Source organism: Polaribacter litoreus (assembly GCF_054584775.1).
In genome coordinates, this window is the sequence record NZ_JBTLRD010000010.1 from 57672 (window position 1) to 115342 (window position 57671).

Below are 57671 nucleotides of genomic sequence, written 5' to 3' on the forward strand. Positions count from 1 at the left end.
GGTTTTGTAAAAATTTGCAATAAATAGCCTTCTTCATCTGCATCAATCATAATACCTAACGCTTTTAAACTTTCGATATCTTCTCTTAATTCGTGACTAAATTCTTCTAATCTACCAGGAACAGCTTTGTAATATTCTTCTGGTGGTGTAGATAAAAATTCTACGCCATTTAAGCGCAATTGTGTTACAGTTGCAACAATATCGTCTGTGGCAACTGCAATATGTTGTACACCTGCACCTTCATAAAAATCTAAATATTCTTCTATTTGCGATCTTTTTTTACCTTCTGCTGGTTCGTTTATTGGGAATTTGATACGTCCATTTCCATTAGACATTACTTTACTCATTAATGCTGAGTATTCTGTATGGATTTGCTTATCATCAAAAGATAAAAAGTTTTCAAAACCCATAACATCTTCATACCATTTCACCCAAACATCCATTTGATTCCAACCTACATTACCCACCATATGATCTATATATTTTAAACCTGCAATTGGAGGATTATAATCTGATTCCCATTTTTGGAAACCTGGTAAAAATACACCATTGTAATTTTTACGTTCTACAAACATGTGCACAGTTTCTCCATAAGTGTAAATTCCAGCTCTTACAACTTCTCCATGTTCATCTTTTTCTACTGTAGGTTCCATGTAAGATTTTGCGCCTCTAGATGTGGTTTCTTTATACGCTTGTCTTGCATCTTCTACCCAAAGTGCTACTACTTTTACTCCATCTCCATGTTTTACAATATGATCGTTTATTGGTGATTTGCTATTTAAAGGTGTTGTTAGCATCAACTTTATTTTGTCTTGAGTTAACACATAACTCACAGCATCTGTTGATCCTGTTTCTAATCCACGATAAGCATGCGATTGAAAACCAAATGCAGTTTTGTAGAAATGTGCTGCTTGTTTTGCATTACCAACGTAAAATTCCACATAATCTGTACCCAACAATGGAAGGAAATCTTGTGCTCCTTCGAATATTTTTTCGAGTCCGTAATTGACTGATTTTATTTCTTTTGACATCTTTTTTATTTTTAGCAGACCTTTCAGGTTTTTAAAACCTGAAAGGTCTTTTGTTTTTGGACAAGCTATTTGTTTATTTCTTCTCTTTGTTTGCAAACAAGTTTAGCCGTGATTGAACGGTTTGTTTGAAATCTTTTTTGACCTGAAAGGCAAAAAAATTGAGTAGTGAAAGCGCGAAATAGCTTCTAATAATTATTATTTTAAAGAACTTTTTACTGCAAATTTTAAGATTGAGTGTTCCCCTCCTTTGGAGGGGTTAGGGGAGGAAGCCAAGATTTATAATAATCTTCATCAGCAATTTTCATAGCCTCTTCTGTAACCTGTAAAGGCTTAAATGTATCTACCATAACTGCCAATTCTTCAGTTTCTGTTTTATCAATACTACGTTCAGTAGCTCCTGGATGTGGGCCATGAGGAATACCTGCTGGATGCAAGGAAATATGACCTGCTTCAATATCGTTTCTGCTCATAAAATCGCCATCTACATAATACAAAACCTCGTCTGAATCTATATTACTGTGATTGTAAGGTGCTGGTATTGACTGTGGATGATAATCGTACAAACGTGGTACAAAACTGCAAATTACAAATGCATTGGTTTCAAAAGTTTGATGAACTGGTGGTGGTTGATGAATACGACCTGTAATGGGTTCGAAATCGTGAATGGAAAATGCATACGGAAAATTATAACCATCGTAACCTACTACATCAAAAGGATGTGAGGCGTACACCATTTCTATAATTTCGCCTTGTTTTTTTACTTTGATGATAAAATCGCCCAACTCATTATGTGTTTCTAATTCTTGAGGTATGCGTAAATCTCGTTCGCAAAAAGGTGCGTGTTCTAACAACTGACCAAACCAATTTCTATAACGTTTTGGTGTGTAAACTGGTGAATAGGATTCTACGATAAACAATCTATTGTCTTCTGAATCGAAATCTAATTTGTAGATAATTCCACGTGGAATTACTAAATAATCTCCATATTTAAAATCGAGATTTCCTAAATGTGTTCTTAATTTTCCTGATCCTTTATGGATAAAAATTACTTCGTCTGCATCTGTGTTTTTGTAAAAATATTCTGTTGTTGATTGTTTTGGTGCCGCTAAAATAATATTACAATCAGAATTTGTTAAAACGATTTTTCTACTTTGTAAATAATCTTTTTCTGGTTGTACTTGAAATCCGCGAAAGCGATACGATTGAATATTATTGGCTTTGGCTATTGTTGGTTTTACAGAATATTGTTTTCTGATTTCTTTGACCATGGTTGGTCTGTGTTCGTGGTAACTGTTGGTAGACATTCCATCAAAACCAATGGTTCCAAACAATTGTTCGTAATATAAACTACCGTCTTTTTTACGGAATTGGGTGTGTCTTTTGGGTGGAATGTTCCCTAATTTATGATAAAAAGGCATAAGAAGTGTTTTATCGTTTAATTGTTTTAAAATTGATCTTCGTTAATGAGATCCTGAAACAAGTTCAGGATGACAACTTTCAGTTATCATTCTGGATTGCGTTTTATTAAGAATTTTAAAAAAGATAATAAATCTAAAAACATTTCAATCGATTTCGTAATAAAACAAAGATACAAAAAGCGATTCATATTCTTTTTTTTAGAATAACATTCAAAAATAAAAAAGCCAAAACAAGGATTTGTTTTGGCTTTTTATTGTGTTTCAGAATTCTGTTATTCTGTAGGTAATCTTTCGTCTATCATTTTTAATGGCATACCTTCCATTAAATCGAATACATCTATAATACTTCTAACAGTATCTTCTTCTTCTACTTGTTCATTTACAAACCATTGTAAAAATACTTCTGATGCAAAATCATCAGCATTTCTAGCTGTTTTAAAACACTTATAAATAGATTGTGTTACTGCTATTTCTTGGTCTAAAGAGGTTTCGTAAATAGCTCTTAAGCTTTCAAAATCGTTATTTACTTCTGGAATTGCTGGAGAAATTGCAGCACCACCTGCATCATTTATAAAGTTGAAAATTTTCATTCCATGTTCTCTCTCTTCCTCAGCTTGTTTGTAAAAAAAAGCTTTACTGTTTAGTAATTCTCTTTGATCACACCAAGAAGCCATTGCTAAATATGAGGCAGATGCATGCATTTCTAATGCAATTTGACCATTTAAAGCATCCATTACTTCTGGCTTAATAGTCATTTGTCTTCTTATTGCTGTTTTCATAATTTTCGGTTTATATATCAAAGATACAATAAAAACAGAAGTTGCTTAAATGCGTTAGTAAATTTAAAAATAATCTAAATAAAGAACTACTACAGATTAATAGCTATCGAAACAAAGTGCTAGTTCTTGTTGCAGGTCTAATAATTTAGGAATTTCTAAAAAAACCAAATGCTTTCGATCTGCAATAAATAGCAAAACATAGTTTTCGTTTTGTATAATATTCTCTAAATTTTCTGGTAAAGTAATCTCATTGATTTTATTACGCAATTGCAATAACTGAGGAAAAGTAAGTTGCATTCTTTTATCATCAATTACCAATTGATAATTACAAAAGGTTATTTGATGTAATTTGATATTGAATTGTATGTCTGTAAAAATGCTCACGCCACAAAAATAATCATTTATTTAGAATAAATAAAAATAAATTGACATGATGTTTTATGCGCTAACCAAAAAGGGCTAAAAACTGTTGGGATAAATGAAAGAAAAAGACTACATGTTTCTTTTTATGGGGCCAGTAACATCATCAATATTGTCTTTTACGTCTTTAATTTCGTTATTAATGTCTTTTACAATATTGGTATCTAAATTGTGCTCTTTAGAAGTGTCGTTAATTTCTCTTTTAATATCATTTGTAGCGTCTTTTACCTGACGCATGCCTTTGCCTAATCCTCTAGCAATATCAGGAATTTTATCTGCACCAAAAACCATAACTACAATTAACATAATTACAAAAACTTCTGGTGCTCCAATAAATAAAAAAATTGTATCCATAGATGTAACAAAGATAATAGTTATTCTAGAACTATTTTAAATATTAATATTAAATGTTAGTATTGTTGGCTTTCATTTTCGTTTACTTATTCCAAGTATAATAAAACCAAAAACGCAACAAAATAGTAATATTCCGAATTATACAAAATTTTAAAGTAAAGCTAAAGAAATCAAAAAAAATTGCGCAATTTATAAAAAAATGTATATTTGTTTACACAATCAACCCCCTAATTATGAAACCCCTACTTAAAATCATAACATCAACTTTGATTGTTGTTACTATCTCTTTTTTCAATACAAGAAATATAGAATCTCCTGAAAATCTACTGAATTTAGATCATATTGATGTTGAAAATATCCTGAAAAATCAAAAATTTGAATGTAGACCCTCATCCGATTTTGTTTTTGATGTACAAACCAATATTTTAAAAAAAATTAGAGGAGGTACTAACATTAATGCTAAAATATTTATTGTTGATAGAATTACGGAAAGAAAAATCTTAGTAGCACAAGAACACATTCTAGTTAAAAATTTTAAAGATGCTATTGGTATTACAGATTACAGAAATGTAGAATCTAATTTAAAAATTACTGAATTATCTAATGGTGATAAAATAGTTGGAAAGCATAATAATACTCTACACAGTTTTAAAGAATTACTAAAGTATGATTTTATTTACAACACCTACATACTGTCTACCAACAAGCTTTTACAATTAAAAAGATCTATTTAGTAAACACTATTGTTTTAAAATTAAACGCACAAAGGTGCTTTTAAATATCATTATTTTTTTGGTTTGTTTTTTATTTGATTGTTTATATTGCATCAAAAAGCTAAAATGCCTAAAAATCCTGAGTTAGAACTTGCCTTTAATTTTATCAATAAAACAGATAGAAATCTGTTTATTACAGGTAAAGCAGGTACAGGGAAAACTACATTTTTACATAAAATTAAAAACGAATCTTTAAAAAGAATGGTAATTGTTGCACCAACAGGTGTTGCAGCAATTAATGCAAAAGGGGTTACTGTACATTCGTTTTTTCAAATGCCTTTTGGTCCAATTTTACCAAATCAACAACAAAATAGTCAACAACAAAGAAGGTTTTCTAAAACCAAAATCGATATTATAAAATCGTTAGATTTGGTAATTATAGACGAAATTTCTATGGTTCGTGCAGATCTTTTAGATGGTATAGACCAAGTAATGAGGCGTTATAAAAACCGAAATAAAGTATTTGGTGGTGCACAAGTTTTAATGATTGGAGATTTGCAACAATTAGCTCCTGTTGTTAGACCAAACGAATGGAGTTTACTAAGAAATCATTACGAAACTGTCTATTTTTTTAGCTCAAAAGCTTTTCAAGAAGCCAATGTAGTTTCTATTGAATTAAAGCATATTTATCGTCAGAAAAACGAAGATTTTATTACCATTTTAAATGAAATTAGAAACGATAGTTTATCAGATAAATCTGCTAAAATTTTAAACGAACGTTACAATCCAAATTTTTCTCCAACAAAAGACGATGGATTTATAACACTTACAACACACAATAAAAGAGCCAACTTAATCAACGATTCTGAGTTGAATAAAATTAAAAATAGAAGCTATTTTTTTGATGCAGAAATATCTGGTAAGTTTAATGAAAACTCTTTTCCTAACGATCAAAAATTAGAGTTAAAAGTTGGTGCTCAAGTAATGTTTATCAAAAATGATTCATCACAAGAAAAAAGATATTTTAATGGTAAAATAGGTATTGTAACCGATATTTCTAGAGATAGTGTAACTGTACAATGTGCCAACGAAATTGATGAAATTGTAACAGAAAGAGAAAATTGGGACAACGTAAATTACTCTATTAACGAAGAAACCAAAGAGATTAAAGAAGATGTAATTGGTTCTTTTTCTCAAATTCCTTTGCGTTTGGCTTGGGCAATTACAATTCATAAAAGTCAGGGTTTAACCTTTGAAAAAGCCATTATAGATGCAGAAGCTTCATTTGCGCACGGACAAACCTATGTAGCTTTAAGTAGGTGTACTTCTTTAGAAGGTTTGGTTTTAAAAACGCCAATTACGAGCAATGCAATTATTAACGACCAAACTGTTAGCACGTTTAACGAGAGTGTAGAAGAAAATCATCCTGATGAAAGGATTTTAAACGAATCTGAAAAAGAATTTCAGCTCAATTTAATTTCAGAATTATTCGATTATCAGCCATTTTTATATCCATCAACAAGGTTAATAGACATTTTTTACAAAAATAAAACCTCAATTAAAGGCGATGTAATTGATCATTTACAAACCATAAAAGATGATGGAGTTGTAGCTTTGATGAAAGTTTCTAACGGATTTAAAAATCAGTTAAATAAAATTTCTGAAGACAATGTACTCCCAGAAAATAGTTCTCAAATTCAAGAACGATTTACAAAAGGGGTTGCTTATTTTATCAATCAAACAAAAAATAACATCCAAAAACCATTAGATACCATTTCATTTTCTTCGGATAATAAAGCTGTAAAAAAAGACTTTTCGAAACAGTTTGATACACTTCAAGAAAAGTTAGAAGAAAAACTATTTGCGTTAGAAAAAATGACAAATGGTTTTAAGGTGCAAGATTATTTAGAGGTTAGAGCAAATGCGGTTTTACAAAATACTGAGCCCAAAAAGAAGAAAAAAGTAGCCTCTAAAAGAGATGCTCTTTTGGCTTTAAAATTACGCGAATTGCGAGATGAAATTAGAATAAATGAAAACATACCCGCTTTTCAGATTTTTACCCAAGAAACACTTTATGCCATTTGCGACGAAATGCCAAGAACAGAAAAAGACTTGCTTAATGTAAAAGGAATGGGTAAAATTCGTGTGCAAAAATATGGAGAAGAAATTTTAGAAGTTATTGAGCAATATTGCACAGAAAACGGAATTAATAAATTTAACGAGCAGAAAAAAGAAGCCAAAAAACCAACCAAACAAATTAGTTTAGAGCTCTTTAAATCTGGACTTTCTGTAAAAGAAATCGCAAAAGAAAGAAGCCTAACAACTGGCACAATAGAAAGTCATTTGGCAAGTTTTATTCCTACAGGAGATGTAGATATTTTAGAATTAATTCCGCTTAAAAAGTATAAAAAACTGGTAAAACAAATTGAAGAAGTTGACTTTAAAAACCTCACAGAACTCAAAGAAAAAGTAGACAAATCCTTTACTTTTATGGAGTTAAGAATGGTGTTATTGTCTTTAGAAAATTAAGATATTTCAAGCTTTTTATCTACAAAAAAATAAGTTTCTATATCTACCATACAACAAATGATTTAGAACCTGCAACATAAATTCTGATTCTTGTTAATTTAACAAAAATCGAATATCTTGCAAACAAACAAGATATTATGTATACAAAAAAAGTTTTTTTTTAGCTTTATTAACGTGTTTATCTACAACTATAAACGCACAGCAAAAAATTAAATTAACGGGTTTAGTTGTAGACGAAAGTGATTTATCTATACCCTATGCAGCTGTAGGCATTACTTCTAAAGGAATAGGAACCTCAACAACTGAAAATGGTACGTTTTCATTGTTGGTGTCGAACAGTAACCTAAATGATGTTTTAGAAGTTTCTAGTATTGGTTTCGAAACTTACAAAATAAAAGTTCAAGACTATATTAATTTAAATGAAAAAAAAATAGTTTTAAAGGAGGCTGTTACTTCTTTAGATGAAATTGTAATTACAAATACGGAACCTGATGAATATGTAAAGAATGCACTTAGAAAAATGTCTAAGACTACTATCAATAGAGGGCACCAATTAAAAGTGTTGTACAGAAGGTTTTCAACAGAAGATACAAAAGCACGGTTTTTGGTAGAGCATTATATGCACGTTTTAGATCCAGGGCCTAGAAGAGGTGCTTATGAAGGTTTCGAAATTGTTACTGGTCGTAAATCTGCAGACTATCGTTTTTTAAAGAAAAAGCTAAATTTTATCCCATGTCTGTAATGGGAAATAGAAACCCTATACGAACTGGTTTTAGTATCAAAGATTACAATTGGGAACGCATTGGAGATAGTTCTTATGATGGAGAAGATATATTAATTTTTGAAGGAAGAGAAAAAAAGAACAAGGAAAATTTTATAAAATTATATATAGGACTTGATACTGCTGGAATTTATAGAGTAGAAACGTCTGATTTAAATTCCCTTTACATTTACAAAAAAAATGAAGATGGTAAATTGGTATTGAGTTACCACAACAGAACACGAGTTGGGCAAATGAAGTTGACAGATTTACAGAAAAAAATTCTAAAAACCAATCGAGACTATGTTACTGAATCCTATAAACATGAGGTTTTTGTTTTAGGCGTAGAAACAAAACCAAGAGAAGTTTATAAATCTGAATATAAAAAAATATGGCAAGATATGGGAGAAATTAAGGTTGATTACAAGCCAGAGTTTTGGTCTACTTTTAGTTTACCTCCTGAAACCAAATTTTATAAGAAAAGTGTACAAGAATTAGAATCAATATATGGGGTTTCTTTAGAAAATCAATTTAAATTAGTCAACAATTAAAGGTTTTCTAATGCTTTGCTTATTTTAATCTAAACAGTAGCAACTGTAAACCAATAAAATAGTCTAAAGACTATAAAATTAGCATACATAAAAGAATTTTTGATGCACTTATCTATGCCTTAATGATTTTAAAAAATTGAAAAACTAGTTTTTATAAGGAGCATTGTATCTTTGTGATGAAATTTCTTAAACATCATCAAATATGCTTAAAACTTTCTTTAAAAATCTATTCGTATTTACCATTATTTTAAGTTGTTCTAGCAATACTAGTGAAGAAATTGATGATAATAAGAACAATATAATAGAAGAACCAAAAGCAGTTGATTTTGGACTTTTAGTAGTAGAAACTAGTTGGATATCTAAAAATACTGAAAATAGAGATACTTTTTTAGCTAGTAGTATTGATAACGAAAACTGGATGGATGTTTATGAAAATGGCAATGTAATGATGTCTTGTTTGGCAGGCGATAGTCATAGAACAGAATTGAAAGAAAACTCAGGAGCTGAAAAACCATTAAGTATTTATAAAAAAATGGCATATACAGCTACCTTAAACAATATTCCTGAAAATGGAGTAACCATTGCACAAATACATAACAGAGGTGGTGTAAACAGACCTTGGATTCGTGTATATGTTGATGATGATAAATTCATTAAAATTAAAGCTACTGAAACTACTCCAGATGAAAATAAATCTACATACAATACCTATACAGGACCATTATATACTTCTGGTAGCGAATTTTCAATACGTATTACAGCACAAAATGGTTCAGCTTTTTTTGAAATTAATACTGGCGAAGCATCATACAACAAAACCTTAACTCCCAGTACTGATTGGAACAACTACCAAAATAGTTATTATTTAAAGGCAGGTGTTTACACAGAGGGTAATGATGTTGAGCCTCTTTTAGAAATAAGTAAATTTTCTATTAACTATTAGTCAATAACAAATTATCGTTAATTTCCTTTATGTTTTTGTAAAGTGTAATTTTATTATCTTCAAAATTATATTTTAACTTATACTTTCTAATATATTTTAAATCAAAGCATAAAGTTTAAAAGTTGTAATATTCCCTTATTTAGAATCAATTTAATTATTAAAATTTGATTAATGTTACTAACATTAAATCAACCAAATTGTAACAAAATCGTTTCATATTTTTAACGAACTCTAAATATCTTGAAAATAGATTTGTGACCACTAATTATAACGAATCTAAAAAACAAGACAATGAAAAATTTATTAAAAACAACCCTGTTGTTTATGACTGCGCTTACACTATTTAATTGTGTAGAAGATGGTGTAGACGGAGTTAATGGTATAGATGGTATTGACGGAAAAGATGGTCAAGACTTTACCATTCCAGAATTACAACCCTTAACCGCATCTGTAGTACCAAACACTGTATTTAAACTAGTAGATCCTTCTGTACAGGTAGATATGATTATGACATCTCAAGATATCTTACCATCAGACCCTTCTTTTGTGTATGGTTCTTATACAGATGGTTGTGCTTTATTTGATAATGGAGATGACACTTACTCTTTTATCGTAAATTTAGAAAGAGATTACTCTATTGCAAGAATTAAAATGAATGCAGATTTACAACCTTTAGAAGGAGATTATATTGTAAACTCAAACGCAACTGCTTTTACAGCAATGTGCTCTGGTTCTGGAATTTCTAAAGAAGAGCATGGTTTTGGACCAATGTATTTATCTGGTGGTGAGTGGATAGGTCAAGGTGCTGGTGCACAAGGTGTTTATGTTGTAGATCCTTACAAAGATGCTGGCTTAGCTTCTTTTGCAACAAGATCTGCGGCTATGGGTGAATGGGCTACTGAAAACGCTGTTGTAATTGGTAAAAATGCTTATCCTAACAGAACTGTTGCCATTATTGGTGATGATGATAGCCATAACTCTTATCCAGAAGGTCACTTAGGTATGTACGTAGGTGCAAGAGGCGATTTATTTGGTGGTAATTTATTTGTTTTAAAAGGAAAAAATCCTGTTGAAACAGCACCAGGTTTAGGAGGTCAATTGTTTGAAATGGGAATGGCTGAAGGTGTTACTTATGATGCTGAATGGGTTGAAATGAATGAAAGAACATTAACTGAATTGAACCAAGAAGCTATTGATGCAGAAGTAATCGGTTTTCAAAGAATTGAAGATATTGACTGGGGAAAAGGTTCTGCAGATAATGAAAGAAGATTGTTTTTCTGTGTTACAGGTCGTTACAGAGCAGACAATCCAGATTTGGCAAAAAGAGGAACTACTTTTGGACGTATTTATATGGTTGAGTTAAATGATGATGACCCAACAGGAGACTGTAAAATTACATGTATTTTAGATGGTGATAAAGTTGGTGGTAAAGCAGATGGTTTCCATAGTCCTGATAACATCGTTGTTACCGAAAACTATGTATATATTCAAGAAGATCCTAATGGATACTTTTTACAGAATAATGCTATTCAAGGTTGGGCAAAACTTTATAAATATGAAATTGCTACAGGCAACCTTTCTACAGTTTTAGAATGTGATGAAGACAACAACCCACAATATGGTGGAGGTGGCAAATGGGAAATCACTGGTATGATAGATGTTACAGATATCATTGGTGCTTCTGAACCAACTTTTTTATGTGGTGTTCAAGTACATGGTTGGGAAGTTGACAAAATTGATTCTGCAGTAAGAGCAGATGGTCAGGCATTCTTTGATCCTACTGCAATTGCTGAGGGTCTTTCTGATCTTGAAGGTTCTTTCTTATTTAAAATCACTGGTTTACCTAGATAGTTTTAAATGCTTAAAATGAATATAAAATTTTATAAAACAGGAACTCTAGTGGAGTTCCTGTTTCTACTTTTCTTACTGTTTATAGTTTCTTGCAAGAAAGAGGAAAAAGCAACAAATAATATGTACGCAAATGTTGGCTCCGTTTTTACAGAAGATCTAAGAAGCTATTATTTACAAAACTTAGATAGTTTAGCTGCCAATATTAACAAATTAGATACCACTAAAACTTTAAAAGAAAATAAAGCTATTTTTAAATCTGTAAGAAAATGGTACAAATTTGCTGAACCGTTTATCATAGCTTTTGATAACAATAATTACCTCACCATCAATGGGCCAAACTTACCTATTGTTCATGCAGAAGATTATACAGATATTAAAAAACTAAAACCAAAGAGTTTACAAGTTGTAGAAGAACTATTGTATGATAAGAATGGTTTAGATAAAAAAGAACTTGAACTACAACTTATTTTCTTACGCTCTAGAGTTCCTTTTATGGCTCATAATCATATTATATATAGGCAAAAAAATAAGCACTATATTAAAATGATGAGAGATGCCATCATTACAGTAGCTACCAAAGGAATTACAGGTTTTGATTCGCCAATGCAATTAAATTCTACAGAAGAATCTGCTTATGTGTATCAATCTTTAGGTGAAATTTTAAAAATTATGGAAATTTCTTTTGGAAAAACAGAAGAATATCAACAATTATTAAAAGAATTTAAAGCCAGTGAAAAATTGTTAATGAGTTCTGAATTTGAAACTTTTAACAGGTATGCATTTCTAAAAAATCATACCAACAAACAACTTTCGTTATTAGCAAAAGGATGTAAAAAATGGGGAGTAGCAATGGCTGAAAATTATGAGCTGAATCCTTATGCAGAAAATTTATTTCAAAAAGACTTTTTTAATCTTGCAAATTTTGCCCCTCAAGGATCTCCAACCATAAGTGAAGAGTATATTGCACTTGGTAAAAAATTATTTAATGATACCTCTCTTTCTAGTAAGGGCGATATGAGTTGCGCAACTTGTCATAATAACGCAAAAGCATTTACAGATGGTCTTGCAGTTGGTATTGGAAACAACGGAGTAAAATTGCAAAGAAATACACCAACATTAACCTACGCTGTGTATCAAAGAACATTTTTTTATGATGGTAGAGGTGATGGATTAGAAGGACAAATTGTTGGGGTTACCAACAACAAAAATGAGTTTCATATTGATATGGAAACTTTAGAAAAACGTGTAAAGCAAAATGAAGAGTATTTAAAAGCTTTTGATAGTTTATATAAAGGTAATGTTACCAGTAGAAATATTAGGCTTGCTATTGCAACTTATATTAGAAGTTTAGCACCTTTTAATTCTAAATTTGATAGAAATATGCAAGGTATAGAAACCACATTAACTACTAAAGAAAAGCAAGGTTTTAACTTATTTATGGGAAAAGCTGCTTGTGCTACTTGTCATTTTCCACCTGTTTTTAATGGTTTAGTACCTCCTAAATTTGCAGAAAGTGAGTTTGAGCATTTGGGTATTACTAAAACTGACGATTTTGACAGTCCTATTTTAGATGATGATCCAGGCATGTTTTATCCTTATGAGGTAGAAGAAAGAAGAGGTTTCTTTAAAACATCTACAGTTAGAAATACCGAATTAACTGCGCCATATATGCACAATGGTGCTTACAAAACTTTAGACAAAGTGGTAGAGTTCTACAATAATGGTGGTGGTGCTGGTATGGGTTTAGAAGTGCCTTATCAAACACTTCCAGCAGATTCTTTAGGATTAAATGAAAAGGAAATCAAAGCAATTATTGCGTTTATGAAATCGCTTACCGATAAAAAATACGAAGCCAATTTGGACTAGACACCTAATTTTCATAACTTTAAAACATCAATCAACCAAAAACTTTTAATTATGAAATTAGGTGCAATGTCTATTAGTTTAGCAGTAAAAGATATCCATACATCAAAAGCATTTTATGAAACCTTAGGGTTTTCTGTTTTTGCAGGAGATATTGAAAAGAACTATTTAATTCTAAAAAATGGCAATGCTTTAATTGGTCTTTTTCAAGGAATGTTCGAAAATAATATTTTAACCTTTAATCCTGGTTGGGATGAAAATGCCAGCAAATTAGATGATTTTGATGATGTAAGAGACATTCAAAAACACCTTAAAGAAAATCATATTAAACTAGAAACAGAAGCTGATACAACTACCTCTGGGCCTGCAAGTATTGTGTTTTTTGATCCTGATGGAAATACGATTTTGCTAGATCAGCATGTGTAATTTTAAGCAGTAACCTCAATTAATTTATTTCTATAGGCAGTTAATAATTTTGATTTTGAAATAAAACCAACATAAGTGTTGCCTTTAATTACTGGTAAATTCCAAGCGCCACTTTCTTTAAATTTTTGCATTATTTTAGCAACAGAATCGTCATATTGAATGGTTTCTGGAGCAACTTTCATAATGTTTTGCACAGTTATGCTTTTGTACATTTCTTGGTCAAACATTATAGGGCGAATATCATCTAACAATACGATACCTAAAAATTGTTTTTGCTTATCGATAACAGGAAATAGATTTCGAGTAGACTTAGCCACTGCTTTTTTAAGCATATCACCCAATAACATTTCTGGATGCACAGCTTTAAAATTTTTTTCTATTAACTGATGAATGTCCATCATCATCAACACATTTTTATCTTTATTATGGGTAATCAATTCACCTCTTTGTGCCAATTTGTAGGTATAAATAGAGTTTGAAATAAAGTATTTTGTAAATGCAAAAGAAATGGCTGCTACCAACATCAATGGCACAAATAAATCATAACCACCAGTAATTTCTGCAATTAAAAAAATGGCAGTTAAAGGCGCGTGTAAAACACCTGCCATTAAACCAGTCATACCAATTAAGGTAAAGTTAGCTTCAGAAACTTGAAATCCTAACCCTACATTGTTAATAATTTTTGCAAACGCATTACCTAAGGCACTTCCCATCACTAAAGTAGGTATAAAAATTCCTCCAACTCCACCAGCAGCAAAGGTAGTACTCATGGCAATCGCTTTAAAAAAGGTAATTAACAGTAAGAGTATAATTACAATCCAAATATTATTTTCATCAAAAGAAAAAGGGGTATTTCCAATCGCTTCAATATGATTTCCTTTTAATAAATTATTAATTAATCCATAACCCTCACCATATAAAGAAGGCATTAAAAATAAAATAAACCCAATAATTATGCTTCCAAAAATAAGACGTGTAAAACGTTTTTCAAATCGATAAAAATACTTGCGAATTGCAAAATAAATCACTGAAAAATATACAGAAATAATTCCTGTAAAGATTCCAAATATAGCATAAAACCCAATTTCGTTGATTTCAAATTTCTCATTCAATTCAAATCCTAATAAAACATCAGATCCTAAAAAGAAATAGGAAGTTACAATAGCAGCAACAGAAGCCAATAAAAGAGGTACTAATGAAACAAAAGCAATGTCTAAACTAAATACTTCTAAGGCAAAAACAATGCCTGCAATGGGTGCTTTAAACATAGATGACATAGCACCAGCAGTAGCACAACCAATCAATAGCATTCTTGTTTTTGTGTTCATATGAAACAAACGCGATGTGTAAGATGCTAAAGCTGTACCAGCACTTACAGCTGGCCCTTGCAAACCCACAGAACCTCCAAAACCAACTGTAATTGGTGCTGTAAGTAAAGAAGCATACATGTTATAATTGGGTATAATTCCTTTACGTTTAGAAATTGCGTATAGTGTTGTTGAAATTCCGTGACCAATGTGTTTTTTTAGCCACGTTTTTTTGATGATAGTAACAATTAATAAACCAATAATTGGAAAAATAAAATACAGTGAACTTTGATAATTTTTTAAAAAATCTATAGATAAAAGTAGTTGTATGTAATGTGTGAAATTTTTTAAAACTACGGTTCCAATTCCTGCTAAAAAGCCTACTAAAATACTTAAAATATATACAAATTGACGCTCTGAGATGTATTTATATCTCCAGAGTAAAATCCTTTTTAAAAGTTTACTTTTTGTTGGCATTTTTGTTCTTTAAAGATCTTACAGGTTTTAAAAACCTGTAAAGTCTAATTTACTTTTGTTTAATTGATAAAGTATCTGTTCCTAAATATTTATCGTCTTTGTTATAATACCAAGCTCTTACTTTTGGCATTTTAATTTCATTAATGGTTTCTAAACCTGATAATAAAATATATTCTCCACTATCTTTAGTGTCTTTAAAAAACTGATAGATTTCCATTGCATACGTTTTTGGGTTGAAATAAAAGTACCACGTGTCTTTACCAACTTCCTTATTGTAAGTTGCTTTTAACACTAAATATTCATTTCCTTTAAACGTTTTTCTTTCTACTTTTTGATGAATAATAGTACCTTCATCTTTCAGCTTCATAGGTAAACCGTATAAATAGGTATAATAGTTTTTATACAAATTGGCACGTTCAGCAGTTAAATTGTATTTCTTTTTGATTTCTTCTGAAGGATTATCATTTCCATTAAAAGAATAACTAATATTATTTTTATCAACAATAAATGCTGTTGTAATGGTATCTCTTTTAGCGACAACAGAAAAGTATTTTTTTGGTAAATTAATGTTGATTTTACTTTTTCTTGGTACACTTTTAGGGGTTTCCATAGTTACCAATAATTCGCCTTTGAAGGTTGCCCAATTGTTATTTGGATCGTGAAATTGAATGGCTTTGGCTAATAATTGATTACCAGTAATTTCTTGAGAAAATATTGTTGATGATAATAAAAGGAATAGAAGTGTAATTAAGCTTTTCATACTTTAAATGTAATAAAAAATCCTGCTTTTGCAGGATTTTAATTTATTCTTGAATATCTAGCTTCAAATTTAATTCTTTCAATTGATCATCATCTATAAAAGCTGGTGCATCAATCATAACATCTCTACCAGAATTGTTTTTTGGGAAAGCAATAAAATCACGAATGGTTTCTTGACCTCCTAAAATGGCAACCAATCTGTCTAAACCAAAAGCCAAACCTCCATGAGGTGGTGCTCCATACTCAAAAGCATCCATTAAGAAACCAAATTGAGCTTTGGCTTCTTCTTCAGAAAAACCTAAATGTTTTAACATTTTTGCCTGAATTTCTTTATCGTGAATTCTGATTGAACCTCCACCAATTTCGTTTCCGTTTAAAACTAAATCATAAGCATTTGCCTTCACTTCTCCTGGTTTAGAATCTAACAATTCTAATTGACCAGGTTTTGGAGAGGTAAATGGATGGTGCATTGCATGATAATGACCAGTTTCTTCATCTAACTCTAGTAATGGAAAATCGATAACCCAAAGAGGAGCAAATACTTTTGGATCTCTTAATCCTAAACGTTCTGCTAATTCCATACGTAAGGCAGACATTTGTGTTCTTACTTTATTGGTTTCACCAGATAAAACACAAACTAAATCACCAGGTTTTGCACCTGTTACTTCTGCCCATTTTGCTAAGTCTTCTTGGTCGTAAAACTTATCCACAGAAGATTTAAAAGTACCATCTTCGTTAACTCTACAATAAATCATTCCAAGAGCTCCAACTTGTGGTCTTTTTACCCATTTAATAATGTTGTCTATTTCTTTTCTTGTGTAAGCATTTCCACCAGGAACAGCAATACCAATTACCAATTCAGCATTGTTAAAAACACCAAAATCTTTATGTTGAGTCACTGTATTTAACTCGCCAAACTCCATTCCAAAACGAATGTCTGGTTTATCATTTCCATACAAACGCATGGCATCATCAAACAACATTCTTGGGAATTTCTCTACCTCTACTCCATTAATTTCTTTTAGCAAATGACGTGTTAATCCTTCAAAAATATTTAGAATATCTTCTTGCTCTACAAACGCCATTTCACAGTCAATTTGTGTAAATTCTGGCTGTCTGTCTGCACGTAAATCTTCGTCTCTAAAACACTTTACAATCTGAAAATATTTATCCATTCCACCAACCATCAACAATTGTTTGAATGTTTGAGGCGATTGTGGTAAGGCATAAAACTGACCTTCGTTCATTCTAGAAGGCACCACAAAATCTCTTGCACCTTCTGGAGTAGATTTAATTAAATACGGAGTTTCTACTTCTATAAATTCTTGATCAGACAAGTATTTACGAACTTCCATAGTTACTTTATGACGAAAAATTAAGCTGTCTTTAACAGGGTTTCTTCTAATATCTAAGTACCTATATTTCATTCTGATGTCTTCTCCACCATCAGTTTTATCTTCAATTGTAAAAGGTGGTAGTTTAGCTTCGTTTAAAATTTCTAGTTCCGTAACCAAAACCTCAACTTCACCAGTAGCTAACCTATCATTTTTAGATTCTCTTTCAATAACAGTACCTTTTACTTGAATTACAAATTCTCTACCCAAATATTTTGCTTTTTCTATAATATCTTTAGATGTACGTTCTTCATCAAAAATTAACTGTGTAATTCCATATCTATCTCGCAAATCTACCCAAACCATAAACCCTTTGTCTCTTGATTTTTGTACCCAACCTGCTAGCGTAACTTCTGTATTTATGTGTGATGCTCTTAAGGCACCACAAGAATGACTTCTATACATATGTAAATTTTAATTTACAACCTTGAACTCGTTTCAAGGTCTTTGATAATAAATAATCAGCAAATTTAATCATTTCATTAGAAAAACATCAGCTTTTATAATTTCATTTATTCCCATAAAAACTTCGTAAATTTGAAGCTATGAGCACAATTAATATTCAGGAAAAATTTAATTTATTTGAAGATCAATGGTCTCCTAAAAAAATAGGGGAACTCAATGGACAACAAATTTTATTAGCAAAGATTCAAGGGGAATTTGTTTTTCATAATCATAATAATGAAGATGAACTTTTTATGGTACAAAAAGGTGTTTTGGAATTGCATTTGCGAGATAAAATCATTACCATAAATGAAGGCGAATTTTATATTGTGCCAAAAGGTGTAGACCATAAACCTGTTGCCAAAGAAGAGGTTCATATTTTATTATTTGAGCCACTGTCTACAAAACATACAGGAGATGTTGTTGCAGATATTACTGTAGAAACTTATGAAGAAATTTAAAAATGGTTGTTGGTTTTTAGTTTATAGTTGTTGGTCAAATCACTACTAAATCAACTAAAAACCATCAACCAAAAACTAAAAACCACCATTAATGAGCAAATTATATTTAGTACCAACACCCATTGGTAATTTAGAAGATATGACTTTTAGAGCCATCAGAATTCTAAAAGAAGCTGATTTTATTTTAGCAGAAGACACAAGAACTAGTGGAAAACTCTTAAAACATTTTGAGATTGCTACCCAAATGCACAGTCATCATATGCATAATGAACATAAATCGATTGAAGGTATTTTAAATAGAATAAAAAGCGGAGAAACTTGCGCTGTTATTTCTGATGCTGGAACTCCTGCAATTTCAGATCCCGGGTTTTTATTAACCAGAGCTTGCGTAGAAAATGATATTGATGTAGAATGTTTACCAGGTGCAACTGCTTTTGTGCCAGCTTTGGTAAATTCTGGTTTGCCTAATGATAAATTTGTTTTTGAAGGATTTTTACCTGTAAAAAAAGGACGACAAACTCGTTTTTTACTTTTAGCTGAAGAAACAAGAACCATGATTTTTTACGAATCTCCTCACAAACTAATTAAAACTTTAGGGCATTTTGCTGAATATTTTGGTGAAGACAGAAAGGTTTCAGTTTCTAGAGAATTGACTAAAATGTTCGAAGAAACTGTAAGAGGAACAGCAACTGAAGTTTTAGCTCATTTTACCAAAAAACCACCAAAAGGTGAAATTGTTGTTATTGTTGAGGGGAAAAAGTAAGATGATTACAACTATTTTTAAAATAGAAACTGATGCAAAAAAAAGTATTTACTGTTGATGAAATCAAACGAAAGTTAGAGCAGTATTGCGTGTACCAAGATCGTTGTCATAAAGAAGTGGAACAAAAAATGCGAGAGTTCAACTTAATTCCGGAAGCAAAAGAATTTATTTTATTGAGCCTGATGAAAGATAATTTTTTGAACGAAGAACGTTTTGCAAAAAGTTTTGCTAGAGGAAAATTCAGAATTAAAAATTGGGGTAAACAACGAATTATTAGAGAGCTAAAATTTAAAGATATTTCTGCTTACAATATTAAAACTGCACTCAAAGAAATTGATGAAGAAGAATATATAAAAACAATTTATAGAATAACTGAAAATAGAAATAATGTAATATCTGAGTCTAATATCCACAAAAGAAAACAAAAACTCATAGGTTTTTTAATGAGGAAAGGATACGAAAACGAATTGATTTATCAAGTTGTTAGCGAAATTGTATCTTAATTAACAAATCGATTTGTAAAACAGAAACGTATTATTTATACAATTAAACAGACTCTCTTAATAACGTTTTGTAGGTTTTTCTTAATTTAATAGGATGTACCCCTAATTTGTATTTTAAAAATACATAGCCATTAATTACATTTACTTTTAGCCAAGAATTAGTTTCATATTTTCTCGCACTCACTGTAGCTTTAGATGGAATAATGGCAAAAGGAATTTTTTGTTTTCTGATTCTATCCATCATTTCAAAATCTTCCATAATACAGAAGTTTTCATTGTATCCTTTTAACTTTAAAAATGTTTCTTTGGTAAAAAAATGACATTGATCTCCACCTCCAGCAAAAAGTCCATCTTTGACTGTAAACTTACTATTGAAAGCCAAAAGTCGTGAGTTTTTATTAAACTGATATGCAAAAAATCCAAATTGATTTCCATCTTGAATAGCCGATTTAATTTGAATATAGAAATCATCAGGAAGAAGTACATCAGCATGTAAAAACAAAAATACATTACCTTTAGCCACTTTTGTAGCAGCATTCATTTGAGCAGCTCTTCCTTTTATTTTGCAATTTAAAAACGTAACTTTAGCATATTGCTTGCAAACTTTTGGGGTTTCGTCTGAGGTTTCAGGAGAATTAGCCACAATAATTTCTAGAGGAAACCTGTTAGCTTGTTCACATAAAAACGACAAATTTTTTGCAAGGTTTTCTTGCTCATTATAAACAGGAATTATTATACTTACTAACATACTTAAACATACGAATTTTTATATGAAACAGTTTTTTTTAATGTTAATTTTTTGGTCTTCGTTGGTATTAAATTCTCAAAATTCTATCATTTATAGTGATGTTGCCCAAGATTTACTAGAGAATATTATCGACAAAAAGCCTTACAGTAAAAAAATACAAATTTTAAGCGAAAGTACTTTAGAAGATTTAGTTACTGAACTACAAACAGATGAACAAAAAATTTCATTTTGGGTAAATATTTATAATGCTTTTATACAAATTTCATTAACTGAAAATTCGAAAGAATATGAAAATAGAGGTGCCTTTTTTGGTAAAAAACGAGTAAAAATTGCTGGAGAAATTTTGTCTTTTGATGATATTGAACACGATATTATTAGAAAATCTAGAATAAAATGGAGTTTAGGTTATTTAAGAAAATGGTTCCGTCCAAAATGGGAACGTAAATTGCGTATTGATGGAAATATTGATTGGAGAATACATTTTGCCTTGAACTGTGGTGCAAAAAGTTGTCCGCCAATTGCCATTTATGATGCCAAAAATTTAGATAAGCAATTTGATTTAATGACCACAACCTATTTAAAAAATCAAACCACTTACAATCAAGATACTAAAACTGCTAATGCTGTGGCACTTTTTTCTTGGTTTCGTGGTGATTTTGGAGGATTATGTGGCGCTAAAAAAATTCTTTTCGAATACAAAATAACTCCTGAAAAACCCAAAAATCTAGATTTTAAAAGTTATGATTGGACTTTGAGTTTGGGTAATTTTAAAGCCTTACCATCCTTTTAATTTTCCTCTTTTTCATTCTCCTCAATATCTTTAGTTAAATCTAAATTTCTAATCGTTGGGCTTACCACTGCTGTAGTTACAACTGTTAAAATGGTCATTGTACCCCCAAAAACAACAGCGGCTACTGGGCCAACTAATTTTGCTGCTAAACCACTTTCAAAAGCTCCTAACTCGTTAGATGAACCTACAAACATAGAGTTTACAGAAGATACTCTTCCACGCATATCATCTGGGGTTTTTAATTGTAAAATGGTTTGCCTAATTACCATAGAAATACCATCTGCAGCACCACTAACAAATAAAGCTAATAAACTAACCCAAAAAATAGATGAAAGTCCAAAAGCAATAATACTTAAGCCAAAAATAAAGACAGAAATCAACATTTTCTTACCAGTATTTCTGTTAATAGGTATATATGTGGTCAATAACATAGTTACTATACTTCCTACTGATATTGAAGCATTTAGTAATCCAAAACCTTCTGGCCCAACTTTTAAAATATCTTGTGCAAAAACAGATAAAATGGCTACAGTACCACCAAATAACACAGCAATCATATCTAAAGTTAAAGCTCCTAAAATTGCCTTATTTTGAAATACAAATTTAACCCCTGCTTTTAAACTTTCTGTTACTGGTTCTCCTATTTTTTGATTAAGAATAGGTTTCTTTTTGATAAAAAAAGTAAAGACTAAAGACAAAATAACCAGAATAAAAACGAGTAATAATGTATTATCAACATCAATCAAACCAATTAAAAAACCTCCACAAAGTGCTCCTGTAACTGATGCTGTTTTCCAAGTACTTGTGCTCCAAGTTGCAGCATTATGATATATTTTTTTTGGTACTAAAAGCGCCACTAACGAAAATATTGTAGGCCCAAAAAAAGAACGTAAAAAACCTCCAAAAAACACCAAAGCATAAATACAATACAACACAGAATTTGTGTTCCAATCTGCAATTATTGTTTCAGATGTTAATAAATATAAGCCTAAACTAATAAATGAAAATGCAGCTGTGCATAATGCTAATAAATTCCGTTTTTCTTTTTGATCTACAATATGACCCGCAAATAAAGCCATAGAAAAGGCAGGAATAATTTCCATTAATCCAATGATTCCTAAAGAAAGCGGATCTTTTGTTAAAGAATATACCTGCCATTCAATCACAATAAATTGCATAGACCAACCAAAGACTAAAAGAAATCTAACAAATAAAAAAATATTAAACTCTCTTATTCTTAATGCTGCATAAGGATCTTGTTTGGCCATTATTAAAAATGTTTATTAAATATTGGTAGAAAATTAATTCAATTTCATGTCCATTAAAATGGCAAATGTTTGATTGATATCTTGTTCTTTAACTACAATGGTCATTTCGTTGGTAGTTGAAATAATTTCTTGTAAAGGAATATCTGCCCAAGCTAATTGTTTTAAAATAAAGTAATAAATACCCGATTGTTCTAAATTTTCTTTTGGTAATTTTATGGTAATTGATGCCAACTCTAACATACTGTGAGTTAGGGTTTCTTGCTCAAAAATTTCTTGAACATAAGGTCTCAAGTTCTTACTAGTAACAATATTAGTTTCAAAAATACCTTGAGAAACCGTTAAAAAATAATCGGAATTTTCTGCAGTTTTTGTTAAAATCTTAGCAATCTCTCTTAATAAAGAAGGTGTATTTTTAAAGGTAAAATCACACAAATCTGAGCGTACAATTACGTCACCTAAATCTAAAGCTAGGCGTTTTATATTTTTTCTGATACGCAATTCACTTGCAGGTGAAAGCCTGTTAATTGCCATCATTACAGCACCTACTTTTACCTCTTTTTTTAAAATTGTAGATACTTCTGGTAAAATAATTCTGGCTAAAGAAGAAACATTGATTAATTTTTCATTTAATGCTTCTTCAACAAAAGGAGTTTTTCTAATGGTACTTTCTACAACTTCCTGTATTGTTTTCATGTTAAAAGTTTAAAAATATAAATAATTGTTCAAAAATAAACAATTAATTGATATCTCATCAGTTATTATAGATTTTACACAGTAAATATAAGATCATACAAAATTTAAACTTTAATTTATTTGGATCTCTAAATAAATTTGGGTTAATAATTTTTTAGAAAATCTATAGTTTTTTATTTTAACCATTAGTCTAATTTGTTTGTTAGCTTTTTAAATTCTTTTTTAGGGTTTTTATTGTCGTACAAAATGTCATACACCGTTTTAATAATTGGTGTTTTTGCGCCATTTTCAAGGGTAATTTTATACGCACTTTTTGTGGCATAATACCCTTCTGCAATCATGCTCATTTCGTGTTGCGCAGATCTTACAGTGTATCCTTTACCAATCATATTACCAAACATTCTATTTCTACTAAAAATTGAATAACCTGTTACTAATAAATCGCCTAAATAGGCTGAGTTATTAATATTGCGTTTCATTTTATGTACTTTTTTGATAAAACGTTTCATTTCGCGAATGGCATTACTCATCAATACCGATTGAAAATTATCTCCATAACCCAAACCATGTGCAATACCAGCAGCAACAGCGTAAATATTTTTTAACATTGCTGCGTATTCTGTACCAATAATATCATCAGAAATTTTAACATTTATATACCAACTTTCTAATGCATCTGCCATATTTTGAGCTATTTGTTCATCAATACAGGCAATTGTTAAGTAAGATAAACGTTCCATGGCAACTTCTTCTGCATGGCAAGGTCCTGTAATAACCCCAATGTTTTGTAGAGGAATATCAAATTTTTGATTAAAATGTTCACCAACTATTAAACCAGTTTCTGGAACAATTCCTTTAATTGCAGAAAAAATTATTTTATCCTCTAAAGACACGTTTAACTTATTAAGTTCGGCAGTTAAAAAAGCTGATGGTATTGCAAAAATTAAGATATCATAATTAGTAACCATTGAACTGATATCGCTTGATAAATCTAATAAAGACGCATCTAATTCTGCAGATCGTAAATAGTTAGGGTTATGATCGTTTTCAATAATATGTTCTATTGCTTGCTCATCTCTTAAATACCAACCAATAGTATCTAAATTTTCCATTAACATTTTTACAATGGCAGTTGCCCAACTTCCTCCTCCAAAAACTGCTATTTTCTGATGTTTATCCATTTTCTCTATTTTTGGCTTCAAAAGTAAGAAAACTATTATCTTTTGATGAAAGCTTGTTTCAATTATTATATTTGTAAAAGTACTAACTAACCTTATGAAAGTTTATATTTTTCTTTTTTGTAGTTTTTTTTTACTGCTTTCTTGTACTCTAAAAACTACAAAGAAAGAGAAGGAAATATCTTTAACTGCTATAAAAAAGTCTACTAAAGCTAATAATGTTCATATTTTAAAGAAAGAGTTTGTAATTAAAAACTTAAATGATATTTCTCGCAAAGTTTGGCTGTATTTACCACCAAATTATGATTCTTCCTCAGAAAAATATCCTGTAATTTACATGCACGATGCTCAAAATTTATTTGATAATGCCACTTCTTTTGTAGGTGAATGGGGTGTAGATGAAACCTTAAATAATTTTTACAAAAAAACTGGTAAAAGCTTTATTATAGTTGGTGTTGAAAATGGTGGAGCAAAAAGAATTGAAGAATATACGCCTTTTAAACATCCAAAATATGGAGGTGGAAAAGGTGCAATTTATATCGATTTTTTAATAAAAGAACTCAAACCCTATATTGATGCAAATTATAGAACCAAAACTGATGCCAAAAACACTGCAATTATAGGTAGTTCTTTAGGAGGTTTTATCTCTTTTTATGGGGGTTTAAAATATCCTGATGTTTTTGGTAATATTGGTGCACTTTCTACTTCTTTCTGGTTTTCTGACAAAATCTATGATTTTGCTAAAAAGAATGGGAATCTTAAAAATACAAAGCTGTATCTTTTAGTAGGTGGTAAAGAAGGTGATAGCATGGTACCTGATACCAAAAATATGGCAAAATTATTATTACAAACAGGATTTCCAAATCAAAATATAAAAACTAAAGTGGTTGCTGATGGAAAACATACTGAGTCTTTTTGGAAATCTGAATTTTTAGAGGTAATTACTTTTTTATATACTATAAAACAATGAACGTACAAATTATAAATAAATCTAAACACGCAACACCAAATTACGAAACTGAAGGTGCTGCAGGAATGGATTTAAGAGCAAATATTGATGCCTCAATAACTCTTAAACCTTTAGAAAGAGCCATCGTAAAAACGGGCTTATTTATAGCATTACCTATAGGTTTTGAAGCGCAAGTAAGACCCAGAAGTGGTTTGGCTGCTAAAAAAGGTATTACGGTTTTAAACAGTCCTGGAACCATTGATGCTGATTATAGAGGAGAAATTGGGGTAATTTTAGTAAATTTATCTAATAAAGATTTTGTGATTAATGATGGTGAACGCATAGCCCAATTGGTTATCGCAAAACACGAACGTATAAACTGGAATGAAGTTGATGTTTTAAACGAAACTAAACGCGGTTCAGGGGGTTTTGGTAGTACTGGAGTATAACATTAAAAAAGATAAATTGTGATTTTAGGCGTATGTGATTGGTTAGCTACAAAAACAAAATTTACTGCAAAGAATTTTAGAATTTTCTTTGTTTTGGCTGCATTAATAGGTGGATTTGGTCTTGGTGCTTATTTACTTTTATGGTTGGTAAAAGTAATCTCTGGAGAATAATTTAAGTTAATTTTTTATAGACCTGACTCATTTTTCTTACCTGATTGTGTAATAATTCAAAAGGTAAAAAACAATGAGAGTGATAACGATAACCTAATTTTTTATAAAATTGAAAAGCTTGTGGTTTAGCATCCATAGTGTCTAACCAAATTATTGAATACCCTTTTTCTTTAGCTGTTTTCTCTAGCCAAAGCAATAGTTTTTTTCCAACTCCTTTTCCTTGTATTTTTTGATGTAAATAAATTCTGTGCAACTTTACTTGTTTGTCTTCAAGTAATCCATCTAAGTTATCATCCCAAATTATTCTAAAATTTCCAACAATTTTGTCATTATAAAGTATAAAATAATAGTTAGTATTATGTTGAGATAATTCTTTTACAACAATATTTTTTGCATATTGACAGTTTATATACCAGTTTCCTGAATCTTTCCAAAAATGATGATAAGCTTCTTGATAAATTTCTTTCATCAACTTATATAAAGTTTTATAATCTGAAATAGAAATTTCTTGTAATTGTATATTTTTTGATACCTGAATCATTTTTATAAAATAAAAAACTGCTATTGGTTGATTACTCCAATAGCAGTTTAATAATAGTTAGAACTTTTAATACTTAATCTTGATTTTCAATAGCTTCTTTTATTTTTCCTTCAAGTTCTTCTGCTAATTCAGGATTGTCTTTAATTAATCCTTTTACAGTGTCTCTACCCTGCCCTAGTTTGGTTTCTCCATAACTGAACCAAGAGCCACTTTTCTTAACAATTCCAAGTTCTACACCAATATCTAAAATCTCTCCGACTTTAGATATTCCTTGCCCATACATAATATCAAATTCTGCAATTTGAAATGGTGGTGCTACTTTATTTTTTACAATTTTTACTTTGGTGCTGTTACCTATAACTCGATCTCCATCTTTAATTTGCGTTCTACGTCTAATATCTAAACGTACAGAAGCATAGAACTTTAATGCATTACCACCAGTTGTAGTTTCTGGGTTACCAAACATTACGCCAATTTTTTCTCTTAATTGGTTGATAAAGATAACTGTACAATTTGTTTTAGAAATGGTACCTGTTAATTTACGTAATGCCTGACTCATTAAACGTGCATGCAAACCCATTTTAGAATCGCCCATTTCACCTTCAATTTCAGATTTTGGTGTTAATGCTGCAACAGAATCAATAACAACAATGTCTATTGCACCAGATCTTATTAAATTATCGGCAATTTCTAACGCTTGCTCTCCATGATCTGGTTGAGAAATAATTAAATTATCGATATCTACCCCTAAATTTTCTGCATAAAATTTATCAAATGCGTGTTCGGCATCTATAAACGCTGCTATACCACCAGCTTTTTGCGCTTCTGCGATGGCATGAATGGTTAAGGTTGTTTTACCAGAAGATTCTGGTCCGTAAATTTCAATAACTCTTCCTCTTGGATAACCACCAACACCTAAGGCTAAATCTAAACCTAATGAGCCAGATGAAATAGCATCTACATCTTCTGTTACTACATCACCCAATTTCATCACAGAACCTTTACCATACGTTTTATCTAACTTATCTAAAGTAAGTTGTAATGCTTTTAATTTCGCTGCTTTTTCTTTGTCTACTGCCATAAATCTTTTCTAAATACCTTGTTTTTAACGGTTGCACAAGTTACAAAAAACTAACAGTATTTTCCTAATGTTTTAATTTCATTTTTATGGTATTTTTACAGAAATTAAAAGCAATGAAATCTAAAATTTTAATCAGTAATTTAAATTCTTCAGCTGCCATTGAAAATGGAGAATTGGTAAGTTTTTTAAACAACAATGTAGAGTATATTCATCAAAAAGGAAATAAAGGTTGGCGAAAATCTGATGATGAAATGTTTCCTGTAATTGGCCCGACTTTTAAAAATAATTTTAGAGTACACACCAAAAATGGAGATGCTATTCAAGATCAGCATGGTTTGTTGCGAGAAATGGAATATTCGTTAATTTATTCGGATGAAAATACTGCTAAATTCATCAAAAAATACACTAAAAATACTGCTGTTAAGAATAGCAAATTTCCAGAAAAATCTACAGAAGAATTTTTAAAATGGCCTTTCGATTTTACTTTCGAAAAAAATTTTAAGTTAAAAAACGATGTTTTAACCATCGATTTTATTATTACTTCTGATGAAAATATGCCTTTTATGTTAGGATATCATCCTGCGTTTTTGTTATCAAATACAGGTAAAGAAACCTTTATTGCTAATGATAAAATATATGATTTAGACGATGTTTATAAAGCGGGTTCTAATGCGTTTCCGGTTTTAAACTCTAATAAAATCGTCTTAAAAAATACAGACAAAAACGATTTAGAAATAACCACACAAGGCTTTGATAATTTTATGCTTTGGACAGAAGTAAATAATATGGTTTGCATTGAGCCAATTACGCAATATACTTCATATACTGACCAAAAATTTTCTGAAAAAAATATGCGTTTATCAAAAGGTAAAAATACCTTTTCTGTAGCTTTAAAAATAATTTAGTGTTAATGCCACAACATCGTCATTTTATTATTCACAAACCTTGGGGATATTTATCGCAATTTATTAATAATCAAACGAAAAGAAAAAAAAGATTATTGGGTGAGTTGTATGATTTTCCTAAAGGAATTATGGCAATTGGACGTTTAGATTATGCTTCTGAAGGTTTACTTTTACTAACCACAGATGGTAAAGTTTCTGCAGAAATTAGAAGTAATAAATTTGAAAAAGAATACTTTGTACAAGTTGATGGATTGATCACTAAAGAAGCTATTGAAAAATTAAAAAATGGTGTAGAAATTGGTTTTGATGGTAAAAAATATACTACCAAACCTTGTAAAGCATTTGCAATTGACGATCCAAAATTTTCATTAAGAAGTCAAAAAATTAGAGACGAAAGACATGGCCCAACAAGTTGGATTTCTATAATTATTACAGAAGGAAAATTTAGACAAGTACGTAAAATGACTGCTGCTGTTGGTTACCCAACTTTACGATTAATTCGGGTTAGAATTGGAGATATAAAATTGAGAAATTTAGAAGTTGGAAAAGTTATAGAGGTTGATGGTTTTGTGTAACTTATATTACAAAAAAAATTACTTAATTCTTTTAATTTTGGCGTATGAATAACTCTAACACTACCATTTATATTGTTGCTGCAATTATTATTTTACACTTTGTAGTTGGTTTTGGTTATTTGATTTATAAAATGACTAAAAAGGATGATAAAAACTAATCTCTATCCATTCTAATATGTGGTATACCATCTTCTAAATACTCCTCTCCTATTTGTTTAAATTGATGTGATTCGTAAAATTTTTGTAAATATTTTTGAGCAGATATGGTAATTTTATCAACCTTAAAACGATTTTTTATTGTTGCAATAGAAGCAATCATAATTTGATGTCCGTAACCAAACTTACGTTCGTTTTTGGCAACTACTACCCTACCAATACTAGCATTTTTAAAATAATCTTTGGGTTTAAAAATTCGGGTATAAGCTATAATTTTGTCGTTTTTATAACCAAAAACGTGTATTGCTTTTTGATCTTTAAAATCTATATCTTGATACACACAATCTTGCTCTACAACAAATACTTCAGAACGGATTTGTAAAATTTGATACAGTTCTGTAGTTGTTAATTCTTGAAAAGATTTTATAATGAAGTTCATAATTGATGATCAATGAGCGTCATTACGAATGAAGAACGAAAGAAGTAATCTGTATATAAAGATATTGCTTCGTAAACTCGTAATAACCGAAAAAATTAACAAGAAATTTTGCCAACTCTATTAGCGTGTCTACCTCCTTCAAATTCTGTAGTTAAAAAAATATCTACAAAACCTAATGCTTGTTGTAAGGATACAAAACGAGCAGGAATTGTTAAAATATTAGCATTATTATGTTGTCTTGTAAGTGCAACCAACTCATTATTCCAACACAAGGCAGCTCTAATACCTTGGTGTTTATTGGCAGTCATTTGTGCGCCATTACCAGAACCACATAAAATAATACCTAATGCTGCTTTGCCAGACTCAACACAATCTGCTGTTGGATGAATGGCATCAGGATAATCCATAGAATCATTGGTATCTGTACCAAAATTTAAAATTGTATACCCTTTTTCTTCTAAATGTTTTATAATTTCGAATTTGTATTCAGTTCCTGCGTGATCGTTACCAATTGCAATTATCATAATAAATTAGTTTAGTTTGTCATTTCGAATTTATAGAGAAATCTCTTTTATAAAGTAATCTATAGATTCCTCTGTTTTGCTATCGCTTCAATCGGAATGACAAGTAGTTACATCAACAAAAATATATAAAATAGCAGTTATCAACAGTTATAAACAATGATATTTTACAAATTTTTAATAACTAGTTATTTTTAAAGCTATTAACAATCTTATCTAAATGTTAAGAACTTATCATTAAAATCTTGAAACTTTTTTTGGTAATTTTAATATTTATTACAATACAAGCTCTTGGTTGATATATGCAAATTAAATTATAAGTTTTTGATAAAAGTTTATCAACATAAAATTTACAATTTATTTACATAACCAACATCATAAATTATCCATAATAATAAGTGAATAGCTGTTTACAACTTTTGTTAATAACTCATAATTTTAATTGATTTTTAAGCTTTTAAATAACTCATAACTTGTCAATCTTTTTTAATAAGTGATAAAATCAAATAAATTATCAATTTTTTACTGTAGCTATTCACATACTATTATAAACATCATTGTTTTTTAAAATTTTATAAAAGAAAAATGATAATACTATAGAATGTTGATAAGTGTAAAAAATCAAAAATAAAGTTTACTTTCAAAAAGTTTATAGATGACAGTGTTTTACAATATAAAAATTTAAACTGTTTTAATTTTCTTTTTAGTTTGTAAAAGTTTGATGGAATCCTTTTGAATTTCTACAGTTTCTTGAGGAGTTTCGGTTTTATTTAGAGAAACATGTACGGTTCTTATCGTTAGGTAAATACCAATAACAAATATAAGTGCGAACAAAGCGATTATTTTACGTAGATTTTTCATCCTAAAAAGTTGATTCTCTTACTATATAGACGTATTATTTTAGATAACGTTACAGAAATTTTAAGATTTTTTTAAGTTAATAAAATCCTAAATTTTAAAATTATTTAGAGTTATTTATCTTGTTGAAGAAAGGAAGCACTTAAAATTGGTTTATTTTACAACAAATCGTATTGCATTTGGAATGATTTTAGCCGTAGTTTTTCCTGTGTCAATCAATTCGCCATCAGCCTGAATAAAAGGAGTTAATTTATTAGGGATAATCTTTATTTCTTTTGTTTTATAAGTGGCCACTTTTTTATGATGAACAATTGCACCAGAATATAATTTTGGTAAATTAAACAGCACTTCTAAAAAACTAAAATTTTTTACAATACTTACATCAAAATAACCATCAGATGGATTTACATTTTTTGTAAATTGCATACCACCACCAGAAAATTTACAAAGCCCAACAACAGCCATCAAACACTTTTCTTTTAAAATAAGATCATTAAAATAAATGATGAAGTTTGATTTTTTATAAAAGAACAAACCATATACACCCGCTAACAAATAAGAAATACCTCCAAATTTTTTAAGTGTATTTAATTTATGAACAATATAACCATCGTAACCCAAACCAGCTACATTGTTAAAATAGGTAAGGGGTTTATTTTTAGTTTGTAATACACCAATATCTTGTAAAATGGTTTTTTTCTGCAGAATAATTTCAATAGATTTTTGAATTTTTAAGGGTATATTATAAGTCTTTCTCCAATCGTTACCAGTACCTAGAGGAATTACACCAATAGTAATATCCGAAGATTTTACATACCTTTGCAACATAATTCCGTTAACTACATGATGTAGTGTTCCATCTCCACCTACAGTTATAAAATTTCTAAAACCGTTTTTGATTGCAGTTGTTACCAAATCAATTTCGTGTTTAGAAAACTGAGTTAAAGCAAAAGAGTACTGTATATTCTTAGCATTTAAAAAATGTTCAATCTGTTTCCATTTTTTAGAAAATTTACCATTTCCAGAAACAGGATTGGCAATAATAAACCAAGTATGTATATTGCTATTAGTAGCAAATTGAGACATAAATTATAAATATAAAGCTTCCTAAAATACAAAAATTTGCATCATAACACTTTCTTAATGGCAGTAAAAGTGAAATAGTTGTATTTTGGTAAACGAATAATAAGAGAATTAATGACAAGAAAGAAAAGAAAAATTTATAAAAAAAAAGGTAAAGTAATCAAAGACTTAACCAGAAATATATTTAAAATATTAAATGAAGACAGCGATAAATTTTACAATTACAAACAAATAGCTGGTAAATTAGGTATTTCTGATACCGATGGTAAAACACAAGTTTTAAAAAAATTAGCAGAATTAACAGCCACAAAAAAAATTAAAGAAGTAGATAGAGGAAAATATCAAATTAACGAAGATCGTAAGTACTCTTTTGGTACTTTAGATATTACTTCTAATGGCAATGGGTATTTTATTTCTGATGATTATGATGATGATATTTTTGTACCAAATATTAATTTAGGTAAAGGTTTACATGGAGATGTTGTTAGGGTATACGTGTATAAAAAAAGACGTTCTAATAAATTAGAGGCAGACGTTGTTGAAGTTTTAGAACGTGCAAAAAATCAATTTGTTGGGGTGTTACAAATGAGTAAAAACTTTGGATTTGTACTACCAGATAGTAACAAAATGTATGCAGATATTTTTATATCTCAAAATAAATTGAACGGAGCAGAACATGGAGATAAAGTACAAGCTACAATAACAGACTGGCCAGAAAAATCTAAAAATCCGTTTGGAAAAATCACCAAAGTTTTAGGTAAACCTGGAGATCATAATACAGAAATGCATTCCATTTTATTAGAATACGATTTGCCTTATGAATTTCCAACAGAAGTAGAGGAGGAGGCACAATCTTTGCCTATAGAAATTACAAAAGATGAAATTGCCAAACGTAGAGATATGAGAGGCGATTTAACATTTACCATAGATCCAAAAGATGCCAAAGATTTTGATGATGCATTATCCTTTAAAAAATTAGAAAGCGGAAATTATGAAATAGGAATTCACATTGCAGATGTTTCACATTATTTGCAACCAAAAACCATTTTAGACGCAGAAGCTTATGAACGTGCAACATCAGTATATCTAGTAGATAGAGTAGTACCCATGTTGCCAGAAATGTTAAGTAATGGAGTGTGTTCTTTAAGACCAAATGAAGAAAAATTAACCTTTTCAGCTGTTTTTGAAATCAATGAAAAAGCTCAAATTATTAGTCAATGGTTTGGTAGAACAGTTACGTATTCTGATAAACGTTTTGCTTATGAAGAGGCACAGGTTTTGATTGAGAGTAATAGAAAAGAGACTCAAGACTCAAGACTCAAGATTCAAGACGAAAAATGTACGCAAACAAACTCAAAGTCTGTTATTTCGAGTGATTTTTCTAAGGATGAGAAAATTAGTATCGAGAAATCTAAAACAAAAAAGCAACAACTAAAAACTAACAACTATAATACTACAATTCCTGCAAATGTTTCTATAACAGGACAAGAATATACAGTTGATGAAAAAATTGTAGAGGCCACTTTAAAATTAGATGAATTGGCAAAAATCCTTAGAAAAAAACGAATGAAACAAGGTGCCATTTCTTTTGATAGGGTAGAAGTGAAGTTTAATTTAGATGAGGAGGCAAATCCTGTTGGTGTTTATTTTAAAGAAGCCAAAGATGCCAATAAATTAATTGAAGAATTTATGTTGCTTGCTAATAGAAAAGTTGCTGAATTTATAGGAAAAGCAAAAGGAGGGAAGCCTTCTAATAAAACATTTATTTATAGAGTACATGATGAACCTGATGGTGAAAAATTAGCCTCTTTACAAAATATCATTAGTAAATTTGGATATAAAATTGATACTAATACTAGAGAATCTACGTCAGATTCTTTAAATAAATTATTAAATGACGTACATGGAAAAGCTGAATCTAACATGATTGAAACTCTAGCAATTCGTTCTATGTCTAAAGCTGTGTATACCACTCAAAATATAGGTCATTATGGATTAGCTTTTGATTATTACAGCCACTTTACATCACCTATAAGACGTTATCCTGATGTAATGACACATAGATTACTGCAACATTATTTAGAGGGCGGAAATAGCGCAAAACAAGATATTTACGAAGAAAAGTGTAAACATTCTTCAAAACGAGAAGAATTGGCTAGTAAAGCAGAGCGAGATTCTATCAAATATATGCAAGTAAAATACATGCAAGATCATAAAGATGAAGTGTTTGATGGTGTAATTACAGGGGTTACAGAATGGGGTGTTTATGTAGAAATTACGAAGAACAAGTGCGAAGGAATGGTAAGAATTAGAGATATCAAAAGTGATTATTATATTTTTGATGAAGATTTGTATGCAGTTGTTGGACAATCTACAAAACACATGTATCAACTAGGTGATGATGTTAAAGTACAAGTAAAAAAGACTGATTTAGAGCGCAAACACTTAGATTTTAATTTGATAGAGGATTAAAAAAGAGACAGTAATTTTACCAGTTAACACAAAAAATTAATTTAGCTTGTCATTTCGACATTATTGAGTAATCTTAACAGCTATAATCTAAAAATTCGTGAAATTTTTAAATATGAACAGTAACATAAATCCGTGAATATTAGTGAAATTCGTGTCTTACAATTATTATAAAATTATGATATTAACAACAACAAACAACATCGAAAACTTTAAAATAGCAGATTATTTAGGTATTGTAACTGGCACAGCTTACGATTCTAGCTACACTGCAAATGGTACAAAGATGTCTTTTAAAGATATGTTTAGCATGACTAAATATTACGAAAAATACTCTTTAGCCTTAGAGAGTATTAAAGAAAAAGCTTTTCAAAATTTAAAAGAAAATGCTACAAAATTAAACGCAAACGCAGTTGTAGGAATTAAAGTAGATGTAGAACCATTAGCCAATTCTGCAACTTTATTGGTTTCTATTACAGGAACAGCTGTAAAAGTAGTATAATAAAATATGAACTATAAATTATAATTTTTATGTTGATAAATTTTCATATTTGCAACAATAAAAATGTTTAAAAGTCTTTATAGTGGTATACTTATTGATTTAAGTGTACAAATTAAACAAAAAATGATGAAAAAAATAATACACATATTATTTCTTTGTGTTAGTTTATCTATGGCAGCACAAAGTAAAGTGACAAAGAATTTAGGTGATTTTTCTATTCTTAAAGTATACAATGGTATAGAATTAGAGCTGATAAAATCAACAGTATCAAAATTAGAAATAACCGGTAACAAATCGGAAATTGTAAAAATTAAAAATGTAAACAACACCTTAAAAATTTCGTTACCATTTTCTTTAAAACCAGAAAATAATCTTGCTAATGGCCAAGTTTTGGTAAAATTATATTACAAGAATAATATTGATATTATTGATGGTAATGAAGGTGCAACCATTACAGGAAAAGAAATTAAACAAGATAAACTAGAAGTAAAATCTCAAGAAAGGGCATTTATTAATCTAGTAGTTAATGTAAAACATTTAGAGGTTAAGTCTATATCAGGTGGAATTATTAAATTATCAGGTAATACAAAAAACCAAACCGTAGATGTAGATTTGTATGGAATTTATAATGGTTTTGATTTAATCTCAAAAACTAATACTTCTGTAAATGCTGGCACAGGTGCAAAAGCAGAAGTTACCGCTGGCGAAACCCTAAATGCAAAAGTAAGTTTTGGAGGATCAATTTTTTACAAAGGCAATCCTGAAGTGTTAAAAGATAAGAAAGTAGTAGGAGGTATCATTCAAAAAAGAGATTAATACAATCCTTTTTTATATCTTTGTAGTAAAATATTAAAACAAATGAATACTTTAAATATATTTTTGTTAGGAATGCCAAGTGGAGGATCGTGGCTAATTATTGCGATTGCTATTTTATTACTATTTGGTGGTAAAAAGATTCCTGAGTTAATGAAAGGTTTAGGAGGAGGTATAAAAGAGTTTAAAAAAGCCTCTAAAGAAGAAAATGAAGAGAAGTTAGAAGAAAAGAAATAGTAACTAAAAACATAAACAAAAGTAAAGCTCTGTATGCAACGCATACAGAGCTTTTGTTTTAAATTAAAAAATCCCCCAATATTTTAATTTACTGTCTCAAATATATACAATACTTTCATATTATAAGATATCACATTAATAAAACATCAAAAATGTTATAAATGGGAAGATATGTGATAATTTAGGGATAAATGGGAAGGTTTTTAGTCTAAAAAAGTCATTAATGACTGCTTACTAAAACTTCTTGATACCGGAATTGGAAATGAAATTATATCAGATTTTAATAAATAGCCTCTTGCATTACCACTAATATCATCTACATAATTTGTATTTATAATATAAGATTTATGGCAACGAATTATTTTTGAGTAATTTTCTAATTCTTTTTCAATTTTTGTTAAGGTAACTCGTAAAATCTTTTCTTTAATTTCATTGTCTTCTTCTTTAATAAAAAAACTAGCGTAGTTACCTTGAGAAGTAACATATACCAAATTGTTAGTATTAATACAGATACTTTCTTTCTTATTGTCAGAAAAAATTGTGACTTTCGGTATTAATATTTTTTCTTTTTCTAACCTTTTTTTCTCTTTGTAGGTTTTAATTTCTTTTACACGCTTTCTTCTTTTTCTACGTAAATTTCTTTCATTAAGATAAATAGAGAGTAAAACAGGAATGGCACCCACTAAATATGTATAAAACATAAAAATTGGTAAGCTCATTCTTTCTAAATCTTTATCATCTTTATAAATATCTGTATAATACCATAAAACAATGCTAATAAAAAAAATTGCTATTATAATTAGAAATAGATTTTTACCTATTGTCCATCGATCTTCATGAAAATAATTAGTAAACAATAGAGGAGGTATATAAAGTACCAAAAACGAAGCTATTGCACCAAAAAAACCTATAGTAGCTGTATATTCTAATAAATAATTTTCAAAAGAAGCTAATGAAAAAGGCTTAAAAATGTATAGAAAAAGAAATACAAAGCTGCCTAAAGTAAGACTTGTTTTGAGTTTAAAGAGTACAGAAGGATTAAAATAATAGGGTGTGTTAAGCCAATCTTTTATTATTTTCATAATACAAGGAAATTATGTAAAATTATAGTATTAATTGCTATCACAAATAAAATCTACTAAACGAGTAAACTGTAGCTATAGTTTATAAGATTTAAGATACAAAACTTATAAAATATGAATATTAATAACTGTTAAATTAGTATAATTAATAACGTGTAATAATAATAAAAACTTCTTTTATTTACAATTATAGTTAGTAAAATAAAAGAAGCGTTAATTAGGTACAAAAACTAATTTTATAAATTATTCCTTTTTTTCTTTCTTTTTTGAACTTTTCATGGCTTCACCAATTTGATTACTGGCTGTAAAACTTGCAACCATATCATTTAACATTTGACTACCAGCTTGTGGCGAGTTTGGTAATAGAATTAAATTACTATTAGTTTCTTGGCCAATAGACTGTAAAGTGTCATAATGTTGTGTTACAACAATTAATGCAGATGCTTCTTGGCTATTTATACCTACTTTATTTAAAACTTCTACAGACTCTTCTAAACCACGTGCAATTTCACGTCTTTGATCTGCAATACCTTGTCCTTGTAATCGCTTACTTTCTGCTTCTGCTTTTGCACGTTCTACAATTAAAATACGCTGTGCATCACCTTCAAATTGTGCTGCAATTTTTTCACGTTCAGAAGCATTAATTCTGTTCATAGATTCTTTTACTTGTGCATCAGGATCTATATCTGTTACCAATGTTTTTATAATATCAAAACCATAATCAGACATGGCATCGTTTAATTCTGATTTAACAGCAATTGCAATATCATCTTTTTTAACAAAAACATCATCTAATTTCATTTTTGGTACTTCTGCTCTTACAACATCAAATACATAAGATGTTATTTGATCATGAGGATAATCTAACTTATAAAAAGCATCATATACTTTATCTCTAATTACTTTGTATTGTACTGATACTTTTAGTTTTACAAATACATCATCTAATGTTTTGGTTTCTACAATTACATCTAATTGTTGAATTTTTAAACTTAGTCTACCAGCAACTCTATCTATTAAAGGAATTTTTAATTGCAAACCAGAGTGTCGAATACTTTGAAATTTACCAAAACGTTCTATAATTGCAGAAGTTTGTTGTTTTACCATAAAAAAGGCTGCAAAAAGAATAACTGCACCAAGTACAATAAAAATAATAAATGTAGGATTCATAATTATGAGTTTATAGTTAAAAAGTTTTCTTGTAAAGATACTGAATTTCAGTACTTCTACTATTAGACGTACCCATTTAAATTTGTTACATAATAATAGAATTAAAACTAAAAAAAACCTTGAAAACATTCATTTCAAGGTTTTTTTTAGTTTTAATATAAACAAACTATTTTTGTGCTTTTGGTATCATTTTCCCAATTTTTCTATTGTATTTCAACCATTTTTTATATTGTTTTTCTGAAAGAATTTCTTTCAATGATTTTGCTAAAGCTAAATCTTCAACTTTTAAAGTTTCAGAAATTGGTTTTAGATTTTCCACCATTGTTTTTTGTACGCTAACTTGGTTAGATACATCACCCGTTTCTCTAGCTTTTTTCTGAAAATTTTCTACCATTTCTTTGGTACTTCTCATTGTAAAGCTATTTATTCTTCTAATATCTTTTATTTTCTTGTTGTATTTTTTTAAAAGTTTAGAAAACTGCTTACCCTCATTCGAAGATAATTTTATGCTAGATTTTTTAGCTGCTTTTTCTATATCTTCATAAATTATAAGTCCTAGATATTTTTCTACTTTAAAATTAGGTTCAGGAGGTTTTTGTTGAGTCTGAGGCATTTGTTGTCTCATTCCTTGATTTCTCATACTACCAAACTGGCTATACGTGTAAAAGCTGGTTAATATAAAAATTAATAAAATGTATTTTTTCATAATTACATATTTTTAATGGCGTTTTCTATTCTTTGTAATGTTTCATTTTTACCTATCATTGCTATAATATCAAATAGGTGAGGCCCTGCTAATTTACCTACCAAAGACAAACGTAAGGGTTGCATAACTTTACCAAAACCAATTTCTTTAGCAGTTATCCAAGCTTTAATTTCCTTTTCTGTATTTGCTGATGAAAAATCATCAATTTCTGATATTATTGAAATCAATTCTTGCATTAATTCTGAAGTACCTTCTTTCCAGTTTTTCTTACTTGCTTTTGCATCATATTCAGTTGGTGTAACAAAAAAGAAAGACGATAAATCCCAAAAATCGGCTAAAAAAACAGCTCTTTCTTTTATTGCTGAAACCACCTTTAAAACATAGTCTTTGTCTTTTGTAATTCCTTTTTCAGCTAAAATAGGTAAAAATAAATCAGTTAATTCAGCTTCCGATTTTGTTTGTAAGTACTGTTGCTGAAACCATTTGGCTTTGTCTGGACTAAATTTAGCTCCGGATTTGCTAACACGTTTTAAATCGAATTCTTGAATTAATTCTTCTAAAGAAAATAGTTCTTGCTCAGTGCCAGGATTCCATCCTAAGAAAGCCAACATATTTATAAAAGCATCAGCAAAATAACCATCTTCTTTATATCCACGTGAAACATCACCAGAAACATCATTGGTAAATTCTAATGGAAAAACAGGAAATCCTAATTTATCTCCATCTCTTTTGCTTAATTTGCCTTTACCCACTGGTTTTAAAATTAAGGGTAAATGTGCAAATTTTGGTGCAGACCAACCAAAAGCTCTGTATAATAAAATGTGTAATGCCATGGAAGGCAACCATTCTTCACCACGAATTACATGGCTAATTTGCATTAAATGATCGTCTACAATATTGGCTAAATGATAAGTTGGCATTCCATCACTTTTAAATAGAATTTTATCATCTAAAGTATTGGTATCAATTTTAATATTTCCACGGATTTCATCTTCCATTTCTAAAATTTCATCTTGTGGAGTTTTAAAACGAATTACATATTTATCGCCATTATCTATTCTTTTTTGAACTTCTTCATCAGACAAAACCAAAGAATTTACCAAACGTCCTTTTGCTCTATTGTGCCAATTGTAAATAAAAGTTTTACCTTCTAACTCATGTCCTTTTCTATGTGCGTCTAATTGCTCTGCAGTATCAAAAGCATAATAAGCCCAACCTGTTTTTAGTAAAGTATCTGCATATTCTTTGTATAATGCTTTACGTTCAGATTGTCTGTAAGGGCCAAATTTTTCGTTGGTATTTGGACCTTCATCAAAAGGAATATTACACCATTCTAAAGCATCAATTATATATTGTTCTGCATTGGCAACATAACGTGTTTGGTCTGTATCTTCTATTCTTAAAATAAAAGTTCCGTTATTTTTTTTAGCAAATAAATAATTATACAAAGCTGTTCTTACACCTCCAATATGTAAAGGTCCTGTAGGACTTGGTGCAAAACGTACACGAACATTAGATTCCATTTTTTCTTGATTTTAAGCAGCAAAGATACTTTTCTATAAGCACAAAAAAAAGCCTTAACAAAAGGCTTTTCTCTTATTCTGTATTAAGGTTAAATTCTTTAAAATTTATGATAAATTCCGAATGTAAAAGCTATTTGTTTGGCAACATTATTCCCAAAAAAAGCAGCAGGCAAACTTGCAGTTACACCAAAATTTTGGGTAAACTCACCAATAGCTTTTACACCCATAACTCCATATTCTTGATTGTTGATGTATAAGGAAGTTAGCAAATTTTTATCTGGTAAATTAATATTTCCGTCTTTTAAAGATTTCTCAATATCTAAAAAACCAATTAACCATAAATTTTTAAATATTTTATGACCATATTCTCCACCAATTTTAAAGTTATTAGAATACTTATTAGTTCTAATTTTTGCACCAATAAAAGATTGAAGATAGCTTTTACCAAAACTTTTTCCTGCTAAAAATAGGGGTGTAAATGTAAATGCATTGTATCCTGTTTTTATACCAGAAGTTTCAAAATATCTGCTGGTGTTTGTTTCTATGGATAATTGTGTGGAAAGTAACCAATCTTTTTTATAGAAATTATGTTTTATACCTAACTCTATATTTCCTAAAGCCGTTTTTGTTTCATTTATTGTTTCTGAACAATCTCCAATACAATCTATAGCAGGATCTAGATATTTTAAATCTTTTGCTGAAATTAATTTTAAAGGTACATTTACAATAAGAGTTGTGTTATTTGTTAAGCCATATTCTGTATAGAATTGCAAAGTATTATCAGATAATTCTCCTTTTATAGTATAATCAGGATCTCCAAAAAATTCGTCATAATTTGCAATTGACGTATAGGAAACTTGCGTATAGAATTTTCCTTTTTTCTGAGTCCAAGGGCTTTGTGCAAAAACATTTGCGGTCAATAGTAAAAATAGAAGTTTGGTGAATCTTTTCATTATTTTAATTTTTATGAATTCTTAGTAGCACAATTTAAAAAATACTTACAAAATTGTTTTAACAATTATTATGTTGATGATCTTATCAAAAACATTATTTTTATTAGTTGATTATGAAAGCATTCGAAAACATACAGCTAAAATTAAATCAATTTACACGCAAATATTACACAAGTGAATTGATAAAGGGAACTATTTTATTTTTTTCCTTGGGTTTATTATACTTCTTTTTTACGCTGTTTTTAGAATATTTTCTGTGGTTAAAACCAACTGCAAGAACTATTTTGTTTTGGGCATTTATTCTTGTAGAAGTTTTTTTGTTGATAAAATTTATCGCTTTTCCAATTTTTAAATTGATTGGTTTTAGAAAAGGAATTTCTTTAGAAGAATCATCCAAAATTATTGGAAACCATTTTCCTGAAGTAGGGGATAAGCTGTTAAACATTTTGCAACTTAAAAAAGATACAAAACAATCTGATTTAATTTTGGCAAGTATCAACCAAAAATCTTCAGAGTTAAATCCTATTCCTTTTGCAAAAGCGATAGATTTTAAACAGAATTCTAAATATTTAAAATATGCAGTTGTTCCAGTTTTAATTTATGTAATTAGTTTGTTTACCATTTCTAAAGGTTCATTAACGCAAAGTTTAGATCGTGTCGTAAATCACAGAACAGCATACAATCCTCCAGCACCATTTTCATTTAAAATAGAAAATAAAAGTTTACAAGTTATTCAAGGAAAATCAATTACAATTGATGTAAAAACGATTGGAGATGTAAAACCCAATGAAGCCAAAATAATCTATAACCAACAAGAATATTATTTACAAAACAATCAAAATGCATCTTTTTCATATACGTTTTCAGATGTACAAGAAACCATTAATTTTTATATTGATGCAAATGGAATTCAATCTCAAGAGTATCAAATTAATGTAATTGGTACCCCAACAATCAACAATATTTTGTTGGATTTAGATTATCCAAATTATTTAGGTAAACGAGATGAAACCATTCAGAATTCTGGAAATTTAATCGTTCCTGAAGGCACAAAAATTACATGGAAAGTGCAAACACATCAAACAGATAGTTTGGCTTTTATCAACAATAATAAAACATCTAGTTTTACAAAGATTGATAAAGATATTTTTGAGTTTAAAAGACAAGTAAAAAATGCGCTAAATTATCAAATAGCATCATCCAACAAAAATCTTAAAGATTACGAAAAATTACAGTTTTCAGTTGGGGTTATTAAAGATGAATATCCAATGATTTCTGTAAGTTCTAATATTGATAGTATTTCTAGAGGAACTGCTCAATTTGCGGGTCAAATTTCTGATGATTATGGTTTAAAAAGATTGCAATTAATTTATTATGATGTAAATCATCCTGATAAAAAACAATTTTTTCAACTACCAATCAATCAACAAAATATACAAACTTTCTTTTATCAATTTCCTGATGGATTAAATTTATCAAAAGGAATTAATTATGAAATATTTTTTCAAGTTACTGATAATGATATAGTTAATGGTAATAAATCTACAAAAAGTAAAGTTTTTAACTACAAACAGAAAACAGAAGAGGAAATAGAAGAAGAGCTTTTACAAGAACAAAGAAATACTATTAATGATCTTGAGAATTCTGTACAAAAACAAAAAAAGCAACAACAACAATTAGAAGATATTCAACAAGAATTGCAAAACAAAAAGAATATCAATTGGAATGATAAAAAGCGAGTAGAAAGTTTTATTAAGCGTCAAGAACAATACAAACAAATGATGCAAAGACAAACTGAAAAACTCCAAGAAAATCTTGATGAAAAAACTGAAGAAGATGAAAATTTACAAGAAAAGAAAGAAGATTTAAAAGAGAGAATAAATGAACTTAAAAAGCTAGATAAGCAACAAAAATTGTTGGACGAAATTCAAAAAATGGCAGATAAACTTAATAAGGAAGATCTAGTAAAAAAAGCCAAAGAATTAGCTCAACAAAATAAACAACAACAACGTAGTTTAGAGAAAACTTTAGAAATGGTAAAACGTTTTTACGTTGAACAAAAAACCATGCAAATTGCCAATAAAATAGATGAGCTTTCTAAAACACAATCTGATTTAGAATCAAAAGAAGAACCTTCACTTAATGAACAACAAGAAATCAAAAAAGAATTCGATGAAATTAAAAAAGAACTAGAAGAACTTGATAAAGATAATGAGAATTTAAAAGAACCTATGGAATTGCCAGATGTTGAAGATGAAAAAGAAGACATAGATAAAGAACTTAAAAATTCTGAAGAGAATCTTCAACAAAATAAATTGCAACAAGCTAAAAAAAATCAAAAGCAATCATCAAAAAAGATGAAAGCAATGAGTGCTAAAATGCAAAACAGAATGATGGAAATGCAAGGTGAATCTATGGAAGAGAATATTGAAGATTTGCGTAAAATTTTAGAAAATTTGGTTATTTTTTCTTTTCAACAAGAACAATTAATGAATAAGTTTTCTGAAACTTCTACTAGTCATCCAGACTTTGGTAAAGACTTAAAAAAGCAAAATCAAATAAAAACATATTTCGAACATATTGATGATAGTTTGTATGTTATGGCCATGCGTCTACCAAAAATATCCACTAAAATTCAAGACGACTTATCTTCTGTTCATTATAATTTAGAACAATCTTTATATAATTTTTCTGAAAATCGATTTAATAACGCTGTTTCTAATCAACGTTACGTAATGACAGCCACAAACAATTTAGCAGATTATTTAAGCAATATTTTAAATAGCATGCAAAATAACATGTCAATGAAAATGGGGAAAGGAAAACCACAACCTGGTTTTAGCTTACCAGATCTCATCAAAAAGCAAGAAGGCCTATCAAAGAAGATGAAAGATGGAATGCAAAAAGGCGATAAAAATGGACAAGACAAAGAAGGTAATAAACCAAATAAAAATGGTAAACCTGGTGAAAAGGGAGAAGAGGGTAGTAGTGGTAAAGGTTCAAATTCTAATGAAGGAAACAAGGGAAATAAGAATGGAGAAGGAGAAGGTTCTAATGATGATTTAGATGGTGAATTGTATGAGATTTTTAAACAACAATCTCAATTAAGAGAAGAATTGGAGAATGCAATTAAAGAAAGTGAAAACGGAATAAAAGACGGAAATGGAAATGCTAAGAAAGCATTAAAGTCTATGGAAGAATTAGAAAACGAAATCTTAGAAAAAGGTTTTAATGCGGCTACACTTCAAAAAATGCAGAATCTAAATTACGAATTATTAAAACTTGATAAAGCTGTATTAGAACAAGGAAAAGATAAAAAACGCAAATCAAATACCAATCAAAAAGAGAATAAACGTAACAAAGTACAAGCGCTTAAATTTAAAAAGCAGTTTTACAATCAAATAGAAATATTAAATAGACAATCCTTACCTTTGCAGCAAAATTATAAAAATAAGGTTAGAGATTATTTTTCAGATAACAAAGAAGATTAATAAGTGCCTTGATCAGAAATGTTTATCAAAAAGTTTCTTTTTATATAATTTACAAATAGATAAAGTTTTTATTTCAAATAAAATATATAATGATAACGTTTAATTACGAAACAGATTTTAATTTATCTGATGAAAAATTATTAGAGAATTGGGTTCAAAATGTAATCATAAATCATGGTTTTGAATTGGGTGAAATCAATTATATTTTTTGCGATGATACTTATCTTCACGACTTAAATCTAAAGTTTTTACAACATGATACACTTACAGATGTTATCAGTTTTGATAATTCTTTGGGTAAACTTATTAATGGAGATATTTATATTTCTATAGAAAGAGTAGAAGATAATGCAAAAGATTTTAAGGTTTCTTTTGAGGATGAATTACACAGAGTAATGATCCATGGAGTTTTACATTATATGGGTTTTAAAGATAAATCTGGAGAGGATAAAGCGATTATGAGAGACGAAGAGGATAAAGCTTTATCGTTAATTAATTAGAAAAAAACATTAAAGTTCCACGTGGAACTACTTTTAAAAAAATGAGTTTATTTTCAACAACATACGATGTTATTGTAGTAGGTGGAGGGCATGCAGGAAGTGAAGCTGCTGCTTCAGCTGCAAATATGGGTGCACACACTTTATTAATTACAATGAACTTGCAAAACATTGCACAAATGAGTTGTAATCCTGCAATGGGTGGAATTGCTAAAGGACAAATAGTTCGTGAAATTGATGCCTTAGGAGGGTATAGTGCTATTGTAACAGATAAGACAGCTATTCAGTTTAAAATGCTAAATAAATCCAAAGGACCTGCTATGTGGAGTCCAAGAGCACAATCTGATAGAATGCAGTTTGCAGAATGTTGGAGAACCATGTTAGAGCAAACTGAAAATTTAGATTTTTATCAAGATTCTGTAAATGGTTTATTGTTTAAAGATGATAAAATTATTGGAGTTAAAACTGCTTTAGGTTTAGAGATAAAAGCTAAAACTGTTGTAATAACTGCAGGTACTTTTTTAAATGGATTAATCCATATTGGAGAAAAAACATTTGGTGGTGGTAGAGCAGGAGAAGGAGCTTCTACAGGAATAACCGAAGATTTAGTTGCTAAAGGTTTTGAAGCTGGTAGAATGAAAACTGGAACACCACCAAGAGTTGATGGTCGTTCATTAGATTATTCTAAAATGATAGAACAACCAGGTGATGAAAATACAGAGAAATTTTCTTATTTACCAGTTACTAAAAACCTAACCAAACAACGTTCTTGTTATTTAACGTATACCAATTTAGAGGTACACGAATTATTAAAAGAAGGCTTTGATAGATCTCCGATGTTTAATGGTAGAATTAAATCTACAGGACCAAGATATTGTCCATCTGTAGAAGATAAAATCAATCGTTTTGCAACAAAAGAAAGGCATCAAATATTTGTAGAACCAGAAGGATGGACTACTTGCGAAATGTATGTAAATGGTTTTTCTACATCGCTTCCAGAAGATATTCAAGACAAAGCAATAAGAGCTATACCAGGTTTCGAAAATGTAAAGTTTTTTAGATATGGTTATGCAATAGAATACGATTATTTTCCACCAACGCAACTAACACATTCTTTAGAAACAAAACTGATTAAGAATTTATTCTTTGCGGGTCAAATTAATGGAACAACAGGTTACGAAGAAGCAGCAGCTCAAGGATTAATGGCAGGTGTAAACGCAGCTTTAAAAGTACAAGATAAAGAACCATTTATCTTAAAAAGAAACGAAGCTTATATTGGTGTTTTAGTTGATGATTTAATTACAAAAGGTACAGAAGAGCCTTATAGAATGTTTACGTCTAGAGCAGAATATAGAACTTTATTAAGACAAGATAATGCAGATCTTAGGTTAACTCCTAAAGCTTTTGAGTTGGGTTTAGCTTCTAAAGAAAGAATGGATCGTGTTTTAGAAAAGCAAAGAAAAACAGATTTATTAATTCAGTTTTTAGAAAAAACAAGTGTGAAGCAAGAGGAAATAAATCCTATTTTAGAAGCTAAAAATTTAGCATTGGTAAATCAATCTATGAAGCTTTTTAAAATTGCTGCCAGACCTCAATTAGATTTTTCTGATTTTAAAAATGTTGATAAACTAAGCACTTTTATAAATGATAATGATATTGATAAAGAGGTTATAGAACAGGCAGAAATTCACCTAAAATATTCTGGTTATATCGCTAAAGAAAAGAATAATGCTGATAAGTTAAATCGATTAGAAAATGTAATGATTCCTTCTAGTTTTAATTATCAAAAAGTAAAATCTTTATCTTTTGAAGCTCGAGAAAAATTAAGTAAAATTCAACCAACTTCTATTTCTCAAGCAAGTAGAATTAGTGGAGTTTCTCCAAGTGATATTTCTGTTTTATTAGTGTATATGGGTAGATAAATTATCTGTAATTTAATAGATGTTCCTCGTGGAACAAACTAAAATTTATCAGAAAAAAAACACAATATTTAATTCCTGCTTAGGCAGGAATTTCAATTTTAAGATGATTATAAATGAATAACAAAATTGATTTTTATAAAGATTTACAACCTTTTTTAGACTGTAAAGATTTTACGGTTTCTGGTGAAGTTTATCAGGTAAAAAAGAATGAGGAGTTTGAGATGTTAGTTACAGTTCCTGTTCCTGAAAATTTAGGAGATTATTATAAAAGCGAAGATTATATTTCCCACACAGATTCTAAAAAATCTTTGTTTGATAAAGTGTATCAATCTGTAAAAAACATCACCTTAAAAAGAAAACTAAAATTGATAAATTCTTTTAATACTTCTTCTAAAAACATTTTAGATGTTGGGGCAGGTACAGGAGATTTTTTAAAAGTTTGTGCAACCAATTCTTGGAATGTTTTTGGATCAGAACCAGATCTTGGAGCAAGAAATATTGCTTTAAAGAAAGGAATAACTTTAGAAGAAGATCTATCAAAATTTAATAATCATCAATTTGATGTAATTACTCTTTGGCATGTTTTAGAACATGTAGAACATTTAGAAGAGTACATTTCTACTTTATATAACTTGCTTACTAAAAATGGTAAATTAATCATAGCTGTGCCAAATTATAAAAGTTACGATGCAAAACATTATCAACAATTTTGGGCTGCTTTTGATGTACCCAGACATTTGTGGCATTTTTCTCAAACATCAATTGCTAAATTATTTGCTAAAGAAAATATGATTGTAGAAAAAACATTGCCAATGAAGTTTGATGCTTACTATGTTTCTTTGTTAAGTGAAAAATATAAATTTGGTGCTATGAAACCAATTGCTGCATTTTTTAAAGGATTCAAATCGAATTTAAAGGCAAAAAGTACAAATGAGTATTCTTCTTTAATATATGTACTTAAAAAGAAGTAAAAACGGATTTTAAATAGCTTAAAATTTAATTTATTTTTAAAATAGTAGAAATACCTTGATAAATAAATAAAACCCCTTAAAACTTACGTTTTAAGGGGTTTTTATATAGTTAAATCTTATAGTAAAATTATAAATTAATAGGTTTTAGTTATTTAATAAATATACAGCTAAAAGGGTAATGATAAAACAGACACCTAAGCTCATTGCTCCTGGATCATCTTTTGCAAGACGTTGCCCAATAAGCATAAAAATGAAACTGATTGCAGAAAGCGCTAAACCTAGTAAAGCAATTTCTTTTCTTTTAGAAATCTAAATTTTACAAACTCTTATCATCATTAAAAGGGTTGCAATTATTTTTATATCTAAAAGCATTGTTAATAATAATTGAACTAGATGAGCCCTTAATAGTTCGGAGTGATATTTTAAACTTTAAAACTAGTCTATTTATTTTTGGAAAAGCTTATGTAGGTATTGTTCATAATCTTTTTATGCTTTTAACAATTTCCTATTCTTTTGACTTTTTGCTAAATTTTCTTTTGTAGCGGAAAAATTACCCTAAGATGCTGTGGTTTCGACGTCTTATTTTTTGTTGAAGTCAATGGCTTCTCTTGTTTTTGTTAATAAGGTTTTGCCTTCTGTTAACAAGGTTTCATCATAGCCAAATTCTGCCATAATAGTGGCTATTTCTGTTTGACTTTCTGTGTTTTAGAGTGCTACTCTATACTGTTCTAAGGTTTCTGCTTCTGATAATGTTCTTTTTGTTGCCATTTTTGCAATTGTTTTTAGTTACTATTGTGTTTATTGCTTTTTCCTTACGGATGTTTGGCTATTCCTTACAAGTCTTGGTGTATTCCTTACAGTTTATTTTCTTTTCCTTATGGCTATTGGTCTGCTCCTTGTAGTTGGTTTTGTGTTCCTTATTTGGTTTCTTTCACTTCTTATGATTTGTTGTGTCTAATTTACCCCTTTTGCGCTATATCTTAAAGTTGTTGGGCTGTAATTTATGATTGGTATTGCTTTTTTTTTGATGAATACTCTTTATTTAGTGGCTTCTTCTACAATTTTTATTTCATCTGCTGTTAATCCGTACAACTCATAAACCATTTGGTCTATTTCTTTGTCCGTTTTATCAATTTCTGCTTTTAATTTCGTTGCTTTTTGTTTTTGATCGTTAAAATACTGCATCCATTCTGCTTCTTCGCTTAAGGATAGTTTGCTATACTCTGTTTTATTTTCTTTTGCAGATTTTTTACGGGCTTTTTCTAACTCTTTTAGAAACTCTCCAAAGCTTAGTTCGTGCCAGTTTTGAAGTTTTTTTGAGTGATTTGTTAAGTTAAATTTAGATGCTAATAAACCCAATAAATTGTTACCTACTTTTTGAAGCTCTTTCTTAAGAGAAAGCATTAAATTAACATTTTTAATGAGTGCTGTTACGTCTGTAGGAATTTCAGGAAGTGGAAATGGTTTTAGGTAATTGGTTTTAAATCTAAAATATCCACCTCTTAATTCTGTACCGGTGTTTTTCAAGAAAAACCACATCACTTTAGAGTTTAATATGCCAAGATAAAATTTTTCATCAACCTTAAACTTTTCATTTTTCACAAAGGAATAAATCGTAGTTGGATGATAAAACTCTCCTTTTTCGTCATAAGTCATATTGCAACCCAATGAGATTTCTTGGGTCATTATTTTAGGCTTTCCAAATTTTGTAAGACTTTTAGGATAAATGTACAAATACCAACCTTCTTCAATATTCATTCTTCCTTTTTCTCTTCCTCTAATTTCAGTTTCAAAATGTTTCAGATAAGCATAGGTTTTAGGTAATTGTGCTTTGATAGATTCTTCTGAAACTGCTTGACCATTTTCATATGGAAAGAAAACAAAATATTGATTGTTTAATGACTTATACTTTGAAATTTCATTTCCTTTAATATAAGGTTTAGCTAAGGTTTTTTCAATTTCAAAACGATAATCATATTTGGCATTATATGCTTCAATATAATTTCCTTTATCAACTCCTTCAAAAACATAAACCGCATCTAGACTTGTTGCAATTCCTTGGAAAATATTATCAAAAACATCATCAACAGTGAAAGGTTGTTGTTTTAATTTTTTAATGGTATCATAGATTTTTTGACTTTGCAAATCCCAATTTTGTTCGCTTAAATTTTCAAGCAGGATATAATCCCATTCAAAAGGCATGGCTAACTCAAGAGGATTTACTTTTTTAAATAAAACCTTATCTTTTGTGCTTTTGCTTAAGTTTATAATACAAGTATAGGTTGAAGCATCTGCAAAAACCATTTCAGAACCAAAATGTAAAATGCTATCTACAGCCGTTTTATCTTTGAAGAATCGCCTAATTCCTTCACCAAAATCGGTTACCAAAAACTTATGAGGTAAAATGTAAGAAACAATACCTTTGTTATTTATAAGTTCAAAACTTCGCTCCATAAAGAGTGCATAGATATCATAATTTGCAGTTGCGGATTGGAATTCTTTTTCATAGTACTTACACATTTCTGGATAATGTTCTACAAGTCCTTGTTTTCTAACATAAGGCGGATTTCCAATCACCACATCAAAACCACCTGTATATTGTGGTGTAAAAGCATGATCATAATCTTGGTTAAGTATGGGGTGGTTCAGAAGGGATTGAAGTTGCTTATTGCTGGGTAATTCATGTTTGGTTCTGTTGGTTTGTATATAGTTTACAGTATTGTACAGTTGGTTATCTTCCTTTATGTCTTTACAGCCATATTTTTGTGTCCATAGGCTATTTTGTTTTTTGCCTCTTCCAGGCAAGGGAGCAGGCTCTTTTGTTGTATTCAAGGGAGCAGGCTCCTTTGTTATACTCAAGGGAGCAGGCTCTTTTGTTATACTCAAGGGAGCAGGCTCCCTTGTTGTACTCAAGGGAGCAGGCTCCCTTGTTGAACTCGTAGGCTTATTGTTATGCTGCCCAGTTGTGGTAACCCCTCTATGTATATTTATTTTTCTGGCTGTTTTGGCTTTTATGATTTGCATCATCTTAGGCACTTCTTCCTCTTCACAAACTAGCAGTAAATGTATATGGTCTCCACAAATGTTATAGCTCATTATGTTTAGTTTCTTTTCTTCTGCTATGGCTATAATTTCTTTGGTGATTATTACTTCTTCTTCTGGCGTAAGCTTGGTATAATTAGGCAAAGGATTAGTACCTCCATCACGTTTTTGCCGCACTTTATAATCTATCATTCGTTGCGATGTTCTACTATCGTGCAGGGCAGTTGTTATATGGTATGCTTTTTTATCTTTTTCTTTAAATACCGTAGGAAACTCTTTTTGCCAATGAAAGGCTTTATCTCCTGCAACACTTGGGTTGTCAATTAAACTGTTACCGCATTTAATATTGCTGTTTAATGATGTTAATTTTCTACCTTTTTGTGCTGTTCTTAACCAAAGTGAAAGTTTAGCAATTTCAACACTTTCTTCGTTAATATCTACACCGAACAAATTGTTTTCTAAAATGGCGTTTTCAACTTCGCTTAATACCATTGTATCTCCAAACAATTTGGCTTGCAACTCGTCTATGTATTGATGTTCTGCAATTAAAAATTCTAAGGCTTGGTTTAAAAAAGCGCCACTACCACAAGCTGGGTCACAAATAGTAATTTGCAATAACCATTTTCTGTATTCTTCTAATTTTTGTGATAGTTTTTTTATGGTTGTTTTTTTTCTTCCTTTGCGTTCCTTTTCGTATTCTGCTTCTTGTATGTTTAGTTCTATTTTCTTTTCTTCACAAAGTTTGCCAACTGTATGATCTACAATGTATTTGGTAATGTATTTTGGTGTATAAAAAACGCCGTCTTTTTTACGTTTGGTTTTGCTTTGGTCTGTTGTAATGCCTTGTATTTCTGCCTGAATTTCGTCGATATCGTTTAACGAATGTTCAAAAATGTGCCCAAGAATATTTACGCTTACTTCACTCTCAAAATCGTAGTTGCTTAAATTAAGGGTGTGTTTGTAAAGTAAATTGTCATTGATTTTAATGTTGTCTAAAATTTCGTCTGGTGCAAAAAGTCCGCCATTGTATGCAAAAATATCGTGTTGTTGCCCTTTGTGCCCTGTATTCATATACCCGAAATATTTTTTAAATCGGTTGTATAGTGGGAAATATTCGTCGTATTTATCACGTAAATCAGTCCATTGATTTACAATAGAACGGATTGAGTTTGGTGGTAACAACAATCTATCTTCTGCAAAAAAGATAAATAGAAAGCGGTCGAGTAATTTTTGTGTTTTCTTGAATAACGTTAGTTTGTCGTATGCAGGGTTTTCTTTTTGAATGGCATCAAAAATCTCGTTTCTAAATGAAGCGTAATCTTTGTATAATTTTTTGGTAACGTTTTCTTCTTGTGTTAACGATTCATCCTTAATTTTTTTAGGAACGTTTTTTAAAAGATATTCTGATGATAGGCAAAGCCATAGTAAATTAAAACGTTCTTTTGTAAGTTGAAAGAGATTAAATTCTTCAAAATCAACGGCATTGTCAATATAAAAACGTAATTTTTCAAAGTTGGAAGTAATGACATAATTACAACCTGGTTGGTTGTTTTTATAGCCAAATGCTTGGGTTTCTACTTTGCTTAAATCGGTTGTGTTAGTGCCTTTGAGTTCAATTACAGCAAGTGCTTTTACCAAGTGAGCATTTTCTGAGCTATCATTTGGCGAGGGAGCATGCACCCTTGATAAAATTGCGCCATCTGTTTTTTTTGAGCCTTTTATATTTTTTAATTCTGTTGTGAGATTAAAGTGAGGTGTTGGGTTTTTGGTGTAGCCTAAAACGTTTACAAAAAGGTCAATTAGAAATTCGCCTTGATATTGTTCCTCTTTCGAGTTTCTAATGTTTTCTTGAATTGTAGGATTATGAAAATGACTTGTAAATTTTTGGTAAGCTTTTTCAATTTTTTCTGGCTGTAGTCCTTTTAAATATTTGTTTAAAACAGCGTTTTGAAACAGGCTCATAGTGTATCTTTTTCTTCAAATTTAGTAATAATCTGAGTGATGGCAAAAAAACAGCTCATTTGGTTTTTTGTGGCTGGTTTTAGCTTGTGTACAACCTTGTTGTGTAAGTGTAGTGAGGGAGTTGTAAGCTATTAGTTTTAGTTTATACATTAAAATGATGCTGTCTGAAAAGTATTAAAATTTGTCATTTCGACTGTAATGGAGAAATCTTATTTATTGATAATTAAATACATAGATTTTTCGGCTTCGCTCAAAATGATATATAGATTTACTTATCAGACAGCCTTTATTATTTTTAATAGGTTTTTTTAAAAGCTAGTGCACTTTTAAAAGAAAATAGTTCTTTTTACCACGTTGTAACAATACATATTTATCAGCAATTAAATCATTAGTAGTAATGGTAAAACTATCGTTTACTTTTTCTTTATTCACAGAAATTGAATTTTCTTTTAATGCTCTTCTAGCATCTCCATTCGATTTTAAAAAGTTGGTTTTTGCAGCTAAGGCTCCAATCATATCTAAACCCTCTGCAATATCTTCTGTAGCAATTGTTGCTTGTGGTACACCATCAAAAACATCTAAAAAGGTTTGCTCGTCTAAAGATTTTAAATCAGCAGCTGTAGATTTACCGAATAAAATATTAGAAGCTGCAATTGCTTTATCATATTCTTCTTTTCCGTGAACTAAAACTGTTACTTCTTCTCCTAAACGTTTTTGTAAAACTCTTGTATGTGGTGCATCTTTGTGCTCATTAATTAAAGAATTAATGGTTTCTTCATCTAAAAAAGTAAAGATTTTAATATACTTTTCTGCATCTTCATCAGACGTATTTAACCAATATTGGTAAAATTTATAAGGTGATGTTCTCTTGGCATCTAACCAAACATTACCCCCTTCTGATTTTCCGAATTTAGACCCATCTGATTTCGTAATTAATGGGCAAGTAATGGCATAGCCTTTTCCATTACCAATTCTACGAATCAACTCTGTTCCAGTAGTGATATTTCCCCATTGATCAGAACCCCCCATTTGCAGCGTTGTTGCATTTTCTCTAAACAAATGTAAAAAGTCATAACCTTGAACCATTTGGTAAGTAAACTCTGTAAAAGACATTCCCTCTTTAGATGCTGCACCAATTCTATTTTTTACAGAATCTTTTGCCATCATGTAATTTACGGTAATGTGTTTGCCCACATCTCTAATAAATTCTAAGAACGAAATATCTTTCATCCAATCGTAATTGTTTACTAGAATTGCTGCATTTTCAGCATCCGAAGTAAAATCTAAAAAATGACCCAATTGCGCTTTTACACATTCTTGGTTATGTCTTAATGTTTTTTCATCTAACAAATTACGTTCTGCAGATTTACCAGAAGGATCTCCAATCATACCAGTTGCACCACCCACCAAAGCAATAGGTTTATGACCACATCTTTGATAATGAGCCAATAACATAATAGGTACTAAATTACCAATATGTAAAGAATCTGCTGTTGGGTCAAAACCAACATAAGCACTTCTCATTTGTTCTAAAAGATGTTCTTCAGTTCCAGGCATAGTGTCGTGTAACATTCCACGCCATTGTAATTCTTCAATAAAGTTTTTCATTGTATAAACGTAATGTCATTACAAACAAACAGAAATACTCTTTTTATTAAAATAAAAGGTTGCTTTCTAAACTCGCAATGACGTATTAAATAGTCTTTTAAATTCGATTGGCAAATATAAGTTTATCAACCAAAATATACTAAATTCGTAATATGATTTTAGTTACAGGAGGTACTGGTTTAGTGGGGTCGCATTTATTGTATCATTTATGCTTAGAGAATGATAAAATTAGAGCCATTTATAGAACAAAATCCTCTTTAGAAAAGGTAAAAAATGTCTTTTCGTATTATACTTCTGATGCTTCGCTTTTTGATAAGATAGAATGGTTTGAAGCAGATATTACAAAAGTACCTGTAATGATTTTAGCTTTTAAAGAGATAAAACAAGTATATCATTGTGCTGCCTTTATTTCTTTTGATGCTAAGGATTACAGAGAAATGCGTAAAGTAAATATACATGGAACCGCAATTATTGCCAACCTTGCTATTGATGCTAAAATTGATAAGCTTTGTTTTGTAAGTTCTATTGCTGCTGTTGGCGAGCCTAAAAACGAAAATGAAGTAATTACAGAAGAATGCGAATGGAATAAAGAATTGGATAATAGTGGCTATTCGATTACCAAATTTGGTGCAGAAATGGAAGTTTGGAGGGCAAGCCAAGAAGGAGTTGATGTGGTTATTGTAAACCCCGGTATTATTTTAGGAAGTGGTTTTTGGACTGCTGGTTCTGGTAAATTATTTAGTCAAGTGTATTATGGGTTTAAGTATTATACAGAAGGTGTAACAGGTTTTGTGGGTGTAAAAGATGTGGTACAATCAATGATACAATTGATGAATGCTGATGTAAAAAACGAACGCTTTATTTTGGTTGCCGAAAACAAATCTTTTAAAGAGGTTTTCTTTACCATAGCAGATGCTTTTGGTAAAAAAAGGCCATCAATACAAATAAAACCTTGGCAAACTACTGTGTTTTGGAGACTTGCTTGGTTGATTTCAAAAATTACTGGAAAAGCACCTTTGCTAAGCAAATATTCAGCTAAAAGTGCACATTCTATTTCTAGATACTCATCTAAAAAAATTAAAAAAGAATTGAGTTTTCAATTTAAAACTTTAGATGATTCTATTCGAAATATTTGTAACAACTATCTTAAATCTTAATTGTAATCTTTCTCAATTATTAAAGAATCTTTTTTATTTAAGTCAATCTTTTTTATAGAATCCTTTTTCTTTTTTAACAGTCTTACTTTTTCTAAAGAATCTGTTCTTATAGAGTCTTTTATTGTTTTTATTTTATCAAAAACAGCTTTTTGTTTTTCTAAGTTTTGTTTAGCATTTTCCACAATTTCTTGATAATCGTCTATTGTACTCATATAATACAGATTACTGTTTTGAAAACGAGTACTATCAATTTTAAAACGATCATACACTAAAGGCATATAATTTATCTTTTTTTCTTGGTTTTTATTTTTGATAAATTTAGAAGAACTTGCAATAACCAACTCTTGTAGTAAAAGACTCATAGTATCTTTAGGAATCAAGTCTTTTGGCTTTTCAAAAATGGTATTACTTGTACAAGAAGCTGCGAAAATAAATAGAAATAAAAGGCTAATTTTTTTCATATTAACGGTTAAATGTTAAGCGCTTACCTTTAATATCTTCGTTAAAAACACCATTATTATACATTAAGTTTCCGTTTACAAAAGTGTGTGTAATTTGAGATGAAAAGGTGGTTCCTTCAAATGGAGACCAACCACATTTGTATAAAATATTGTCTTTAGCAACTGTCCAAGATTTTTTAGGATCAATAAGTACCACATCTGCATAGAAGCCTTCTTTAATAAATCCTCTCTTTTTAATTTGAAATAATTTTGCAGGGTTATGGCTCATTTTTTCTACGGCTTTTTCAATTGAAATAACGCCTTCTTTTACTTTTTCTAAAATAGCAGTTACTGCATGTTGTACTAATGGCCCACCACTTGGTGCTTTTGTGTATACATTTTGTTTTTCCGCTAATGTATGTGGAGCGTGATCTGTAGCCAAAACATCAATTCTATCATCTAATAAAGCTTTCCATAAACCTAATCTGTCTTTTTCGGTTTTTACTGCAGGATTCCATTTAATAAACGTGCCTTTTTCTTCGTAATCTGTATCGTTAAACCATAAATGATGCACGCAAACCTCTGCAGTAATTTGCTTTTCTTCTAAAGGGATATCGTTTCTAAACAACTCCGTTTCTTTAGCTGTAGAAACATGAAAAATGTGCAAACGAGCGCCTGTTTTTTTAGCCAATTCAATAGCTTTAGATGATGAAATGTAGCAAGCTTCTTCACTTCTAATGATTGGATGGTATTTTATAGGAATATTATCACCAAATTTTTCTTTGTAAGCGGCTGTGTTTTTTCTAATAGTTGCTTCATCTTCACAATGTACAGAAATAATCATTTTGGTTGATGAAAAAATCTTTTCTAAAACTTCTACATCATCTACCAACATATTTCCTGTAGACGAACCCAAAAACAACTTTATACCAGCAACCATTTTTGGATCAGTTTTTAATAATTCATCTAAATTAT

54 protein-coding genes and 1 pseudogene (2 of these 55 cut by a window edge) are annotated in these 57671 nt (G+C 29.8%); 27 read left to right on the forward strand and 28 right to left on the reverse strand.

The features are described from left to right. The 5 genes from hppD to ACW9UN_RS10265 form a co-directional block, all read right to left on the reverse strand. Positions 1 to 1031, reverse strand: the 5' portion of a protein-coding gene (gene hppD / locus ACW9UN_RS10245; protein WP_459486168.1) for a 4-hydroxyphenylpyruvate dioxygenase. Its footprint begins 130 nt before the window's first position; only the first 1031 of its 1161 coding nucleotides appear in the window; it begins with the start codon at positions 1029 to 1031; its stop codon lies off the left edge, out of view. A 224-nt stretch (positions 1032 to 1255) separates the two neighbouring features. Beyond that, positions 1256 to 2449: a homogentisate 1,2-dioxygenase gene (locus ACW9UN_RS10250; protein ID WP_459486169.1), complete on the reverse strand. Its 1194-nt coding sequence runs from the start codon at positions 2447 to 2449 to the stop codon at positions 1256 to 1258. 272 nt (positions 2450 to 2721) lie between these two features. Beyond that, positions 2722 to 3228 carry a ferritin gene (locus tag ACW9UN_RS10255; protein ID WP_459486170.1) on the reverse strand — a complete coding sequence of 169 codons (507 nt, stop codon included), beginning with the start codon at positions 3226 to 3228 and terminating at the stop codon, positions 2722 to 2724. A gap of 96 nt (positions 3229 to 3324) precedes the next feature. After that, on the reverse strand, positions 3325 to 3612 hold the full coding sequence (locus ACW9UN_RS10260; protein ID WP_459486171.1) for a hypothetical protein: 288 nt from the start codon (positions 3610 to 3612) through the stop codon (positions 3325 to 3327). A 108-nt stretch (positions 3613 to 3720) separates the two neighbouring features. After that, positions 3721 to 4002, reverse strand: a complete 282-nt coding sequence (locus tag ACW9UN_RS10265; protein ID WP_459486172.1) for a Sec-independent protein translocase subunit TatA/TatB — start codon at positions 4000 to 4002, stop codon at positions 3721 to 3723. A gap of 233 nt (positions 4003 to 4235) precedes the next feature. On the opposite strand from ACW9UN_RS10265, the gene ACW9UN_RS10270 reads away from it, so the two are divergent. The 8 genes from ACW9UN_RS10270 (at position 4236) to ACW9UN_RS10305 (ending at position 13638) form a co-directional block, all read left to right on the forward strand. Further along, the gene (locus ACW9UN_RS10270) at positions 4236 to 4736 is read left to right on the forward strand and encodes a hypothetical protein (protein ID WP_459486173.1); all 501 of its coding nucleotides are present in this window, start codon (positions 4236 to 4238) and stop codon (positions 4734 to 4736) included. Between the two features lie 105 nt (positions 4737 to 4841). After that, positions 4842 to 7244 carry a helix-turn-helix domain-containing protein gene (locus ACW9UN_RS10275; protein ID WP_459486174.1) on the forward strand — a complete coding sequence of 801 codons (2403 nt, stop codon included), beginning with the start codon at positions 4842 to 4844 and terminating at the stop codon, positions 7242 to 7244. A gap of 208 nt (positions 7245 to 7452) precedes the next feature. Then, positions 7453 to 7986, forward strand: a complete 534-nt coding sequence (locus ACW9UN_RS10280) for a carboxypeptidase-like regulatory domain-containing protein (protein ID WP_459486286.1) — start codon at positions 7453 to 7455, stop codon at positions 7984 to 7986. Continuing rightward, on the forward strand, positions 7977 to 8555 hold the full coding sequence (locus ACW9UN_RS10285) for a hypothetical protein (protein WP_459486175.1): 579 nt from the start codon (positions 7977 to 7979) through the stop codon (positions 8553 to 8555). Before ACW9UN_RS10280 ends, ACW9UN_RS10285 begins: the two co-directional genes overlap by 10 nt. Positions 8556 to 8757: 202 nt before the next feature. Next, complete coding sequence (locus ACW9UN_RS10290; RefSeq protein ID WP_459486176.1) at positions 8758 to 9498, forward strand: polysaccharide lyase family 7 protein; 741 nt, start codon at positions 8758 to 8760, stop codon at positions 9496 to 9498. 291 nt (positions 9499 to 9789) lie between these two features. Beyond that, entirely contained in the window at positions 9790 to 11349 is a 1560-nt protein-coding gene (locus tag ACW9UN_RS10295) for a PhoX family protein (RefSeq protein ID WP_459486177.1), read from the forward strand. Between the two features lie 15 nt (positions 11350 to 11364). Continuing rightward, complete coding sequence (locus ACW9UN_RS10300) at positions 11365 to 13215, forward strand: cytochrome-c peroxidase (RefSeq protein ID WP_459486178.1); 1851 nt, start codon at positions 11365 to 11367, stop codon at positions 13213 to 13215. 51 nt (positions 13216 to 13266) lie between these two features. Next, positions 13267 to 13638, forward strand: a complete 372-nt coding sequence (locus tag ACW9UN_RS10305; RefSeq protein WP_459486179.1) for a VOC family protein — start codon at positions 13267 to 13269, stop codon at positions 13636 to 13638. A 2-nt stretch (positions 13639 to 13640) separates the two neighbouring features. On the opposite strand, the gene ACW9UN_RS10310 is transcribed toward ACW9UN_RS10305, so the two are convergent. From ACW9UN_RS10310 to aspS, 3 genes are read right to left on the reverse strand one after another with little or no spacing between them, the layout of a single operon-like run. Continuing rightward, positions 13641 to 15422 (reverse strand): chloride channel protein, encoded by a 1782-nt coding sequence (locus ACW9UN_RS10310; protein WP_459486180.1) that lies wholly within the window; start codon positions 15420 to 15422, stop codon positions 13641 to 13643. A gap of 49 nt (positions 15423 to 15471) precedes the next feature. Next, the gene (locus ACW9UN_RS10315) at positions 15472 to 16182 is read right to left on the reverse strand and encodes a DUF6503 family protein (RefSeq protein WP_459486181.1); all 711 of its coding nucleotides are present in this window, start codon (positions 16180 to 16182) and stop codon (positions 15472 to 15474) included. Positions 16183 to 16225: 43 nt separating this feature from the next. Next, a complete protein-coding gene (aspS, locus tag ACW9UN_RS10320) occupies positions 16226 to 17980 on the reverse strand; it encodes an aspartate--tRNA ligase (RefSeq protein WP_459486182.1) in 1755 nt (584 codons plus the stop codon). A gap of 140 nt (positions 17981 to 18120) precedes the next feature. On the opposite strand from aspS, the gene ACW9UN_RS10325 reads away from it, so the two are divergent. From ACW9UN_RS10325 to ACW9UN_RS10335, 3 genes are all read left to right on the forward strand, one after another. Beyond that, entirely contained in the window at positions 18121 to 18480 is a 360-nt protein-coding gene (locus tag ACW9UN_RS10325; RefSeq protein WP_459486183.1) for a cupin domain-containing protein, read from the forward strand. Positions 18481 to 18571: 91 nt separating this feature from the next. Next, positions 18572 to 19243, forward strand: coding sequence for a 16S rRNA (cytidine(1402)-2'-O)-methyltransferase (rsmI, locus tag ACW9UN_RS10330; RefSeq protein WP_459486184.1), 672 nt, complete (start codon positions 18572 to 18574; stop codon positions 19241 to 19243). Between the two features lie 32 nt (positions 19244 to 19275). Then, positions 19276 to 19746 (forward strand): regulatory protein RecX, encoded by a 471-nt coding sequence (locus ACW9UN_RS10335; protein ID WP_459486185.1) that lies wholly within the window; start codon positions 19276 to 19278, stop codon positions 19744 to 19746. Positions 19747 to 19789: 43 nt separating this feature from the next. Here the strand turns inward: ACW9UN_RS10335 and ACW9UN_RS10340 are convergent, their stop codons facing one another. Next, positions 19790 to 20494 carry a TIGR04283 family arsenosugar biosynthesis glycosyltransferase gene (locus ACW9UN_RS10340; protein WP_459486186.1) on the reverse strand — a complete coding sequence of 235 codons (705 nt, stop codon included), beginning with the start codon at positions 20492 to 20494 and terminating at the stop codon, positions 19790 to 19792. Between the two features lie 22 nt (positions 20495 to 20516). On the opposite strand from ACW9UN_RS10340, the gene ACW9UN_RS10345 reads away from it, so the two are divergent. Beyond that, positions 20517 to 21284 (forward strand): DUF547 domain-containing protein, encoded by a 768-nt coding sequence (locus ACW9UN_RS10345; RefSeq protein ID WP_459486187.1) that lies wholly within the window; start codon positions 20517 to 20519, stop codon positions 21282 to 21284. Here ACW9UN_RS10345 and ACW9UN_RS10350 read toward each other — a convergent pair. The 3 genes from ACW9UN_RS10350 to ACW9UN_RS10360 all read right to left on the reverse strand — a co-directional run bounded on the left by ACW9UN_RS10350 (position 21281) and on the right by ACW9UN_RS10360 (position 24426). Further along, positions 21281 to 22552, reverse strand: coding sequence for an MFS transporter (locus ACW9UN_RS10350; RefSeq protein WP_459486188.1), 1272 nt, complete (start codon positions 22550 to 22552; stop codon positions 21281 to 21283). The genes ACW9UN_RS10345 and ACW9UN_RS10350 overlap by 4 nt on opposite strands. Before the next feature lie 33 nt (positions 22553 to 22585). After that, positions 22586 to 23245, reverse strand: coding sequence for a hypothetical protein (locus tag ACW9UN_RS10355; RefSeq protein WP_459486189.1), 660 nt, complete (start codon positions 23243 to 23245; stop codon positions 22586 to 22588). Positions 23246 to 23430: 185 nt separating this feature from the next. Then, positions 23431 to 24426 carry an NAD(P)H-dependent glycerol-3-phosphate dehydrogenase gene (locus ACW9UN_RS10360; protein WP_459486190.1) on the reverse strand — a complete coding sequence of 332 codons (996 nt, stop codon included), beginning with the start codon at positions 24424 to 24426 and terminating at the stop codon, positions 23431 to 23433. 94 nt (positions 24427 to 24520) lie between these two features. Between ACW9UN_RS10360 and ACW9UN_RS10365 the strand changes: the two genes are divergently transcribed. The 3 genes from ACW9UN_RS10365 to ACW9UN_RS10375 are packed head-to-tail and all read left to right on the forward strand — an operon-like array spanning position 24521 to position 25992. Then, a complete protein-coding gene (locus tag ACW9UN_RS10365) occupies positions 24521 to 25393 on the forward strand; it encodes an alpha/beta hydrolase (protein ID WP_459486191.1) in 873 nt (290 codons plus the stop codon). Beyond that, entirely contained in the window at positions 25390 to 25821 is a 432-nt protein-coding gene (dut, locus tag ACW9UN_RS10370; RefSeq protein ID WP_459486192.1) for a dUTP diphosphatase, read from the forward strand. Before ACW9UN_RS10365 ends, dut begins: the two co-directional genes overlap by 4 nt. Before the next feature lie 18 nt (positions 25822 to 25839). Then, positions 25840 to 25992 (forward strand): PspC domain-containing protein, encoded by a 153-nt coding sequence (locus tag ACW9UN_RS10375; RefSeq protein ID WP_459486193.1) that lies wholly within the window; start codon positions 25840 to 25842, stop codon positions 25990 to 25992. Between the two features lies 1 nt (position 25993). Here the strand turns inward: ACW9UN_RS10375 and ACW9UN_RS10380 are convergent, their stop codons facing one another. Together ACW9UN_RS10380 and recA are read right to left on the reverse strand one after the other, a co-directional pair. Further along, a complete protein-coding gene (locus tag ACW9UN_RS10380) occupies positions 25994 to 26533 on the reverse strand; it encodes a GNAT family N-acetyltransferase (RefSeq protein ID WP_459486194.1) in 540 nt (179 codons plus the stop codon). Positions 26534 to 26606: 73 nt separating this feature from the next. After that, positions 26607 to 27614 (reverse strand): recombinase RecA, encoded by a 1008-nt coding sequence (gene recA, locus ACW9UN_RS10385; protein ID WP_459486195.1) that lies wholly within the window; start codon positions 27612 to 27614, stop codon positions 26607 to 26609. 113 nt (positions 27615 to 27727) lie between these two features. On the opposite strand from recA, the gene ACW9UN_RS10390 reads away from it, so the two are divergent. Together ACW9UN_RS10390 and ACW9UN_RS10395 are read left to right on the forward strand one after the other, a co-directional pair. Further along, on the forward strand, positions 27728 to 28519 hold the full coding sequence (locus tag ACW9UN_RS10390; RefSeq protein WP_459486196.1) for an aldose 1-epimerase: 792 nt from the start codon (positions 27728 to 27730) through the stop codon (positions 28517 to 28519). Between the two features lie 5 nt (positions 28520 to 28524). Next, positions 28525 to 29094, forward strand: a complete 570-nt coding sequence (locus ACW9UN_RS10395) for a pseudouridine synthase (protein WP_459486197.1) — start codon at positions 28525 to 28527, stop codon at positions 29092 to 29094. Positions 29095 to 29248: 154 nt separating this feature from the next. On the opposite strand, the gene ACW9UN_RS10400 is transcribed toward ACW9UN_RS10395, so the two are convergent. From ACW9UN_RS10400 to ACW9UN_RS10415, 4 genes are all read right to left on the reverse strand, one after another. Continuing rightward, positions 29249 to 29689: a GNAT family N-acetyltransferase gene (locus ACW9UN_RS10400; protein WP_459486198.1), complete on the reverse strand. Its 441-nt coding sequence runs from the start codon at positions 29687 to 29689 to the stop codon at positions 29249 to 29251. Between the two features lie 95 nt (positions 29690 to 29784). Then, the gene (rpiB, locus tag ACW9UN_RS10405) at positions 29785 to 30213 is read right to left on the reverse strand and encodes a ribose 5-phosphate isomerase B (RefSeq protein WP_459486199.1); all 429 of its coding nucleotides are present in this window, start codon (positions 30211 to 30213) and stop codon (positions 29785 to 29787) included. A gap of 678 nt (positions 30214 to 30891) precedes the next feature. After that, positions 30892 to 31044, reverse strand: coding sequence for a hypothetical protein (locus ACW9UN_RS10410; RefSeq protein WP_459486200.1), 153 nt, complete (start codon positions 31042 to 31044; stop codon positions 30892 to 30894). A gap of 177 nt (positions 31045 to 31221) precedes the next feature. Next, the gene (locus ACW9UN_RS10415) at positions 31222 to 32154 is read right to left on the reverse strand and encodes a diacylglycerol/lipid kinase family protein (protein ID WP_459486201.1); all 933 of its coding nucleotides are present in this window, start codon (positions 32152 to 32154) and stop codon (positions 31222 to 31224) included. Positions 32155 to 32265: 111 nt separating this feature from the next. Here ACW9UN_RS10415 and ACW9UN_RS10420 point away from each other — a divergent pair, with 111 nt between their 5' ends. The 4 genes from ACW9UN_RS10420 (at position 32266) to ACW9UN_RS10435 (ending at position 36172) form a co-directional block, all read left to right on the forward strand. Then, on the forward strand, positions 32266 to 34623 hold the full coding sequence (locus ACW9UN_RS10420; protein WP_459486202.1) for a ribonuclease R family protein: 2358 nt from the start codon (positions 32266 to 32268) through the stop codon (positions 34621 to 34623). Between the two features lie 175 nt (positions 34624 to 34798). After that, positions 34799 to 35122: a heavy metal-binding domain-containing protein gene (locus ACW9UN_RS10425; RefSeq protein WP_459486203.1), complete on the forward strand. Its 324-nt coding sequence runs from the start codon at positions 34799 to 34801 to the stop codon at positions 35120 to 35122. 123 nt (positions 35123 to 35245) lie between these two features. Further along, positions 35246 to 35938 carry a head GIN domain-containing protein gene (locus ACW9UN_RS10430; RefSeq protein WP_459486204.1) on the forward strand — a complete coding sequence of 231 codons (693 nt, stop codon included), beginning with the start codon at positions 35246 to 35248 and terminating at the stop codon, positions 35936 to 35938. 42 nt (positions 35939 to 35980) lie between these two features. Next, entirely contained in the window at positions 35981 to 36172 is a 192-nt protein-coding gene (locus ACW9UN_RS10435) for a Sec-independent protein translocase subunit TatA/TatB (protein ID WP_439130832.1), read from the forward strand. Between the two features lie 203 nt (positions 36173 to 36375). Here ACW9UN_RS10435 and ACW9UN_RS10440 read toward each other — a convergent pair whose 3' ends face one another. The 5 genes from ACW9UN_RS10440 to ACW9UN_RS10460 form a co-directional block, all read right to left on the reverse strand. Then, a complete protein-coding gene (locus tag ACW9UN_RS10440; protein ID WP_459486205.1) occupies positions 36376 to 37254 on the reverse strand; it encodes a LytTR family transcriptional regulator DNA-binding domain-containing protein in 879 nt (292 codons plus the stop codon). A gap of 243 nt (positions 37255 to 37497) precedes the next feature. Then, on the reverse strand, positions 37498 to 38424 hold the full coding sequence (locus tag ACW9UN_RS10445; RefSeq protein WP_459486206.1) for an SPFH domain-containing protein: 927 nt from the start codon (positions 38422 to 38424) through the stop codon (positions 37498 to 37500). Positions 38425 to 38590: 166 nt separating this feature from the next. Then, positions 38591 to 39130, reverse strand: coding sequence for a hypothetical protein (locus ACW9UN_RS10450; protein WP_459486207.1), 540 nt, complete (start codon positions 39128 to 39130; stop codon positions 38591 to 38593). 2 nt (positions 39131 to 39132) lie between these two features. Further along, on the reverse strand, positions 39133 to 40653 hold the full coding sequence (gene gltX / locus ACW9UN_RS10455; protein WP_459486208.1) for a glutamate--tRNA ligase: 1521 nt from the start codon (positions 40651 to 40653) through the stop codon (positions 39133 to 39135). A 98-nt stretch (positions 40654 to 40751) separates the two neighbouring features. Continuing rightward, positions 40752 to 41606 carry a hypothetical protein gene (locus ACW9UN_RS10460; protein ID WP_459486209.1) on the reverse strand — a complete coding sequence of 285 codons (855 nt, stop codon included), beginning with the start codon at positions 41604 to 41606 and terminating at the stop codon, positions 40752 to 40754. 113 nt (positions 41607 to 41719) lie between these two features. On the opposite strand from ACW9UN_RS10460, the gene ACW9UN_RS10465 reads away from it, so the two are divergent. The 5 genes from ACW9UN_RS10465 (at position 41720) to ACW9UN_RS10485 (ending at position 48800) form a co-directional block, all read left to right on the forward strand. After that, the gene (locus ACW9UN_RS10465; protein WP_459486210.1) at positions 41720 to 45097 is read left to right on the forward strand and encodes a DUF4175 family protein; all 3378 of its coding nucleotides are present in this window, start codon (positions 41720 to 41722) and stop codon (positions 45095 to 45097) included. 89 nt (positions 45098 to 45186) lie between these two features. Next, a complete protein-coding gene (ybeY, locus tag ACW9UN_RS10470; RefSeq protein ID WP_459486211.1) occupies positions 45187 to 45597 on the forward strand; it encodes an rRNA maturation RNase YbeY in 411 nt (136 codons plus the stop codon). Positions 45598 to 45638: 41 nt separating this feature from the next. Continuing rightward, on the forward strand, positions 45639 to 47516 hold the full coding sequence (mnmG, locus tag ACW9UN_RS10475; RefSeq protein WP_459486212.1) for a tRNA uridine-5-carboxymethylaminomethyl(34) synthesis enzyme MnmG: 1878 nt from the start codon (positions 45639 to 45641) through the stop codon (positions 47514 to 47516). Between the two features lie 113 nt (positions 47517 to 47629). Then, positions 47630 to 48487 carry a class I SAM-dependent methyltransferase gene (locus ACW9UN_RS10480; RefSeq protein ID WP_459486213.1) on the forward strand — a complete coding sequence of 286 codons (858 nt, stop codon included), beginning with the start codon at positions 47630 to 47632 and terminating at the stop codon, positions 48485 to 48487. A gap of 178 nt (positions 48488 to 48665) precedes the next feature. Beyond that, complete coding sequence (locus ACW9UN_RS10485; protein WP_459486214.1) at positions 48666 to 48800, forward strand: hypothetical protein; 135 nt, start codon at positions 48666 to 48668, stop codon at positions 48798 to 48800. Between the two features lie 725 nt (positions 48801 to 49525). Here the strand turns inward: ACW9UN_RS10485 and ACW9UN_RS10490 are convergent. From ACW9UN_RS10490 to tyrS, 3 genes and pseudogenes are all read right to left on the reverse strand, one after another. Continuing rightward, positions 49526 to 51721 (reverse strand): DUF8810 domain-containing protein, encoded by a 2196-nt coding sequence (locus ACW9UN_RS10490; RefSeq protein WP_459486287.1) that lies wholly within the window; start codon positions 51719 to 51721, stop codon positions 49526 to 49528. A 66-nt stretch (positions 51722 to 51787) separates the two neighbouring features. Then, a pseudogene (locus tag ACW9UN_RS10495) lies at positions 51788 to 53491 on the reverse strand (Eco57I restriction-modification methylase domain-containing protein); the annotation flags it as partial. Between the two features lie 315 nt (positions 53492 to 53806). Continuing rightward, on the reverse strand, positions 53807 to 55099 hold the full coding sequence (tyrS, locus tag ACW9UN_RS10500) for a tyrosine--tRNA ligase (protein ID WP_459486215.1): 1293 nt from the start codon (positions 55097 to 55099) through the stop codon (positions 53807 to 53809). 152 nt (positions 55100 to 55251) lie between these two features. Between tyrS and ACW9UN_RS10505 the strand changes: the two genes are divergently transcribed. Next, positions 55252 to 56256: an SDR family oxidoreductase gene (locus ACW9UN_RS10505; RefSeq protein ID WP_459486216.1), complete on the forward strand. Its 1005-nt coding sequence runs from the start codon at positions 55252 to 55254 to the stop codon at positions 56254 to 56256. Here ACW9UN_RS10505 and ACW9UN_RS10510 read toward each other — a convergent pair. After that, on the reverse strand, positions 56253 to 56717 hold the full coding sequence (locus ACW9UN_RS10510) for a DUF4296 domain-containing protein (RefSeq protein WP_459486217.1): 465 nt from the start codon (positions 56715 to 56717) through the stop codon (positions 56253 to 56255). The genes ACW9UN_RS10505 and ACW9UN_RS10510 overlap by 4 nt on opposite strands. 1 nt (position 56718) lies before the next feature. Beyond that, on the reverse strand, positions 56719 to 57671 hold the 3' portion of the coding sequence (locus ACW9UN_RS10515) for a dihydroorotase (protein ID WP_459486218.1). The gene runs 385 nt beyond the window's last position; 953 of the gene's 1338 nt are visible here — the last part of the coding sequence; its start codon lies beyond the right edge, outside the window — the gene reads right to left on this strand; it ends in the stop codon at positions 56719 to 56721.

Bases quoted from the DNA above. Each gene is read 5' to 3' on its own strand.
- ACW9UN_RS10250 (WP_459486169.1), bottom strand. From the start codon at position 2,449: ATGCCTTTTTATCATAAATTAGGGAACATTCCACCCAAAAGACACACC.
- ACW9UN_RS10255 (WP_459486170.1), bottom strand. From the start codon at position 3,228: ATGAAAACAGCAATAAGAAGACAAATGACTATTAAGCCAGAAGTAATG.
- ACW9UN_RS10265 (WP_459486172.1), bottom strand. From the start codon at position 4,002: ATGGATACAATTTTTTTATTTATTGGAGCACCAGAAGTTTTTGTAATT.
- ACW9UN_RS10270 (WP_459486173.1), top strand. From the start codon at position 4,236: ATGAAACCCCTACTTAAAATCATAACATCAACTTTGATTGTTGTTACT.
- ACW9UN_RS10275 (WP_459486174.1), top strand. From the start codon at position 4,842: ATGCCTAAAAATCCTGAGTTAGAACTTGCCTTTAATTTTATCAATAAA.
- ACW9UN_RS10285 (WP_459486175.1), top strand. From the start codon at position 7,977: ATGTCTGTAATGGGAAATAGAAACCCTATACGAACTGGTTTTAGTATC.
- ACW9UN_RS10290 (WP_459486176.1), top strand. From the start codon at position 8,758: ATGCTTAAAACTTTCTTTAAAAATCTATTCGTATTTACCATTATTTTA.
- ACW9UN_RS10295 (WP_459486177.1), top strand. From the start codon at position 9,790: ATGAAAAATTTATTAAAAACAACCCTGTTGTTTATGACTGCGCTTACA.
- ACW9UN_RS10300 (WP_459486178.1), top strand. From the start codon at position 11,365: ATGAATATAAAATTTTATAAAACAGGAACTCTAGTGGAGTTCCTGTTT.
- ACW9UN_RS10305 (WP_459486179.1), top strand. From the start codon at position 13,267: ATGAAATTAGGTGCAATGTCTATTAGTTTAGCAGTAAAAGATATCCAT.
- ACW9UN_RS10310 (WP_459486180.1), bottom strand. From the start codon at position 15,422: ATGCCAACAAAAAGTAAACTTTTAAAAAGGATTTTACTCTGGAGATAT.
- ACW9UN_RS10315 (WP_459486181.1), bottom strand. From the start codon at position 16,182: ATGAAAAGCTTAATTACACTTCTATTCCTTTTATTATCATCAACAATA.
- aspS (WP_459486182.1), bottom strand. From the start codon at position 17,980: ATGTATAGAAGTCATTCTTGTGGTGCCTTAAGAGCATCACACATAAAT.
- ACW9UN_RS10325 (WP_459486183.1), top strand. From the start codon at position 18,121: ATGAGCACAATTAATATTCAGGAAAAATTTAATTTATTTGAAGATCAA.
- rsmI (WP_459486184.1), top strand. From the start codon at position 18,572: ATGAGCAAATTATATTTAGTACCAACACCCATTGGTAATTTAGAAGAT.
- ACW9UN_RS10335 (WP_459486185.1), top strand. From the start codon at position 19,276: ATGCAAAAAAAAGTATTTACTGTTGATGAAATCAAACGAAAGTTAGAG.
- ACW9UN_RS10340 (WP_459486186.1), bottom strand. From the start codon at position 20,494: ATGTTAGTAAGTATAATAATTCCTGTTTATAATGAGCAAGAAAACCTT.
- ACW9UN_RS10345 (WP_459486187.1), top strand. From the start codon at position 20,517: ATGAAACAGTTTTTTTTAATGTTAATTTTTTGGTCTTCGTTGGTATTA.
- ACW9UN_RS10350 (WP_459486188.1), bottom strand. From the start codon at position 22,552: ATGGCCAAACAAGATCCTTATGCAGCATTAAGAATAAGAGAGTTTAAT.
- ACW9UN_RS10355 (WP_459486189.1), bottom strand. From the start codon at position 23,245: ATGAAAACAATACAGGAAGTTGTAGAAAGTACCATTAGAAAAACTCCT.
- ACW9UN_RS10360 (WP_459486190.1), bottom strand. From the start codon at position 24,426: ATGGATAAACATCAGAAAATAGCAGTTTTTGGAGGAGGAAGTTGGGCA.
- ACW9UN_RS10365 (WP_459486191.1), top strand. From the start codon at position 24,521: ATGAAAGTTTATATTTTTCTTTTTTGTAGTTTTTTTTTACTGCTTTCT.
- dut (WP_459486192.1), top strand. From the start codon at position 25,390: ATGAACGTACAAATTATAAATAAATCTAAACACGCAACACCAAATTAC.
- ACW9UN_RS10380 (WP_459486194.1), bottom strand. From the start codon at position 26,533: ATGATTCAGGTATCAAAAAATATACAATTACAAGAAATTTCTATTTCA.
- recA (WP_459486195.1), bottom strand. From the start codon at position 27,614: ATGGCAGTAGACAAAGAAAAAGCAGCGAAATTAAAAGCATTACAACTT.
- ACW9UN_RS10390 (WP_459486196.1), top strand. From the start codon at position 27,728: ATGAAATCTAAAATTTTAATCAGTAATTTAAATTCTTCAGCTGCCATT.
- ACW9UN_RS10395 (WP_459486197.1), top strand. From the start codon at position 28,525: ATGCCACAACATCGTCATTTTATTATTCACAAACCTTGGGGATATTTA.
- ACW9UN_RS10400 (WP_459486198.1), bottom strand. From the start codon at position 29,689: ATGAACTTCATTATAAAATCTTTTCAAGAATTAACAACTACAGAACTG.
- rpiB (WP_459486199.1), bottom strand. From the start codon at position 30,213: ATGATAATTGCAATTGGTAACGATCACGCAGGAACTGAATACAAATTC.
- ACW9UN_RS10415 (WP_459486201.1), bottom strand. From the start codon at position 32,154: ATGTCTCAATTTGCTACTAATAGCAATATACATACTTGGTTTATTATT.
- ACW9UN_RS10420 (WP_459486202.1), top strand. From the start codon at position 32,266: ATGACAAGAAAGAAAAGAAAAATTTATAAAAAAAAAGGTAAAGTAATC.
- ACW9UN_RS10425 (WP_459486203.1), top strand. From the start codon at position 34,799: ATGATATTAACAACAACAAACAACATCGAAAACTTTAAAATAGCAGAT.
- ACW9UN_RS10430 (WP_459486204.1), top strand. From the start codon at position 35,246: ATGATGAAAAAAATAATACACATATTATTTCTTTGTGTTAGTTTATCT.
- ACW9UN_RS10435 (WP_439130832.1), top strand. From the start codon at position 35,981: ATGAATACTTTAAATATATTTTTGTTAGGAATGCCAAGTGGAGGATCG.
- ACW9UN_RS10440 (WP_459486205.1), bottom strand. From the start codon at position 37,254: ATGAAAATAATAAAAGATTGGCTTAACACACCCTATTATTTTAATCCT.
- ACW9UN_RS10445 (WP_459486206.1), bottom strand. From the start codon at position 38,424: ATGAATCCTACATTTATTATTTTTATTGTACTTGGTGCAGTTATTCTT.
- ACW9UN_RS10450 (WP_459486207.1), bottom strand. From the start codon at position 39,130: ATGAAAAAATACATTTTATTAATTTTTATATTAACCAGCTTTTACACG.
- gltX (WP_459486208.1), bottom strand. From the start codon at position 40,653: ATGGAATCTAATGTTCGTGTACGTTTTGCACCAAGTCCTACAGGACCT.
- ACW9UN_RS10460 (WP_459486209.1), bottom strand. From the start codon at position 41,606: ATGAAAAGATTCACCAAACTTCTATTTTTACTATTGACCGCAAATGTT.
- ACW9UN_RS10465 (WP_459486210.1), top strand. From the start codon at position 41,720: ATGAAAGCATTCGAAAACATACAGCTAAAATTAAATCAATTTACACGC.
- ybeY (WP_459486211.1), top strand. From the start codon at position 45,187: ATGATAACGTTTAATTACGAAACAGATTTTAATTTATCTGATGAAAAA.
- mnmG (WP_459486212.1), top strand. From the start codon at position 45,639: ATGAGTTTATTTTCAACAACATACGATGTTATTGTAGTAGGTGGAGGG.
- ACW9UN_RS10480 (WP_459486213.1), top strand. From the start codon at position 47,630: ATGAATAACAAAATTGATTTTTATAAAGATTTACAACCTTTTTTAGAC.
- ACW9UN_RS10485 (WP_459486214.1), top strand. From the start codon at position 48,666: ATGATAAAACAGACACCTAAGCTCATTGCTCCTGGATCATCTTTTGCA.
- ACW9UN_RS10490 (WP_459486287.1), bottom strand. From the start codon at position 51,721: ATGATAGATTATAAAGTGCGGCAAAAACGTGATGGAGGTACTAATCCT.
- tyrS (WP_459486215.1), bottom strand. From the start codon at position 55,099: ATGAAAAACTTTATTGAAGAATTACAATGGCGTGGAATGTTACACGAC.
- ACW9UN_RS10505 (WP_459486216.1), top strand. From the start codon at position 55,252: ATGATTTTAGTTACAGGAGGTACTGGTTTAGTGGGGTCGCATTTATTG.
- ACW9UN_RS10510 (WP_459486217.1), bottom strand. From the start codon at position 56,717: ATGAAAAAAATTAGCCTTTTATTTCTATTTATTTTCGCAGCTTCTTGT.